Here is a 57671-nt window from a genome sequence, read left to right as displayed (position 1 = left end):
GTCGACGTCGCCTGGACGACGCAGTCGGTAACCGTCCTTCTGGAGGACGACATCGACATCTCGCGCGGCGACCTGATCGTGCCCAGCAAGGACGCGCCGCCGACCACGCAGGACGTCGAGGCGACCGTGTGCCATGTCGCCGACGCGCCGCTGACGGTCGGCCACCGGGTGCTCCTCAAGCACGGCACCCGCACGGTCAAGGCGATCGTCAAGGACATCCCGTCCCGGCTCACCCTCGACGACCTGTCCCTGCACCCGCACCCGGGACAGCTCGTCGCCAACGACATCGGCCGCGTGAAGATCCGCACCGCCGAGCCGCTGCCGCTCGACTCGTACGCCGACTCGCGGCGCACCGGCTCGTTCATCCTGATCGACCCGAACGACGGGACGACGCTCACCGCGGGCATGGTCGGCGAGTCGTTCGCGTCCCCGGAGCCCGTCAGGGACGAGGCCGAGGACGACGGGTGGGACTTCTGACATGAACGCCACCGATTTCTACTCCACGTTCGCGAAGGAGGGCGGCCGCGTCGGCAGCGGCGCCCTCGGCAGCGGGCAGGGCGGGGTCGCGCGATGTGCGTACTGACGTACGCGCACCGCTTGCGCGCCCTCACCCCCCGCCACCTGCATAAACGAAGACCTGCCGACCTCCCGGCCACGACCTGAGGGCGTGACCGCCGGGCCTCCGAGAGGAACACCTCCCGTGCCTGCCAAGACCTCCGTACGCCGCACGCTCGCGGTGCTCGCCGCGCTCCCCCTGCTCACTCTCGCCGCCTGCGGCTACGGCTCCGAGTCGAAGGACACCGGCACCGCCAAGGTCGCCGCCGGGGCGAAGAAGATCGACGGGCTCGACTCCGTCAAGATCGGTTACTTCGGGAACCTGACCCACGGGACCGCCCTGGTCGGTGTGAACAAGGGGTTCTTCCAGAAGGAACTGGGCGCCACGAAAGCCTCGTACACACCCTTCAACGCTGGGCCGTCCGAGATCGAGGCACTGAACGCCGGTTCCATCGACATCGGCTGGATCGGCCCCTCCCCGGCGATCAACGGCTACACCAAGTCCGACGGCAAGAACCTGCGGATCATCGGCGGTTCGGCCTCCGGCGGTGTGAAGCTCGTGGTGAACCCCGCCAAGATCAAGTCCCTGAAGGACGTCAAGGGCAAGAAGATCGCCACCCCGCAGGCCGGCAACACCCAGGACGTGGCGTTCCTCAACTGGATCGCCGACCAGGGCTGGAAGGTCGACGCGAAGAGCGGCAAGGGCGACGTGTCGGTCGTCCGTACCGACAACAAGGTGACCCCGGACGCCTACAAGGCCGGCTCCATCGACGGCGCCTGGGTGCCGGAGCCGACCGCGTCCAAGCTGGTCGCCGAGGGCGCCAAGGTGCTGCTGGACGAGGCCTCGCTGTGGCCGGACAAGCAGTTCGTGATCACGAACATCATCGTGCGGCAGGGATTCCTCAAGGATCACCCGAAGGCCGTCGAGGCGGTCCTGAAGGCCTCGGTCGAGGCCAACAAGTGGATCAACGCCAACCCGGACCAGGCGAAGGCCGCCGCGAACGCGCAGCTGGGCATCGACTCGGGCAAGGCACTCAAGCCCGCCGTCCTCGACCCGGCCTGGAAGTCGATCCAGTTCACCAACGACCCGCTGGCCGCCACGCTGAACACCGAGGCCGAGCACGCGGTGAAGGCGGGCCTGCTGGAGAACCCGAAGCTGGACGGCATCTATGACCTCACGCTGCTGAACAAGGTCCTCAAGGCCGAGGGCGAGAGCACGGTCGACGACGCCGGTCTCGGCGTCAAGTAAGCCCCATCCCACGAGTTCCCAGGAGGTGACGATCATGGCAACCGCCCTCGCCAAGGCCGCCGACACCGAGTCGGTGGAACATGCCGCCCGCATCGAGCACGTCTCGAAGTCCTTCACCGGGCCCACCGGGCAGCAGCTCGTCCTCGACGACATCACCCTGGATGTCGCGCCGGGCGAGTTCGTCACCCTCCTGGGAGCCTCGGGCTGTGGCAAGTCCACCCTGCTCAACCTGGTCGCCGGTCTCGACGACCCGACCGCGGGGAGCATCACGACCAACGGGCGCCCGGCTCTGATGTTCCAGGAGCACGCCCTGTTCCCGTGGCTGACCGCGGGCAAGAACATCGAACTCGCCCTGAAACTCAGGGGAGTTCCGAAGAACGAGCGACGCGACCGGGCCGAGCGACTGCTCGAACTGGTGCGGCTGCGGGGCTCGTACGGCAAGCGGGTGCACGAGTTGTCCGGCGGTATGCGCCAGCGCGTGGCGATGGCCCGCGCGCTCGCGCAGGACAGCGGGCTGCTGCTGATGGACGAACCGTTCGCCGCGCTCGACGCGATCACCCGGGACGTGCTGCACGACGAGCTGACCCGGATCTGGGCGGAGACCGGTGTGTCCGTCCTGTTCGTCACGCACAACGTGCGCGAGGCGGTACGGCTGGCGCAGCGCGTCGTGCTGCTGTCGTCGCGGCCGGGGCGCATCGCGCGCGAGTGGACGGTGGACATTCCGCAGCCGCGTCGTATCGAGGACGCGCCCGTGGCCGAACTGTCGCTCGAGATCACCGATGTACTGCGTGGGGAGATTCGCCGTCATGGCCAGCACTGAGACCGCCGACACGACGGCGAACGCCCCCGCCAAGGCCGGCCTCGGTGGCCTGGAGGCGGGCCTCGACGCCCTGGAAACCACGGCCGGTGGGCGAACGCCCTTCCGGCAGACGTTCACGCAGAAGATCCTGCCGCCGGTCATCGCGGTCGCGCTGGTGCTGGTCGTCTGGCAGGCACTGATCTCGCTGAAGATCGTGGACGACCAGACGAAGCTGCCCTCCCCCGGCGATGTGGCGGCCGAGTTCAGGGACTCCTGGCTGGAGGGTGACCTCCTCGGCTACATCTGGACCAGCATCTCTCGCGGTCTGCTCGGCTTCCTCCTCGCGCTCGCCATCGGCACCCCGCTGGGTCTGCTGGTCGCCCGGGTGAAGTTCGTGCGCGCGGCCATCGGACCGGTGCTGTCCGGTCTGCAGTCGCTGCCGTCGGTGGCCTGGGTTCCGCCGGCCGTGATCTGGCTGGGGTTGAACAACTCGATGATGTACGCGGTGATCCTGCTCGGCGCCGTGCCGTCCATCGCCAACGGCCTGGTCTCCGGCATCGACCAGGTGCCGCCGCTGTTCCTGCGGGCGGGCCGCTCGATGGGTGCCACCGGGCTGAACAACGCCCGGCACATCGTCATGCCGGCCGCGCTGCCGGGCTATCTGGCGGGTCTCAAGCAGGGCTGGGCGTTCTCCTGGCGCTCGCTGATGGCGGCGGAGATCATCGCGCCCTCCCCCGATCTGGGCATCGGCCTGGGCGCGCTGCTGGAGTACGGCCGCAACGCCAGCTCGATGGCCATGGTGTTCGAGGCCATCATCCTGATCCTGGTCGTCGGTATCGCGATCGAGCTGCTGATCTTCAGCCCGCTGGAGCGGCGGGTACTCCGCAGCCGCGGCCTGCTGGTGAAGAGCTGAGCCCCGTGCCCACGCAGCCGGTGCGCCCCGTCCTCGTCGTCATCGCCCACGGCAGCCGCGATCCGCGGCACGCGGCGACCGTGCACGCCCTCGTGCGGCGCGTACGGTCGCTGCGGCCGGGGCTGCGGGTGGAGACCGGCTTCCTGGACTTCAACGCCCCTTCCGCGCAAGGGATGTTGGAGTCCCTGGCGGCGGACGGCGTACGGGATGTGGTGGCCCTGCCCCTCCTCCTGACCCGCGCCTTCCACGCGAAGGCGGACATCCCGGCGGTGCTGCGGGACGCGCCGGTGCGGCTGCGTATCCGGTACGCGGAGGTGCTCGGCCCCTCCCCCCTGCTCCTGTCCGCGCTCGAACGACGCCTGTACGAGGCCGGGTTGACACCCGCCGACAAGTCCTCGACCGGGGTCGTGCTGGCCTCGGCGGGATCCACCGACCCGGAGGCGATCGCAGTGATCGCTGACATCGCGCGGGAGTGGCGGCACACCGGTTGGTGCGCCGTGCGGCCCGCGTTCGCCTCCGCGTCCCTTCCGCGCACGGAGGACGCGGTACGGGAGTTGCGGGAACTGGGCTGCGAGCGCGTCGCCGTAGCGCCCTACGTCCTGGCCCCCGGCTTCCTGCCGGACCGCATCGCGCGGGGCGCGGCGCAGGCGGACGTCCTCGCCGGCGTCCTGGGGTCGGCGCCCGAGGTGGCCCAGCTCGTGCTGCGCCGATACGACGATGCATTCCGGAACATGTCGCCACGCTCCCTCGCAACAGAAATCCTCCGCCGCGACAAAGAACTCCAGCGTTCTCTTGCTTAATTTTCACCGCTTCGACACATAATCAAAAAATGCGTCACCCCGGGACGGAAACCTCAGATCTTCCTCAGGCCTTGCTCGAACTCCTTGAGCCACACGCGCATATAGGAGATGATCAAGCGTGACTCCCGCTCGGGAAGCTCCGGAACGGACCAACAAAACAGGAGCTTTTCGACCGAGAGCCACGTCTGGAACGAGAGATCTAGAATCGGGGACTCAATATGCGCAAAATAGCCGCAGCCGCTTCCGCGGCGCTCGTGGGGATCGGACTTCTCGCTGCCGCTCCGTCCGCCAGCGCGGAGACGAGTTCGCAGGCAGGATGCACGGCGGTCTTCTCTCCCACCAAGACCGCCAAGGCCGTCGCCGCCGTCCAGTACCTCAAGACGTCGAGCACGAAGATCACACCCACGTCGTACGCGATCCGCACCTCTTCACAGGGTCTCAGCAGGAGCCGTACGGACTTCACGCTGTACGTGCGCATCCTGTCGGAGCACGACGGCACTCCGAACCACGACTATGTGGCCAAGAAGGGCACTCACTACTACACCGACCTGTGGGGTCCCACCTTCTCCACCGCCTCGACCCTGAAGAAGGGTAAGAACCGCGTGGTGATCGACGGTTGGTACGACCTCAACTCGAGCGCCTACGCGAAGCAGTGCGGCAAGGGCGTGAGCTTCGCCTTCTGATCGGTTCTCCGGGCCTCACAGCTTCCCGGACGCCCTTCAATTCAAAACGGGTGGGCGGACATCTGTCCGCCCACCCGCGCTTTCGGAGGCACAGCATCCATGACACCAGCCACCCCCCACCGCTCGCCGTATGCCCGGCTGACCGCCCTGCTCGCAGCGTTGTGCGCTCTGGCAGCGACAGGATGTACCCCGACGCCGGGCGACGACGGCTCCGAGCAGACCAGGCCGCAGGACCCGACGGTGATCATCACCGACGCGGACAGCAAGGGAGTCGTGACATACGACTCACAAAAGGAAATTCTGCGGGGGTATTTCCGGGACGGCCGTCTGGCATGGCAGGAGAAGAACGTCTTTCCGGGCGAAGTGCACTGCGCCTCTTCCTGCCCGGATGCCGGATTCTCCGTGAACGAGGCGTCGAAGTCCGGGAGTTCACCCTCCGAGTTCGTCTGGCACTCCGGCCGGCAGCACAGAACCATTCCCTTCACCCAGCCCGATACCAATCTGTACTGGACCTCAGGCCCTGACGAATGGATCGCCACCGACGGAAACGGGTTGCTCTGGGCGACCGGCGGGAAAACGCATCGCCTACCCATCAAGGGCGGAGTTCATGAAGCACAGGGGAGAACCTCGGAGGGCGGCGCCAGGATCGCGATATCCGTCGCACAAGGCGCCCAGGGAAACAACTCGTGGAAGTTTTTCCTCTTTGATGTGAAGAACGGACGCACAAAAGAGCCACGCATTGTTTCTTCCGCACTGTCGGGCCCTGTCGGCTGCCTGTCCGACGCTTCGGACACAGCACTCACCCTCGGCGCCGAACCGGCCGCCATCAGATTGAGCACCGGCCGGACGATCAAGAAGTACGACAAGTTCTCCAGTGAATGTTCCCTGAACGGCTCGGAAGCCGTATCCGGCTCGTCCTCCGCCGGCGCCTCAGGGACGCTGCGGGAGCTCCGCATGATGAATCTGGCCGCCCCTGAAAGCGCACCGGCACTAGCAACCGCTCATGGAGATTCACGTATCAGCGTGTCCCGTGGCTGCGGGGTCTTCGTGTCGCGGGGCACCGTCGGGCTCCTCACCGCGAAGGCGGGGACACGTACCACCGGGATCCCGGCCCAGGACGCCCTTGCCCTGGACGACGGCACCCTCTACGCGGCGAAGGCCGACGGCTCCGCCCAGGTGTTCCGCGTGACCTCGGGACAAGGCACCTGCACCGTCCGCCCGGCCGACTAGAGCTCGTCGACGACTCGTACAGCTCACGCTAGAGACGACCGGAAGAGGGCTCCGCGACGAACGTGACGGCCGCGACGGCCTCGTCCGCCAGCCGTACGAGTTCCGCCGACGGCAGTGAACCAGCCGGTCGCCGTTCCCTGGCGAACGTGTTGGCCAGGCGTTGCAGCAGTTCGTTGAGCGGGGTCGGTACGCCGTACAGCCGGCCCAGGAGGGCGATCTCGCCGTTCAGGTAGTCGGTCTCGATCGTGCCGGTGCCCCGGCTCAGGGACTGCCAGGAGGAGCCGCCGCCGGGCTCGGTGCCGGGCAGTGGCCGCAGCGTGATCTTGTCGCCGCGCCTCTCCTTCGCCTCCGCGGCGCTCGCGTAAGGGATTCCGGCCGCCGCGAGTACCGACTCGCCTTCGGCGTACACCCGCTCGCGCAGCCGCTCGCTGTCCACGCTGTCCGCCGCGCCGCTGAGCGCCCGGATGGCGTTGCCCAGGTTGGTGAGCAGCTTGGCGTACTGCCAGCGCGCCACGTCCGGTACGACCGGCGCCTCGAACGCCGCCGTCTGCTCCAGATCGGCGGCGATCCGGCGGACGGTGTCGTCGGTGCCGTGCGGGTGGCGGCCGAGGAAGAGGATGCCGGTGAGGGGGGCGCCCGCGGCGGAGACGACGCCGGGTTCCTCGTAGGCGGCGGGGAGCCAGACGCAGACCCCGTAGACCCGCCGGAAGCGGCGCAGCGCGAGACGCGGGCTCTCCACGCCGTTCTGCGCGCAGAGCAACGGCAGCCGTTCGGCCGCCGTACCGCCGCCCTCGACGGGTGCGGGGCCCCAGGCCGCCAGGGCCGCTTCGCTGTCCTGCGTCTTGACGGCGAGGACGAGTACGTCGTCGGCGCGCAACTCCCCCAGTCCGGCGGGTCCGTCGACGGTCGGCAGGCGGTACGTGTGCGTCCCGTCCGGCGTCACCAGCCGCAGCCCGTGCGCGCGCAGCGCCTCGTACTGGGCACCCCGGGCGACGAGAACGACGTCGTGCCCCGCCCCGGCCAGCCGCCCGCCGATGGCACCGCCTACCGCCCCGGCCCCGATGATGATGTAGCGCATGCGGGTCAGCCTGCCACGGCGATCGCACCGAACGGGCTCGTCTCAGAGCATCGGTCTCACTTCCCCGAGGTCTCGCCCTCGGTCAGTTCGACCAGCTTGACGACGGTGTTCCAGTTGCGGGAAGTCGCGATCAGGCCCTTCAGGTACCGGGGCTTGGCGAGCTGCACGGCGAGTTTGGAGCGGCCGAGGCCGTCGGGGGCGTACAGGTACAACGCGCGGTCGCCGACCCGGAACTCCTCGGGGAGGTGGGCGGTCTGGTCGATGTCCGCGAAGCGGGTCGTGTCGACGGGGGTGGAGAAGTAGGTGACGTGGAGTTGCTTGGCCTCCAACTCCGTTGCAGGGAAAGGACAGTTGTCCCTGATCGCCCGCAGGTGGGCATGGTCGCGCACGATCACGCCGACGGTGAATCCGAAGTGCCGCGCGATGGCTTCCTCGATCTCCCCGGCGAGGGACTCCTCGTCCCCGCGACCGGTGGCGAACACGGCGTTGCCGCTCTGCAGATACGTCCGTACGCCGTCGTAACCGAGGCCTTCGAGCAACGTGCGCAGCTCGGCCATCGGGACCTTCTTGTTGCCGCCCACGTTGATGCCGCGCAGCAGCGCCGCATAGGCCGTCGTCGACTGATCGCCTGTCGTCATCCGCACACGATAGAGCGGGCCACTGACAGTTCCCCCTGATTGGGGCCCGCCGTTCGGATCATGCCGCAGACGCGGGAGGTGGCACGCCCATCTGCATCAGACAGGAGCCCTTCGTTTCCTGCGACCTGATCCGAACGGCAGGCCCCCCACCCCGAGATCGTCTTTTAGATGTAGGGGCCCCCTGTCCTACCCAGTGGGGAGACACGGGTGTCCAACGGGAGGACTGCGGCCGGCCACAGCTCACCGGCGAGTACGAGGAGATGCTCTTATCCGACCCATACCTTCGAACTAAAGGTGATGGCAGGTGGCCGTCACCGCTTACGAGGGGGAAGTCCGTCATGGGGAACGGAGATACGCGAGTACGGGGCATAGCTGCCCGGGCCGGCGGCTGGAGCGCCCGGCATCGCTGGGCGGCCGTCGGGATCTGGGTGCTGTTCGTCGTCCTGGCCATGGGACTCGGCTCGGCCGCAGGCAGCGTCAAGGTCAAGGAGAGCGACCAGCTGGGCGGCGAGACCCACACGGCCGCCAAGATCATCGAGGATGCCGGCATCGACGAACCCTCGAGCGAGACCGTCCTCATCCAGGCCAAGGGCGCGGGCGCCAAGGCCACGGACACCGCGTTCCGGGGCGCAGTCGCCGAGGTCATGAAGGCGGTCGACAAGACCGGCCGGGTCACCGACGTCCAGTCCCCCTATGACACGAACACCCTCTCGAAGGACGGACGCAGCGCGCTCGTCCAGTTCGACATGCGGGGCGACGCCGACACGGCGGGCGACCGGGTCGAGCCGGTGCTGAAGGCCGTCGCCAACGTCCAGAAGGACCACTCGGAGCTGCGGATCGAGGAGATCGGCGGCGCCAGCATGAACAAGACGTTCAGCGACGCCTTCGGGGACGACTTCCAGAAGGCGGAGCTGTCCGCCGTACCGGTGGCCCTCGGCATTCTGCTGATCGCGTTCGGCGCGCTGGTCGCGGCGCTGCTGCCGGTGGCGCTGGCCATCACCGCGATCATGGCGACGATGGGTCTGATGGGCATCGTCAGCCACCTCCAGCCGATGGACGACACCGCCAGCTCCGTGATGCTGCTCGTCGGTCTCGCCGTCGGCGTCGACTACTGCCTGTTCTATCTGCGCCGGGAGCGCGAGGAGCGGGCGGCGGGCCACAGCCCCGAGGCCGCGCTGCGGATCGCCGCGGCGACCAGTGGCCGCGCGATCATCGTCTCCGGTGTCACGGTGTGCGTGGCGATGGCGGGCATGCTGTTCACCGGTCTCGCCACGTTCGAGGCGATGGGCCTGGCCTCGCTGATGGTCGTGGCGGTCGCCATGGTCGGTTCGGTGACCGTCCTCCCGGCGCTGCTGTCGCTGCTCGGTGAGCGGGTCGAGAACGGTCGGATCCCCTTCCTGCACCCGGACAAGCGGCGCAGGAACGGCAGCCGCGGCAAGGGCAACGGGGAGAGCCGGTTCTGGACGGCCGTACTGAAGGTCGTCCTCGCCAAGCCGGCCGTCTCACTGGTGGTCGCCGCCGGTGCGCTGCTCGCCGTGGCCGCGCCCGCGCTCGGCATGAAGACCCAGAACCTCACCCTGGACCAGGAGTTCGGCGACTCGCTGCCGATCGTCGGCACCTACAACCGCGTCAACGACGCGTTCCCCGGCGGCTCCGAGCCCGCCGAGGTGATCGTCAAGGCGAAGGACATCAACGCGGCCGACGTGAAGTCCGCACTGGCCGACTTCCGTGCGCGGGCGATCAGTTCGGGTGCCTCGCGCGGCCCGGTCGACATCAAGCTGCACGACGCCGAGAACGTCGCCTTCGTGTACGTCCCGCTGGTCGGCGGCTCCGACCTGGACAAGGCCGGCGAGAGCCTGGACAAGCTGCGCGACGAGGTACGCCCGGCCACGCTCGGCAAGGTGGACGGCGTCGAGGCGCCGATCACCGGACAGGTCGCCGGCTCGAAGGACTTCAACGACCAGCTGGCCGGCGCGGTCACCCCGGTCTTCGCCTTCGTCGTCGTGTTCGCCTTCCTGCTGATGCTCCTGTCGTTCCGCTCCCTGACGATCGCGGTCACCTCGATCGCGCTCAACCTGCTCTCGGTCGGGGCGGCCTACGGCATCCTGGTCGCCGTCTTCCAGCACGGCTGGGGCGCGTCGCTGGTGGGCGCGGAGGGGGTGGGCGCCATCATCACGTGGCTGCCGCTGTTCCTCTTCGTGATCCTGTTCGGCCTGTCGATGGACTACCACGTGTTCGTCGTCTCCCGCATCCGCGAGGCACATCTGCGCGGCCGGACGACGAAGGACGCGATCCAGCACGGGGTGGTCACCACGGCCGGGGTCGTCACCAGCGCCGCCGTCATCATGGTCGCCGTGTTCGCCATCTTCGGGACACTGTCGATGCAGTCCATGAAGCAGATGGGTGTGGGCCTCGCGGCGGCGGTGCTCATCGACGCGACGATCATCCGGGGTGTGCTGCTGCCCGCGGTGATGGCGCTGCTCGGCGAGCGCAACTGGTACTTCCCGGCGTGGCTGAACCGCCTGCCGGACCTGACCCACGACGAGGCGGCGGAGCCCGTGTCGTCGCCTCCGCCGCCTGCCGTGGAGGGTGAGCGGGTGGGGGTCTGAGTCACTCCGCCCACCCTGCACTCCCTTGATCTGAGGGTCCGTTGGTCACCGGGGAGCCAACGGGCCCTCTTCCCGTTCACACGAGGGAGACGGTCTGCGGGCCGGCGCCCTGAGGGAGTCCGTCGACGCCCGCCGAGCAGCGCGAATGCGACACTGACCGGCGGACGGCGTGCACCCGACGCCGTTCGCGGATGTACACGGCGGTGGACGAGGGACTGCGCGGGAGGCTGACGATGGACGAGGCACGGGCCCGGGACGTACTGGCCACGGCGGGCGTACTGCCGCCCGGTCAGGCAGCGGGCGCGCGGCTTCTCGCACTGGGCGAGAACGCGGTGTTCGCGGCCGGTGACCTGGTCGTCCGGGTGGGCCGCGACGCCGAACTCCTCGACCGTGCGCGGCGGGAACTGGACATCGCGCGCTGGCTCGCCGAGGCGGACGTCCCGGCGGTCCGCGCGGCAGCCCCCGAGGCGCTCCTCGTCGACGGCCACCCGGTGACGGTGTGGCACCGGCTGCCCGACCCCGTACGCCCCGCCGGACCGGGGGATCTGGCCGAACTCCTGCGGATCGTGCACGCCCTGCCGCTCCCCCGCTCCCTCACGTTGCCGCCCCGCGAACTCCTGGGCGGCGTCGAACGCTGGCTGCGGCTCGCGGGCGACGCGATCGACCCGGCGGACGCGGCCTATCTGCGCGAGCGCCGCGACGGTTTCGCCACGGCCGCCGCCGCGCTCACCCCGCACCTGCCGCCCGGTCCGATCCACGGCGACGCGCTTCCCCGCAACGTCCATGTCGGCCCCGACGGCCCGGTCCTGGTCGACCTGGAGACCTTCTCCGCCGACCTGCGCGAACACGACCTGGTGGTCATGGCGCTGTCCCACGACCGGTACGGCCTGTCGACCGAGGCCTACGAGGCGTTCACGGTGGCGTACGGATGGGATGTGCGGGAGTGGGAGGGGTGTGGGGTGTTGCGGGGGGCGCGGGAGACTGCCAGCTGTGCGTGGGTGGCGCAGCATGCGCCGGTTAATCCGAAGGCGTTGGCGGAGTTCTCGCGGCGGGTGGAGTCATTGCGGGCGGGGGATTTGGCTGTGCGGTGGTATCCGTTTTGAGCGCCTAAGGGGGCTTGCTGCGTTCTGGCGGGTGCGGGTTGTGGGTGGCTTGTCGCGCAGTTCCCCGCGCCCCTGTCGGGGCGCTACTCCTCGGCCCTGATTCCTTGTGCCGCTCTTCGCAGTTCCGTCAGTACCGTTCTTACCGCCCTTCGGGCTGTTCGTTCCGGGCGGTGCAGGGCGTCGATGCGGCGTCTGGCCTGGATGCCGCTGAGCGGTTTCAGGACCAGGGCCGGGTGGGGGCGGGAGGTCCAGCGGGGCATCAGGGCGAGGCCTCCGCCGGCGGCCACCACCTCCGCCGCCACCGCGAACTCGTTGATGCGGTGGGCCAGATGGGGACGGCGGCCCGCCGCGGTGGCTATGGCCTCGATCGTCGCCATGATCGGGAAGCCGTCGTGGACGGCGATCCAGGGCTGGTCGGCCACATCGGCGGGGGTCAGTCGTCGCCGGGTGGCGAGCGGATGGTCGGCGGGCATCGCCACGTCGAGGGGTTCACGCAGCAGCGGGGTCGCCGTCACCGTGCGCGGCCAGGGCGGGGCGTGGTCCAGGCGGTGGGCGAGGACAAGGTCGTACTCCCTGGTCAGCGGCGGAAAGTCGTCCTGCGTCACGTCTTCGTCGGCCAGCGCGAGCACCGGTCCGTCCTGCCCGGCCAGGGCGCGCAGCAGCAGCGGGAAGAAGGCGGCGCCCGCACTGTGGAAGGCCGCCACGGACACCTGGCCGTCCGGCCGGTCGAGGAACTCCTCGACGGTGTGCCGGGCCCGCGCCAGCGCCGACTCGACCTCGGTCGCCGCGCCCGCCAGCGCCTGCCCGGCGTCGGTCAGCACCAGTCGCCGCCCCTGTCGCTCGGTGAGCGGGACCGGGATGGAGCGCTGGAGCAGCCGCAGTTGCTGCGAGATCGCCGAGGGCGTGACGAGCAGCGCGTCGGCGACGGCGGTGACGCTGCCCAGCTCACCGAGTTCGCGCAGGATCCTCAGCTGACGTTCGTCCACGGGAGGAGTGTAGACAGACGATGTAGGGAACCTAAATGATCGTTTTAGAAGGTGGCCCTAGGCTTCAGAGTGGTTTCCGATGCACCGTGGGTCGCGTGTCCGACTCCCGCCGTACCGACGCGGTACTCCTCCTGGTCGCGCTCGTCTGGGGTTCCAGTTATCTGTCCGCCCAGACGGCCACCTCCGCCCTGCCCGTCCTCGTGGTCCTGTTCGCGCGGTACGCCGTGTCCGCGCTCGCCTGTCTCGGCCTGGTCGCCGCCGGACGGGGGAAGGAACGGGAGCGGGGCAGTGGCTCTCGTCTGTGGACCCGTGAGGAAGTACGGGCCGCACTGCCGCTCGGCGTCACCCAGGCCGCCGTCCTCGCCGTGGAGACGTACGGGGTCGCCCACACCACCGCCGCCAACGCGGGCCTGATCATCAGCCTGACCATCGTGCTCACCCCTCTCCTGGACCGCGCCGGACACCCCGGCGGGCTGCCCCCGGCCTTCTACGCCGCCGCGAGCGTGTGCGTCCTGGCCGTCGGCCTGCTCATGGCCGGCAACGGCTTCCACGCACCGCGTCTCGGTGACCTGTTGATGCTGGGCGCGGCACTGGTACGGGCAGGTCATGTCGCCCTGGTCGGACGCCTCACCACCGGCCGGCCGATCCGCCCCCTCCAGCTGACGACGCTCCAGACCGTCATCGGCACTGCTCTGTTCCTGCCGACCGCCGCCCCCGACCTGCCGGCGCTCACCCGTGCCGACACCGGGACCTGGACGCAGTTGCTCTATCTCGCCCTGTTCTGCAGCGTGTTCGCGTTTCTCGCCCAGACGTGGGCCGTGCAGCGCACGTCGGCGAGCCGGGCCAGCCTGCTGCTGGGCACAGAGCCGATCTGGGCCGCCGCGATCGGCATCGCCCTCGGTGGCGACCTCCTGACGCCGCTGACGGCGCTGGGCGCGACGCTGATGGTCACCGGCACGTACTGGGGCCAGTCGGTGGAACGCGCCCACCGCACACGCAGGGCACCCGCCAGGGTTCTCGCCCCCGTCGCCGCACCCGAACCCCCGTGAGGGACGCGGTCAGGCGGGCTGCCAGAGCTCGACCCGGTTGCCCTCGGGGTCGGTGACCCAGCCGAATCGGCCGACGCCTTCCATGTCCTGCGTTTCCTCGGCCACGTCCGCTCCCCGGGCGCGCAGTTGGGCGAGCATCGCGTCCAGGTCCCGGACCCGGAAGTTGAGCATCGTCTGCTGGGAGCGGGATCCGAAGTAGTCGGTCCCGGACTCGAACGTCGCGAACACCGTCGGTCCGGCTTCCTGATGCCACAGGCCGTACTCGTCGGCGTCCAGCCCCAGGCAGCCGCGGTACCACGCGCTCAGCGCCGCCGGATCGGCAGCCCGCATGAAATGTCCACCGATCCCCAGCACACGTTCCATGCCGTCATCCTGCCAGGGCCGGCCGGAAACCGCCTCACACGGCGTCGCCCACCGCCTCCCGTACCGGCCAGGTGCCGTCCACCACCGCGTCCGTCTCCCCCTTGCGGCGCAGAAAGCTCTGGAAATCGGCCGCCCACTGCGCGTACCAGTCGATCTGGCGCCGGTGCAGCTCCACCGGGCCGAGCGCCGCGACCTTGGGATGCCGCTCGGCTATCGCGCACGCCAGTCGTGCCGCGGCCAGCGCGTCCGCCGACGCGTCGTGGGCCGCGTCCAGCAGGACGCCGTACTCCGTGCACACCGCTTCCAGGTTGCGCTTGCCGCGCCGGTAGCGGTCGACGGAGCGGTCGATCGTGTACGGGTCGATCACCGGCGCAGGGTCCAGGCCGCCCAGCCGCTCCCGCAGGGACGGCAGACCGTGTCTGCGCAACTCGGCGGAGAGCAGGGTGAGGTCGAAGTTCGCGTTGTAGGCGACCACCGGCACGCCCGTCTTCCAGTACGTCGCCAGTACGTCCGCGATGGCGTCCGCGACCTGGTCCGCCGGGCGGCCCTCGCTGGTCGCGCGCTCGTTGGTGATGCCGTGCACGGCGACCGCGTCCGCCGGGATCTCCACGCCCGGATCGGCCAGCCATTCGCGGCGGCCGAGTGTCTCACCGCCCCGCACCTCGATCACCGCGCCGGTGACGATGCGTGCCTCGCTCGGATCCGTCCCGGTCGTCTCCAGGTCGAAGCCGATCAGCAGCTCATGGTGCCAGCCCATGCCTGGCCCCCCTTCTTACCTTCTTGGTGGTGCTTTCCCCCAGTGGTCTCCACGATCCCATGAGCCACTGACAATCAGAGGACCGCGTTCCGGTTGTGGAAGGTGAGCAGGTCAGGACACAGGCCGCGAATCGGCCCAGGCGGTCTCGAACTCCTCGCGGTATGTCGGGAAAAGACCGCTCTCCTCCGTCTCGCCCGGCTTGACCATCCGGCTTCGGCCCCGCAGCACCAGCACCGGCGCCTCCATCCCGCGCGTCCGGCTCAGATAGGTCTGCACGATCGCGACCCCGTCCGAGGCGTCCCCGTCGACGAGGTAGGCCGTGAAGCGGGGCGTCTCGTCGAAGACCTGGATCTCGAAGGCGCCCGGGTCGCGCAGCTTGGACCGCACCCGGCGCATGTGCAGGATGTTCATCTCGACCGCGCGGCTCAACTCGCCCCGCTTGATGCCAAGTTCGCGCTCACGCCGCTTCACCGCACTGGACGCGGGGTTCAGGAACAGCAGCCGGACCCGGCAGCCCGACTCCGCGAGCCGCACCAGGCGTCGCCCGGAGAAGTTCTGCACAAGGAGGTTGAGGCCGATACCGATGGCGTCGAGGCGACGCGCGCCGCCGAAGATGTCCTCGGCCGGGAACTGGCGCATCAGCCGTACACGGTCGGTGTGCACCGCGACCACGTCGCCGTACCGGTCGCCTACCAGGTCCTCGACCGCGTCCACCGGCAGCCGGCGCGCGGAGGGCACGTCGCCGCCCGCGCCGAGGGTCTCCAGAAGCTTGCCCGAGGCCCGCTCGGCCTGGCCGAGGACCGCCTCGGACAGGGCGCGGTTGCGGGAGACCACGTTGCGGGTGACCTCCAGCTCGTCCAGGGCGAGTTCGACATCGCGGCGCTCGTCGACGTACGGCTCGAAGCACGGCCAGTGCTGCACCATCAGCTCGCGCAGCTGGGGCAACGTGAGGAAGCTGAGGACGTTGTCGTCGGCGGGGTCGAGCAAGTAGCCCTTGCGGCGGCTGACTTCGCGTACGGCGACCGCGCGCTGCACCCATTCCTGGCCGGCCGGACCGGCGGCGGCGACCACCCACTCGTCGCCGTGGACGGGTTCGTAGATGGGACGCAGAACAGCGGCCACGACCGCGCGCAGCCGCTGTTCGACGAGGTTCAGCCAGATGTAGGCCCGTCCGGCCCGCTGGGCGCGGGTTCGCACCTCGTGCCAGGCGTCGGCGTCCCAGTCCAGTTCCGGGCCGATGGAACCCGTCTCCATCGGCCGTGCCAGGGACACCGCGCCGGGCGGGACCTCTGTGGAGTTCCCCTCGTGACCCTCGTCACCAGGGGGCAGCTCCAGCCCTCCCGAGCCCACCCGTGCACCGCCTTCCGCTCCCCCGAGCTCTCCCCGTGGCCGAGCCCGGCCGACGATCAAGGAAGGGTACTCCGGGAGCGGTCTGCGGTGCAGCAGGATGGACAGGGTCGTTTCTCAACTACCGTTTTCGACATGCCCGTTCTGGTCGGCGAGCGCGGCGGGAGTGAGCGGATTCATAGCCGTGACATCGCGCGGGGCGAGGGAGAAGCCCTGCCAGTGGATGGGCATGGGCTGCTGGTCCTCGTCCCGGGCTATGTGGTGGAAGCCCACGTTCACCCAGACCAACGGGTGGGTGAGCGTCTGGCCGTTGACCCATCCGTCGACGGACTTCTTGGCGCCGGCACCGCAGTTGCCCAGGTTGTCGCTGGCGAACTGCTCACACTTGTTGTACTCGGTGAAGTAGACGTCATGCCGGGTGTAACTGCGGCCGGGGTACTTGGTGGTGGCGCCGGGGACGATCTCGTACGACCGCGCGTGGCCGTCCTTGTTCTTGCCGGTGGCGCTGACCATGCGCCACCAGCGCATGCTCTTGGCGTCGCCCGCGAGTTCCTTCTTGATCTGCGTGCGGGTCGTCTTGTTGGTGGGTCCCTCCTCGCCGCTCCTGGGCGGGCTGACCACGGAGTCGTACTGCTCGACCTTGCCCTTGGAGGAGCCGTCGAGGCCGAAGTCGAGCCGCCAGAAGACGTTGTGGCTGTGGCTGGTGGCGTAGGCCTTGGCGCCCTTGCCGATGGGCCAGCCGCGGCCGTCGCCCGCGTCGTAGTCGCCGGGCGAGAGGCTGCCGGTGGCGCCGACGTTCATGTTGATGGTGCCGTCGTCCTGGAAGCGCCACTCGGTGATGTACTCGTACCAGCCGGTCTGGTTGACCGTGTAGACGAGCAGGTCCTTGCCCTGGGTCTGCCAGACTTTGTTCGCGGTGTCGCCCTGCATCCGGTAGGCGTGGCCGCGCGTACGGGTCGTGGTGCACAGGCCCTTGACGTTCGCGTGCTCCGGGTCCCATGCCTCGGGAACCTTGACGGTCTTGATGGTGCCGCCGGGGCACTCACCGGGCGCCATGTTCATCAGACCCTGGGCGAAGCCCGCCCCGGTCAGGTCCTGGTACTCGGCCTGCCCGTCGTCGTAGGGGACGTGGATCTGGGCGAGCCGCGCGGAGTTGAGCACCTTGATCGGCTGGGCCTCGCCCGGAGGCTGGTACGAGATCTTCTCCAGGACGAGCCCGGCCGCGCTCTCGTAGCGCCAGCACATCCGCCAGGTGGTGCCGGTGGAGAGCTTCTGCTCGATGCGGTAGGCCGCACTGCAGTCCGCGGCCGGCGCGGCCGCCGCCTTGGGCTGGGCGGTGGCCGGGCCCGCCGCCGTGGTGAGGCCGGCGGCCAGCGCGACCGCGGAGAGGCCTACGAGCACATACTTTTCGCGCATGACTTAAGAGACTCCCTAGAAGGAGAGAGTGGGGCGGGGAAGAGGTACGAGGTGCGAAGGTGAACCGAGGACGGTCGTCACCCCGGTCAGCCGAGCTTGGCCACCTTGCGGGCGCCCAGGTCGATGATCAGCGAGCGGGAGTCGATCCACGACCCGTTCTTCACCTTCGGAAAGAGCCGCACACAGCGGTGGTCGCCGCACGCGTCGAGCACGGCGGGCTGGGCGCCCGGAGTGGCCCGGTAGACCATGCTGGACACGAGCAGCTGGTCGGGCGAGGTGAGCTCCTTGCCGGTGGCGTCCTTGTAGTCGGCCCTCAGGCCCGCGCCCAGCGGGTCGGCAATCAGCAGCCTGGTCGCCTCGGCCGTCTCGGCGCGGCCCGGAGGCGGCTGCACACCGTGCTGGGTACCGGTCCGCTCGACCTTGCCGGTGTCGAGGTTGACGGTCCTGGTGACCAGCGTGTCGTTCTTGTAGTCGTAGTACGAGACGTCCGCGCGCCGGGGCGCGTTCGGGTCGTCCACCTCGGTGGCCTCGGGCTCGGCCAGGTCGACGCTGATCCGCTGCGGACCGGGCTGTCCCGTCACGTCCTCACCGGAGCCACGCAGCTGGCGGCTCAGGGCGAGGTTCTCGACGCGTGCCATCTCACCGTCGGTGAGCGGATCACGGCCCTTGCCCTTCGCACCCTCGGCGGGCACCTGTTCGACGACACCGGGCGGCACCGCGGCCTGCTGCCCGGACTGCCCCCCGCCGCCGCCCGTGCTCGCCGAGCCCGACGTGCTTCCCGAGGTGCCCGAGTTCCCCGTACCCCCCGTTTCGTCGGCCCCCGCCGATCCCGGCAGCGTCACCGCGACCATCAGCGCCGTACCGGCCACCGCTATGCCCGCCCCCGCCACCACCTTGCCCAGGTGGCGGCGCACGATTTTGCGCACGTTGTCCCCTTACTCCCCCTCACAGCCCAGGGAGTACGTGAAGAAGGAAAAGTTTTGGCGCACCCGGGTATGCGGGTACGCACAGGTCGACCGGTAAGAGGGGCGTAAGTCGTAGGTGGTTCCATCACTTTCGGGGAGACTCGGAGTGGAGTCGCCCCAGCGGCGGACCACAACTGAAAGAGTCGAGCGCATGCAGGTCTGGCCAGGAGAGGCATATCCACTCGGTGCCACGTACGACGGCGCCGGCACCAACTTCGCGGTCTTCTCGGAGGCCGCCGAACGGGTCGAGCTGTGTCTGCTCCACGACGACGGCTCGGAAACGGCGGTGGAACTGCGGGAGAGCGACGCGTTCGTCCGGCACGCGTATCTGCCCGGGGTGATGCCGGGACAGCGCTACGGCTTCCGGGCGCACGGCCCGTACGCACCCGAGCTCGGCCGGCGGACCAACTCGGCGAAGCTGCTCCTCGATCCGTACGCGAAGGCGATCAGCGGCGCGGTCACCTGGGGCGAGGAGGTGTACGGCTACCACTTCGGCGAGCCCGAGCGGCGCAACGACCTCGACTCGGCGCCGCACACCATGTCGTCCGTCGTGGTCAACCCGTACTTCGACTGGGGCGACGACCGGCGCCCGCGCACCGAGTACCACCACACGGTGATCTACGAGGCTCATGTGAAGGGCCTGACGATGCGCCACCCGGCGCTGCCCGAGGAGCTGCGCGGCACCTACGCTGCGCTCGCCCACCCCGCGATCATCGAACACCTGACCGCTCTCGGTGTCACGGCCCTCGAACTGATGCCGGTGCACCAGTTCGTCAACGACCACCGGCTGGTCGACATGGGCCTGACCAACTACTGGGGCTACAACACGATCGGCTTCTTCGCCCCGCACAACGCGTACGCCTCCTGGGGCGACCGGGGCCAGCAGGTCCTGGAGTTCAAGTCGGCGGTACGGGCGCTGCACGAGGCCGGTATCGAGGTCATCCTGGACGTGGTCTACAACCACACCGCGGAGGGCAACCACCTCGGCCCGACGCTGTCCTTCCGGGGCATCGACAACGCGCAGTACTACCGGCTCGCCGAGGACCAGCGCTACTACATGGACACCACGGGCACCGGGAACTCCCTGCTCATGCGGTCCCCGCACGTGCTCCAGCTGATCATGGACTCGCTGCGCTACTGGGTCACCGAGATGCACGTCGACGGTTTTCGCTTCGACCTCGCGGCCACGCTGGCCCGGCAGTTCCACGAGGTGGACCGGCTGTCGTCGTTCTTCGACCTGGTCCAGCAGGACCCGGTGGTGTCCCAGGTGAAGCTGATCGCCGAGCCGTGGGACGTGGGCGAGGGCGGCTACCAGGTGGGCAACTTCCCGCCGCTGTGGACCGAGTGGAACGGCATGTACCGCGACACCGTACGGGACATGTGGCGGGGCGAGCCGCGCACGCTCGCGGAGTTCGCGTCCCGGCTGACGGGGTCCTCGGACCTCTACCAGGACGACGGCCGCCGTCCGCTGGCCTCGATCAACTTCGTGACCTGCCATGACGGTTTCACCCTCAACGACCTGGTGTCGTACAACGAGAAACGCAACCTGGCCAACGGCGAGGACAACCGGGACGGGGAGAGCCACAACAGGTCCTGGAACTGCGGCGCCGAGGGCGAGACCGAGGACGCGGGCGTCCTCGCCCTCCGGGCGCGCCAGCGGCGGAACTTCATCGCGACGCTGATGCTGTCCCAGGGCGTGCCGATGCTCAGCCACGGTGACGAGTTCGCGCGCACCCAGGGCGGCAACAACAACGCGTACTGCCAGGACAACGAGATCTCCTGGGTGCCGTGGCCGGACTTCGCCGACGCCACCGACTCCGACGGCGAACCCGGATCGGCGGAGCTGCTGGAGTTCACGCGCGCGATGGTGTGGCTGCGCAAGGACCACCCGGTCTTCCGCAGGCGCCGCTTCTTCCACGGCCGCCCCGTGGAGGGCACCCACGACGAGCTGTCGGACATCGCCTGGTTCACCCCGGCGGGCGAGGAGATGGTCCAGCGCGACTGGGACTCGGCGCAGGCGGGCGCGATGAGCGTGTTCCTCAACGGCAACGCGATCTCCGAGCCCGGTGCGCGCGGTGAGCGCATCTCCGACGACTCGTTCCTGCTGATGTTCAACGCCTCGCCGAAGACGCTGGAGTTCGTGGTGCCGGTCAACCACGGCCGCCAGTGGGAGGTCGTGATCGACACCGCCCGCACGGAGGGCGTGCCGCCGGGCACGGGCGCGAAGGTGAAGGCGGGCGACCGCCTGACCCTGCTGGACCACAGCCTGACGGTGCTTCAGCGCCCGACCTAGGCGGCGGTGACGGCCGGGTGCGGGAGTCGATGACACGAAAGGCGGTGGGGCGGGTACGTAGGTTTCCATGACACCTGAGCGTCCTGACCCGGTCGTGCCCACGGCTACCTACCGGCTGCAACTCCAGCCCGCGTTCCCGTTCGGCGCGGCGGCCGCCGCCGTGCCCTATCTGGCCTCGCTCGGCGTCTCGCATCTGCATCTGTCGCCCTTCCTGGAGTCCGTGCCCGGGTCGACGCACGGTTACGACGTCGTGGACCACGCGCGCGTGCGCGGCGAACTCGGCGGCGAGGAGGGACTACGGGCACTGGCGCGCACCGCGCGGGAGCACGGGCTCGGGCTGGTCGCCGACATCGTGCCGAACCACATGGCGATGTCCCCGCGCCACAACCGCCCCCTGTGGGAGGTGCTCCGGGAGGGCCCCGGGTCTCCGTACGCGCGCTGGTTCGACATCGACTGGGACGCGCAGGGCGGCCGGCTGCTGCTGCCGGTGCTGGGGCAGCCGCTGGGCGCCGAGTGGGACCAGCTGAAGGTCGAGCGGTGGCAGGACGCGCACCTGGGGTACGACGGCCACGTCCTGAGCTACTACGACCATGTCCTGCCCCTGCGCGAGGGCACCGAGGAGCTGCCGCTGCCGCAGCTCCTCGACGCGCAGTGGTACCGCCCGGCGTGGTGGCGGCTGGCGCGCACCGAGCTCAACTACCGGCGCTTCTTCAGTATCTCGGAGCTGATCGGGGTGCGGGTCGAGGACCCCGAGGTGTTCGCGGCGACGCACGGAAAGGTGCTGGAGCTGCTCGACGAGGGGGTGCTGGACGGCCTGCGGGTCGACCATCCCGACGGTCTCGCGGACCCGGGCGGCTATCTGCGCCGGCTGCACGAGGCGAGCGGGGGCCGCTGGACGGTGGTCGAGAAGATCCTGGCGGACGGCGAGCACCTGCCGGCCGGCTGGCCGGTCGCGGGGACCACCGGGTACGACGCCCTGCGGCACGTGGACGGCCTGTTCACGGACCCGGCGGGGGCGGGTGAACTCCTCGGCCAGTACCGGCGGTTCGCGGCCCCTCAGGCCGACCGGGGCGGGCACTGGGAGGCGACGGTACGGCGGGCCGCGTACAAGGTGGTGACGCACGAGCTGGCCACCGAGGTGGACCGGCTGACCCGCGTGGCGAACCGTCTCTGCGCCGCCTCCCCCGACCCCGCGCTGCGCGACCGCGCCCCCTGGGCACTGCGTACCGCGCTGCGCGAGCTGCTGGTCCGCCTCGAGGTCTACCGCCCGTACACGCCCGGGGACGCGGCCGTGGTGGTCACCGAGGAGGCCGTCGCCGAGGCCCGGCAGGCGTTCGTCGTCGCGGAGGAGGGCGGGGCCGTGGACGTCGTACGGGATCTGCTGCTGGGCCGGGTCGCGGGCGGGGACGGGGCCGGACCCGAGCTTGCCGAGTTCCGGGACCGGTTCGCGCAGACGTCGTCGGCGGCGCGGGCCAAGTCCGTGGAGGACACGGCGTTCTACCGCTATGTGCCGCTGCTGTCGGCGACCGAGGTCGGCGGCAACCCGGGCAGCCCCGCGGTGTCCCCGGAGGACTTCCACGCCTATTGCGCGCGCGTGCAGCGCGACTGGCCGGCCACCGGGACGGTGCTGTCGACGCACGACACGAAGCGCAGCGCCGACGTACGCGCGGCGCTGGCCGTGCTCACCGAGTGCCCGCAGCGCTGGGCCGACGTCCTGGCGGAGGTCACGCGCACCGGTGAGGGCGTGCCCGACGCCCAGCTGGCGTGGGCGGCCTGGCAGACGGCCTTCGGCCTGGGCCCGGCGGACGGGGAGCGCCTCCAGGGCGCCCTGCTGAAGCACGTCCGGGAGGCGGGCCTGCACACCGCCTGGACGGAGCAGGAACCGGCGTACGAGGAGGCGGTGGCGGCGTTCGTGGCGGCGGGCCCGTGCGGGGCGCCCGGCGAGCGGGTGGCCGCGCTGCGCGGCGCCCTGGCGCCGTATGTCCGGGCGAACGTCCTGGGCGCGGCCCTGGTCCACCTGACGATGCCGGGCGTACCGGATCTCTACCAGGGCACGGAGAGCGAGTACCGGGCGCTGGTGGACCCGGACAACCGCCGTCCCGTCCGGTTCCCACCCGAGGCCCCCGGCGAGAAGGACGAGCTGACGGCGACCGCGTTGCGGCTGCGCGCGCGGCGCCCGGCGGTGTTCGGCGACACGGCTACGTACACGCCGCTCGTCGCGGAGGGCCCGGCGGCGGCGCACTGCCTGGCGTACGCGCGCTCGGGGGAGGTGGTCACGGCGGTCACCCGGCTGTCCCTGCGGCTGGCGGGCGCGGGCGGCTGGCACGACACGCGGTTGCCGCTGCCGCCGGGCCGGTGGGCCGATCTGCTGGCTCCGGAGCGGGAGTTCACCGGGCACGCGCGCGTGGCGGAGCTTTTCGCCCAGCTGCCGGTGGCGCTGCTGGAGCGGGCCGGCGAGGAGTGACGGCGGGGGCGCGCATGCGTCGCCGTACGCCTCTGTGGGTACCAGGCGCCGGGCTCACAGGGGTGCGCGTGCCCGGTGCCCGCGCGTGATGACCGGCTTGTGGTGGTGGGGGGCGCCGCCTCTTTCGCGCCCCCGCCGATGGCATGCATACCCGCCTTTGCGGGCGGTGCGCGGGCCGTCCCGAGGAGCTGATGTCCCTGCTGACGGTGCCCGTCGGCGGTGGAATGCTCCTTGGCGCCCCCTCGAACCGCCGCACCGCCTTCTTGACAGTTTCCAGACAGCATGGGGTACTGCGGATTGCGACGCAGGGTGGACCAGACGGGGGTGAGTCTCCTGCCGGAGCAGCGCTACCCCAGTGTGAACGAACTCGTCTCGTCCGCCCGGGCGCTGACGGCTCTTCGGCCCGGCCTGTGCGCCTTCAGACAGGTGGGCACCTCCCGCGCGGGACGGCCCCTGCATCTGCTGTCCGTGGGCCACGCGCAACGCGCCGTGCTCGTCGTCGCGGGCGCCCACGCCAACGAGCCCACAGGGGGCTCCACGCTCCTGGCCCTCGCGGAACGGGCCGTGCACGACCGCGAGTTGCGTTCGGGCACCTCCTGGCACTTCCTGCTGTGCGCGGACCCGGACGGGGCCAGCCTGCACGTCACACCGGCGCCGCGCAGCCTGCTCGACTACCACCACGGCTTCTACCGGCCCGCCGGCCCCGAGCAACCGGAGTGGTCGCCCTCCGTACTGCCGCCCGACCTGCTCCCGCCGGAGACCCGCACCCTGACCGATGTGATCGACGAGGTGCGGCCCTACCTCCAGGTCACCCTGCACGGCACCGACGTGGGCGGCAGCTGGGTGCAGCTGACGAAGGACGTCCCCGGGCTCGCCGAGCCGTTCGTCAAGTCGGCGGCGGAGCTGCACATACCGGTGGAGAGGGGCGCCTCGGACGCGGCGGGCTGGCCCGCGTCGGGACCGGGCGTGCACGTGATGCCGGCGCCGGGCTCGGACGCCGCGTACCCGAGCATGCCGGACGACGCCCGGCACAGCACCTGGTACCACGCCCACCGGTACGGCGGCCTGACCGCGGTCGTCGAGGTGCCGATGTGGGCGAGCGACCTGGTGGACGACCCGGCCCCGCATCCCGCGCCGGCGGCGGCGATACGGCGGCTGGCGGCCCGGCTGCTGCGGGACGGGCTGGAGGTGGAGCGGGTCCTCGGCGACGCGCTGCCCCGGCTGACGGGCCCTGAGGGGCCGCTGCTGCGGGCCGCCCGGTGGGCGCTGGAGCTGGTGCCGGGGCTGGCCGCCGACTGGACGCACACACCGCCCGCCGACACGACGATGGCGTACGTCGGCAGCGTGGACGCCTTCGGCCGCCGGCTGCCGCTGCGGGCCGCCGCGATGCTGCTGCGGGTCCTGCTGGAGACCGACGACCGTGCGGCGCCGCGCCTCGAACACCTGGTCGCGACGTGGAGCGACGCCTTCATGGACCGCTTCCGCGCCCGCTGGGTCCCCCTGGAGCACCAGGTCGAACACCAGGCCCGCACGGTGGTGGCCGCGGCGCGGCACGCGCGCGAGGGGGCCCCTCGGAGTGGCTAGGCGAAACCGTTCGCCTGGTCCAGGAGCCCCCGTGGGCACCTACAGCGCGAACACCGCCCCGGTCCGCGCCCCCAGTTCGCACGCGTTGGAGAAGGTCCTGTCGTACTCCCGCGGACGGCCGTTCCACTCACCCTGCGCGTGCACGGTGACGGGTGCGTAGAGCATCGGGCAGAGGATCTTTCTCGGCGGGATGCCGGCGATGTCGCCGTCAGCCCTGGCGAGTTCCGCGCAGGCCCGGGTCGCCTGCGCGTGCCCCTGGGGCGGGTCGCACAGCACCAGGGTGCTCCGGGTGTCCCCGGAACCCTGCTCGCCCCGGGTGACGGTGACGTAGAGCCAGTTGTCCCGGACGTCCTGGGAGACCGCCTGGGCGGGGGCGGATCCCGCGACGAGGAGGCCGACGGCCAGCAGGGCACCGCGTACCGCTCGCGCGGTCCTGAGGGTCCTGAGGGGGCGTACGGGCTTGGTCGGGTCGGCGGTGCCGATCGTGTGGGTCATTCCCTGTGCATCGGCACCGCGGTCCCCGCGCCCCAGTCCGACTCACCCGAACGGGAGCCCACACCTCACTCCGCGGCGAGCCGGAACGCCATGTGCCCGAAGCTGATCTGGTCACCGTCCCGGACGACGGCGGCGCCGATCACGCGGCGGCCGTTCACCGTCGTGCCGTTGGTCGAACCGAGGTCGCGCAGCACCCACAAGCTGCCCTGGTGCCGGAGTTCGGCGTGGACGCGCGAGACCGTCTCGTGGTTGAGCCGCAGGCCGTTCGCCGGGTCGCGCCCTATGCGCAGCGGGTGGCCGTTGCCGGGGTGGGGCAGCAGCAGCTTGGGGAGCCGCTCGGCCTGCCAGGCCCTGCGCAGCCGTACCGAGAAGCCGGAGACGGCTTCGACCGTCCCGAACACCAGGCGGGACATCCGGCTCTCGGTGGGCAGGTCAGCGGTGAGGACGGCCAGTTCGTCGGAGCGGCGGGCGACGAGCGCCAGTTCCATGCGCCGGATGAACGTGTCGTGCGAGAGCCGGCCCAGTGCGACCCCGTCCCGCAGCGCCTTCAGCGCCCGGTCGCGCTCCGCGTCGGAGAGGCGAGCGGGATACGTGTGGAACTCGAAGGACGACGTCACGTTCGTGATTGTCGGGCAGCGCGCGCGGGGTGTCCAGAAAACGCGGAAACGACGGCCGGTCCGTGCCGACCTGATGACACCTGAGGCAAACGTGAAGAAAAAACATGAAGATCCAAGCGTGGACCATCGGGGTTTGAAGCACCATGGGACGGGCTAACTCCCGGTGAGCACCGCCACGCAGACGAAGGGGATCCACCGTGCACTTCGAGGTGTGGGCTCCGCAGGCCAGTCGTGTGACGCTCCAGTGCGACGGCGCCACGCGCGCGTTGGGGCGCGATCCGGAGCGTGCGGGCTGGTGGTCCGGCGAGGCCGAGGCACGGGACGGGTCCCGTTACGGCTTCGCGGTGGACGACGGCCCCGTGCTGCCCGACCCGCGCTCGCGCCGCCAGCCGGACGGACCGGACGGGCTGAGTGCCGTCGTCGACCACGGGCGCCACACCTGGCGCACCGACTGGGCGGGCCGCGCGCTGCCGGGCGCGGTCCTGTACGAGCTGCACGTCGGCACGTACACGCCCGAGGGCACGCTGGACGCGGCGGCCGAGCGGCTCGGCCACCTCGTGGAACTGGGCGTCACCCACGTCGAGTTGATGCCGCTGTGCCCGTTCCCGGGGCGGCACGGCTGGGGGTACGAGGGGGTCTCCCTGTGGGCCGTGCACGAGCCGTACGGCGGCCCCGAGGCGCTCAAACGCTTTGTCGACCGGGCGCACGGACTCGGGCTCGGTGTGGTCCTGGACGTCGTGCACAACCACCTGGGGCCGTCCGGCAACTATCTGCCCGCCTTCGGCCCGTACTTCACGGACACGCATCAGACGCCGTGGGGCTCCGCCGTGAACCTGGACGCGCCCGGCTCGGACGAGGTGCGCGCCTATCTGCTCGGCAGCGCGCTGGCCTGGCTGCGCGACTACCGCGTCGACGGGCTGCGGCTGGACGCGGTGCACGCGCTGCGGGACACGCGCGCGCGCCACTTCCTGGAGGAGCTGTCGACGGCCGTGGACACCCTCGCCGCCGAGCTGGGCAGGCCGCTGTCCCTGATCGCCGAGTCCGACCTCAACGACCCGCGGCTCGTCACCCCGCGCGCGGGCGGCGGTCTCGGACTGCACGCGCAGTGGAGCGACGACTTCCACCACGCCCTGCACACGGCGGTGACCGGTGAGTCGCAGGGCTACTACGAGGACTTCGCACGGGCGCCCTTCGCGGCGCTCGCCAAGACGCTCACGGGCGGCTACTTCCACGACGGCACCTACTCGACCTTCCGGGGCCGCACGCACGGCCGCCCGCTCGACCGCACCGGGGTCGCCGCGCACCGGCTGCTCGGCTACACGCAGACCCACGACCAGGTCGGCAACCGCGCCCAGGGGGACCGCCTCTCGGCCACCCTCTCCCCCGGGCTGCTCGCCTGCGCCGCCGCGCTGATGCTCACCGGCCCGTTCACGCCGATGCTGTTCATGGGCGAGGAATGGGCGGCGGGCACGCCGTGGCAGTTCTTCACCGACCACACGGACACGGAGCTCGCGGAGGCCGTACGGCGGGGCCGGCGGCGGGAGTTCACGGCGCACGGCTGGGCCGAGGAGGAGGTGCCCGACCCCCAGGACCCGGCGACGCGCGACCGCTCCTGCCTCGACTGGTCGGAGCCCGGACGTGAGCCCCACGCGCGCGTGCTGTCCTGGTACCGGGACCTGATCGCCCTGCGCCACACCCAGCCCGACCTCACGGACCCGGACCTCTCGGACATCAAGGTCGCCTACGACGAGGAGGCCCGCTGGATCGGCTTCCGCCGGGGCGACGTACGGGTGGTGGCGAACCTCTCCGCGAAGTCGGCGGCGATCCCTCTGGGCCCACGCCGGGCCCGGGTGCTGGCCGCCTGGGAGCCGGTGGAACTGCCGGGTGCGGACGGGTTGTTGCACGTTCCCGGAGAGTCCTGCGTGGTGCTCGAGCAGGAGTGAGCCGGGAGGCGCGGGAGGGGCGGGCTACTCCTCCTCGCCGTCCTCCCGCAGCTCCGTCACCCGTTCCAGCAGGATCGCCTCCCACGCGCGCCGCAGTTGGACCCTGAGCAGCGGCAGCGGGCCGGCGTCGCGGCGGGCGAGGCTCTGGGCCAGCTGGACGACCGTGTCGCAGCGGGCGAGCCACAGACCGCGCAGACAGGGGCGGGCCGCGTAGCCGGCGAGGGTGGCGGCACGTACGGCCGCGGGTGAGCCGACCGCACGAGCGAGCCCCGCGATGTCCTCGGCCGGGTCGCCGACGACCGCGTCGGTCCAGTCGAGGACGCCGCGCACCCGCCCGTCGGCGCTCACCACGAGGTTGCCGCCCCTGAGGTCGTGGTGCACGAGGACCGCCGTACCGGCCTGCGCGGCCAGCTGTGCGGTGGCGGACGGGGTCAGCTGCTGGAGCAGCGCAGGGTCGAACTCGTCGGCCGGGGCGAGGCGTCCGGCCGACCTCGCGGCGGCCCGCCGCAACGCCTCCAGGGAGCGTGGCGCGACCCGCGGCACGCCGAGCGTCTCGGCCTGACGTACGGGCACCTCGCGCAGCCCGGTGAGAAGCGCGGCCAGGTCGGCCTCGCCGACGGCGGAGACGTCGTGCTCCTCGGCGGAGCCGCCGGGCAGCCTGGTGTCCAGCGTGTAGGCCAGTTGGTCGGCCCACTCGCCGTGCGCCACCGCGACGGGGACGGCGACGCCGATGTGCGGGCGGACGAGGTCGCGCAGGCGTGGTTCGCGGCGCAGTCGCGCGGACGTCTCGGGGTCGGGAGCCAGGCGCAGTACGTGCCGGGAGCCCACCCACCAGGTCGACCGCTCGCCGGCGGGCCGGATCTCGGGGCCGGGACCGGTCGCGCCGCCCGCGCCGACGGTGCCGTCCGCGAGCAGGGAACGGACCAGTCGGCGGACGGTGTCCGCGGTGGGTGTCGGTGGCTGGGTCATGGTCGCGCCGCTGTCGTCGGGGGGTGAGGGCAGAGGGTGTGGGACTCCTGGGGTGCGGTCAGTCCACTATGACCAGTTCGCGGGTCGTGTCGTTGAGGCGCCGGCCGCCCTCCTCGGTCACCGTGACGATGTCCTCGATACGTACGCCGAAGCGCCCGGGCAGGTAGACGCCGGGTTCCACGGAGAAGCACATGCCGGGGACGAGGGGCAGTTCCTCGCCCTCGATCATGTACGGCGGCTCGTGTGTGGTGACGCCGATGCCGTGGCCGGTGCGGTGGATGAAGTACTCGCCGTACCCGGCCTCGGTGATGACCGCGCGGGCCGCCCGGTCGACGTCCTGGCACGCGGCGCCGGGCCGCACGGCGCGGAAACCGGCTTCCTGGGCCTCGCGCACGACGTCGTGGACTCTGCGCTCCTCGGCGTCCGGTTCGCCGACGTGGACCGTGCGGGAGGTGTCGGAGCCGTAGCCGTGCAGGAGGCCGCCGAAGTCGAGGACGACCATGTCGCCCCGCTCGATGACGCGGTCGCCGGCCTCGTGGTGCGGATTGGCGCCGTTGGGGCCGGAGGCGACGATCGTGAAGTCGACCTGGGAGTGCCCGAACCGTCGCAGCAGATCGGCGAGATCGCCCGCGACGTCACTCTCCCGGCGTCCGCCGAAGGGAACCTTCCGGATCTCCTCGTACGTTGCGTCGGCAGCCGCTCCCGCGGCTGCCAGGTGTGCCAGTTCCGCCGCGTCCTTCACCGCGCGCAGCATCGGCAGTCCCTCGGTGAGGGAGACGTACGAGGCGCCGGGCAGCGCCTGCTGGAGTGCCAGCAGGTGCAGTGCCCACGCGTTGTCACTGACGCCGAAGCGGCCCGCTCCGTCGAGGAGGGACGCGGTGGCCGCGTAGGGGTCCTTGCCGTCGGTCCAGTCGCGCAGCGTCAGGGCGGGCGCGCCCGCCGCGTGTGCCGCGTCCGGGGCCTCCAGGGCGGGGACCACGAGGACCGGGTCCTGTCCAGCGGCCAGTACGAGCAGGGTGAGGCGCTCGGTGATCGCGGTGGGCGTGTATCCGGTGAGCCAGACGAGGTCGGGTCCGGGTGCCACCAGGAGCCCGGCGAGCCCCGCGTCCTCGGCCGCCCGGGCGGCGCGCCGCATCCGGGCCCGGTAGTCGTCGGCGGTGAAGGGCGCGGGCCTGTTGCCGGTCATCCGGGCCTCCGTGGAAGGGCGAGGGGCTACGGGCAGCATCCTGCCCGGATGCGCGGGGCGGCGCGAGCCGATTGACGTCCGCGCCCACCTTCTCACCTGCCTCCCACCTCTTCAGTTAACGGATGGAAGTTGAGCAACCATTAGATCTCATGCTTAGATCTGGCACTAGATCTAATGGCTGGACCTGCTCGAACCATTACGGGAATCACCGAAGGCCGAGGGAAGCTCATGCTCGTGCTCGCCCACATCAGCGATCTGCACCTCGACAGAACCGCACGGTCCAGGGCGCGCGCCGAACGGGTGCGCGACCGGCTGTGGGAGCTGCCGGGGCACGTGGACGCGCTACTGGTGACCGGGGACATCGCGGACCACGGCACGGAAGCCGAGTACGAGGAAGCCGCGCACATCTTTGGCCTGCGCACCGGCGACGCGCCCTTCCCGGTGCTCACCTGCCCGGGCGGCCACGACAGCCGCGGGCCGTACCGCAAGGCGCTGCTCGGGCTGCCCGCATCCGAGGAAGCGGTCAACAGCGCGCATGTCTTCGACGACGGCGCCGTCCTGATGTGCGACTCCAGCGTGCCGGGCAGCGTCCAGGGCGCCCTCGACGACGAGACGTACGACTGGATCGAGGGGACGCTCGACGAACTGGACGACACCGTCCCGGCGCTGCTCGCCTTCCACCATCCGCCGGTCGCCCCGCACCATCCCCTGCCGGACGCTTTTCAGCCGACCCACGCCGGTCGGCTGGCCGCCCTGATGGAACGCCGGCCCCGGATCGCCGGGATCGTCACCGGGCACGCCCACACACCTGCGGCCACGACCTTCGCCGGCCGCCCGCTGCTCGTCGGCCCGGCGGTGACCGGGACCCTCCGGCTGCCCTGGGAGGGCGAGGGGATCACGGAGCGGGACGCGCCGGTCGGCCTCGCCTTTCATGTGCTGGCCGACACCGGTCGGCTGACCAGCCACTTCCGGGTGGTCGTGTGACGGGCACCGGTCAGGTGACGACGCCCGGGACCGCGACCAACTGCTGATGGCCACCGCTGCGGTGAACAACCGTGAGGGTGATCTCCGCGCCGGGGCGGGCGTGGCCGACCACCCGGGCGAGGTCGGCCGCCGAGTCGATCCGGGTCCCGCCGAACGCGAGGAGTACGTCGCCCCGGACGAGGCCCGCCGTGTAGCCCGGGCCGGGGACATGGACGCCGACGAGCAGGGCTCCCGCCTTCTCCGCGTCGACGGCCTCCAGACCGAGCGTCGCGGTCACAGCCGGCGGCGCGACGGGTGGACCCGAGGCGCCCGAGGGCGACTTGGTGGGGGCCGGCGCGCCCGCCCGCACCCCGGGCTGCCCGGTCCGCCCGCCCTGTCCCGTCTGGCGGTGCAGCTCCGCGAGCTTGCTCAGTCCGACGGTCGTGGCGCCGAGTGTGCCGAGCCCGACGCCCGCGAGCACCAGGACGGCCCCGACGAACAGGCCGAACAGCAGGGTCATCAGCCGTCGCCCGCGCCGTCGCGCGGCATGCGGGCGCCGGACCTGGCGGGGTGGGGTGCCGTCGGCCGGTTCCCGCCCGGGCATCGGCTTGGGACGCAGCGCAGTCTGTTCCATGGTTCGCCTCCGGCAGGTGCTCTACCCGGCGCACGAGCGCACGACGAGCCACGAACGAGTGAGACTGCCACGGGGTCGGACATGGGCATCTCTCACCTCTTAGGAACAGAGAAGGACCCAGAAGGACACAGAAGGACAGGCAAGGACAGACAAGGACAGATAACGACGCAGAAGGTCGGTAAACCGCCAACAGATGCGGACCATCCCGTTGCCAGTGGGTGCTGTTACGTTCTGTGACATGACCGATCACGCCCTGCGGCTGCTGCGCCAGAGCCGTGCCGCCGCCGAACTCGCCGCGTTCCCGTTCGAGTTCGACCTCGACCGCGCCGACCACGGGGAGGAGGTCCGCCTCGCCTCGGGCGAACCGCTGACGCCGGTGGCGGGTGACGGCGCGGGAGGTACGTATTTCGTTTGCGCGGACGGATCCGTGCTGTACGCCGACTCGGAGGGCTCGGCCGGGATCATCGGTTCCAGTGCCGACGAGGCGCTCGAGACGGTGATCGGCCTGCCCGGCTGGCACGACTATCTGGATCTGTCGCCCGTCGACGGCCCGGAAAAGATCCTGGCGCGGGTCGCGGAGACGGAGGAGGAGATCCGCGCGGACTACGACGTCGATGCCGAACGCGCCGAACTCCGCGCCCTCCTGGGGCTGTCCGAGCGCTCCCCCGTGGAGCTGATCGGCATGCTGCACATGGCGCTGTTGCGCGCCGAGCCCGACTTCCTGCTGTTGAACGCGGAGGACGGCGGCGCGTAGGCGCGACTCGACCCGCATCCGCGCCCGCCCCTGTGGGAGCCGGTGCTCGCCCGAGGCCGGGCCGACCTGGCCGCGCTGCGGGCCGGCGACCGCTCTGCGGCGTGGGACGCGGTGGCCCGGGATCCGCTGCGCCGCCGGCTCACCCTGCGTGCCGCGCAGTTCGACCGGGCCGACGGTGATCTGGGCCTGCTGCGGCATCTGGTGAGGTACGAGGCCGAGGCGTCGATGACGGACGAACTGCGCCTCGGAGCCGTCCTGGTGGGCCTGCACGGCCGTGCCGAGGACCTGCCGCTGCTGCACGAGGTCCGGGACACCGACTTCGACACGGCATGCGGTCTGAGCGAGCTGCCCGGACCCGGTGACACGGGCGCGGAGCTGCGGCGGTGGGCGCTGGAGACTGACGCTCGATGTTCGGCACGGACCCGGCGGACGAGCCTGCGTTCACCTGGACGGAGCTGGCCGCGAGCTGCAACAGCGCACGGCGGAACAGCTGTTCAAGGTGCTCGGCGAGCTCAAGGGCGGCGAGATGAAGTTCGGGCAGGCCCTGTCCGTCTTCGAGTCGGCCCTGCCGGAGGAGGTCGCCGGCCCCTATCGCGCGGAGCTGACCGCGACCAGGGGATGACGGAACTGGCCCGGGTCACCCTGATCCGCCTGCTGGACGAGACCGAGTTGGCGCAGCACCTGCTCCGGCGGTCCGGTGGGACACCGCAAGCTCTGGACACGTCACCGCTGCGTGCGCTCACCCGGGGAACTCGGCGACCGGTTCCAGGCGTTGCGCGCCCAGCGGCTGCTCGCCGCCCTTCAGGACACGGCGTGGGCACGGGTGTCGGCCCGTCTGACGCAGGCCCGCCTCGAACGGGAGCTGGGCCTGCTGCCGCAGGCCGTCGCCACGTTGGCGGCCCTGCGTGCCGTCCTCACCGATCCCCGGGACACGTCCCTGCGGCTCTGGCACGGGGTGAACCTCGGCCGTTTCATCGCCGAGGAGCACTGCACCCTGACCCGCGCGCTGGCCGACGCGGACCTCCCGGATGAGGCCCGGGCCCTGTTGGCCGCCTCCGACGCGATACTCGGCGAGCTCTCGGGGAACGCCGCGACGGGCGTACGGGAGCTCGCCGAGGACACGGCGGAGCGGGTGCGCGACCTCGGCTGACGGACGACGGCGGGGCGCCGTCAGCCGAGCATCAGTGCCGATCCGCGGTCCGGCAGGAAGCCGTGGGACCTGCTTTCCAGGTGGTCGGACTTGTAACGGGGGACCTGCTGGTGCCAGTTCAGGATGCCGGAGAGCCAGTTCCGCAGCTCGTCCACATAGCCGTCCATGGTCGCGCGTGCCTCGTCGGTGAGCTTGAAGTCCTCGTACAGGACCGGGAACTCATGGGCGGCGACGTGCTCGAACTGCTGCATGCGCTGGGTCATCAGGTCGTGGATGATGCCGAGCGCGGTCGGGTAGTCGCAGCCGAAGAAGTTCTGGACGACGAGGATGCCGTTGTGGATCTCCCCCTCGTACTGGATCTCCTTCTGGTACGAGAAGACGTCGTTGATGAGCATCGCGTAGTCGGCGGCGGCCTTCTCCAGCGACTGGACGGGGCCGCTGCGGTAGACCTCCGGCGGGACCGTCCGGCCGTGGCCGATGCGGCACAGGCTCATCGTGAGGTCCGAGCCGAAGGTGGCGCGGCGCATCTCCAGGTAGTCGATCGGGTCGGGGATCCGGTTCTGGGTCTGGTTGGCCAGTTCCCACACCCAGCTCTCGGTCATCACGTCGACCGCCGCGCGGAACGTGCGCCGCTGCTCGGGGGTCATCGTGACCGTCGTGCGCCGCCACAGGTCGATGAGGCCGCGTTCCATGCCGTTGACCGGGGTGGGGAATCCGTCGCCCTCGATGGGCATGCAGGCGGAGAGGCGCTCGGTGCACAGACGGGCCGCGGCGAGGTCTCGGCGGTGGCCGAAGACGAGGGGGTAGTAGTCGTCGCCGTAGGTGCCCCAGGCCAGCCATGCGGAGCTGAGGTCGAGGGCGTCGGCCGTCGCGTCGGGGTGGATGCCGGCCGCGCACAGCGGCAGGTCGGCCGCGGCGAGCTTGTCCTCGTCCCAGACGCCCTCCTGGAGCATGCCCATGCTGTGCGTCCAGTCGGTGAGCCGGTGGCGGGAGCCGTCCAGGTGCGGGCTGAGGTTGAGCCGGAACGGCATGTAGAAATCGGGCAGGATCGAAGGGCCGACCCGCTGGTAGGGGACGTGCGTGTAGGCGCGCATGCGTTCGGCGCCGGCCGAGGCGAGCAGTGCGCCGATGTTGGCGGCGGACGTGCCGAAGCCGCCCAGCGCGAACGGCCGCGACTCCTCCAGGGCTCCTTCGTTCATGTACCGGCTGGAGCGCAGGTGCCACTCGTGGCCGCCCGACTGCCAGTCCTGCAGCCCGCGCGTGTATGCGGCGACCGCGCCGACCTCGTCCGGTGTGAGGCTCTTCTCCAGGGCCAGGCCGGGCACTTCGGTGAGCGCGGTGTGCTCGAACTGGTGGAGCCGCGAGGTGAGGATGTCGTTGACGGTCTCGGCGGCCTCCTGGGTCGTACACCCGAAGAAGGTCTCCAGGACCAGCACACCGTTGCTGAGCTCGCCCTCGTCTTCGACCTCCCGCTGGTAGGAGAACAGGTCGTTGCGCAGATGGACGCCGTCCGAGAAGGTCTCCATCAGTACCCGCAGCGGCCTCGACTCCGCGACGGACGCGGGCACTTCGGCGGTCGCGTACTCGACGAGCCCCGCCGACCAGGGCGCGCCGCCGACCTTGCGGCGCATCTCGATGTACTCGACGGGGTTCGAGATACGCCCCTCGTTGATGTTGGACAGCTCCCACATCGACTCGTTCAGCAGATGCTCGGTGGCGACGGAGAACCGCCTGCGCCAGTCCACGGACATCGCCGGGACCGTGCGCGCCCACAGGTCGGCGAGGCCCGCCTCGACCGGGTTCTGCGGCTCCGGTACGGGGGTCGAGAGGTCGAGCGGCATGAAAAGGGGCAGCCGGTCCAGATAGGCCTTGCCGCCGTCGCGGTCCTGGCTGCGCTTGAAGACCTCGAGGAAGTGGTCGTCGAAGAAGAACACCCACACGTACCAGTCGGTGATCAGCGAGAGGGCGGGCCCGTCGCAGTCGGGATGCGTGTACGCGCACAACAACCCGTAGTCGTGCGCGTCGAGGTCCGACTGCTCCCAGACGCCTGAGCCCTCCAGCATTCCCATCTCCCGTGCCCAGACGGTCGAATGGGCGCGCGCCTCGTCCAGATGCGGGTTCAGCCGCGCGGGATACGGCATGTAGAAGTGCGGGAGTACGAACGGCTGTGTCATGCGCGGGGCCCTACCCCTGCCCCGGCCGCACCATCCACCCAGCGGGACATGATCACACCATCGCGTGAATCAGGACCGATTCCGGGATTCCTGACGGGGGTTGTGAGTTCACTCGACATGCGAGCACTACGACGACTTTGGCAGCGACTACTCCCCCGTCGACGACACCTGAATCACCGCACGCGTACCGCTCGTGCGCCAGCGCTGCCCCTCCGCGGCCACGAGCCCCGCCTCGGTACGTGCGTCGAGGCCGACGATCACGTCCGACTTCAGGGTGCGCAGGGCGGCGACGGGTCCGGGGAAGTAGGCGGTCACGTCCGCGAACGGCGTGGTGGCGGGCATGAGGCTGTCACCGACCAGGCGGCGGTAGTTCAGGTCGCCCTTCATCAGGGTGACCTCGGCCGAGGCGAACTCCCCGCGCAGGTCGGCGGGCATCGCCGCGTACGGGAGCGGGGCGCAGGAGAAGGGGTGGGCGCGTACCACGAGCCGGCCGTCGGCCATCGCGGACCACAGACGGCGGCCGTACGCGGCAGCCTCTCCCGGCGCGCGGATCAGTCGGCGCACCGCGTCGACCACGTCGGCCGTCGTCGCGTCGGAGACGAAGTACGGGTGCGGTTTGACGTGCAGGACCGCGTGTCCGGCGTACCCCCGGGTCAGCAGGTGGTCCAGGAGCAACAGGTCGGGGACGAGCTCCCGGCCCGCGTTGTCCGCGACCAGACACACCGGGCCGGCGGTGCGTCGGGCGGGCCGGAGCTGCGACCAGAGGGTTTCGCTGTCGTCGGCGACGAGGCCTGCCGCCTCCCCCTGCTCGTCGGCGCCGGAGAGCCGGAAGCCGAGGTCGGCCCGGTTGCCCCACAGCGACCCGTGGAGCAGGGCGCGCGCCTGCTCCTCCTCGGGCCTGCCCACGAGGTCGTCGAGCGCGGCGAGTTCCTCGTCGGTCTCGGGGGCGTCCAGTTCGGCGAGCTTGAAGGGACGGAAGGGGTCGATCCGGTGCCAGGCCGAGTCGTTGTCGTCGGCGGCGCCGAAGTACCCGACCGCTTCCAGGAGTTGGCGGTAGAAGTATCCCTCCGCCCACAGCCACGGCACATCGAACCAGGACTGTCCCGCGTACTCGCGGGTCCCCCACTCCTCCCACTGCTCCCGGTCCTCGGCACCGGCGGGGAGCGGTTCGACGACCCCCTCGGTGCAGTTCTTGAGGAGCGCGTCGAGCGCGCGGTGCTGCTCGGGGCCGTACGGGAAGGCGTCCCGCACCTTCTGGATGAGCGCGGGGTGTCGCTCGGCCAGCACGCTCCAGGGGAACGAGCCCGGCTCGTTGCCGAGGATCACGGGCGGGGACACGGAGTCGGAGGCAGGCATGCGCCTCACCGTACCGTCGGCCGGCTTGGGCCACTCGGACCGTGCGGTTCAGGTCGCCCGGCCGCGAACCGAAGCGGACCGCCCGCCCCGCCCGTCTCAGGCCACCGCCCGCGTCTCCCGCTCCAGTTGCGCCACCAGGCTCAGATACCGCGCCCGCCTCGGTGTGGGCACCAGCGCCCGGATGGTGAGCCGCCACATGTCCGCCGTACGTCGGGGCTGGCGCCCCACCGGCTCCACCGCGCGGCTGACCACACGGCTGCCGACGAAGAAGCTGACGAGGGAGTGCGCCATCGCCTCGACATCGACGTCCGGGTGCACGTCGGACTCCTTGACCGCGCCGAGGAGTTTGCCGGACGCCATCTCCGACCACTCCCGGAAGGGGTGCCGCAGGGGCGGCCGTACGGCGACGTCTCCGGCGGCCAGGCGCAGGCCCGCCCGGGCGATCGGACCCTCGACGGCCATCCTCGTGATCCCGAACGTGACGCGGATCAGCGCTTCGAGCGAGGTGTAGCCACGGCCGTCGATGTCCCGGGCCATCCGCCGGGAGGTCCTGGACTGGATCTCCAGAATGACCTGGGCCAGGTCCTCCTTCGCCGCGAAGTGGAAGTAGAGGGCGCCCTTGGTGACATGGGCGTGCTCGACTATGTCGCTCAGGCTGGTCGATTCATAGCCGTGACGGTCGAACAGATCGGCCGCTGCCGTGATGATCGTCGCGCGGGTCTGCTCGGCACGTAACTGCCTCGCCATCGGCGTCCACCCCTCCCCAACGTCCCAGTACTCCAGCAACTCCCCGAAGAAAAACGGGATATGCCGTTTGTTTCTTACTGCTCGTACAAGATAGCCGACCGTTCCGCGGTGCCGACCACGCACTCGAAAACCGTGCGTCCCTCCTGCGTTCCGAGCACCTTCAGGGTCCCGTCGCCTTCGTCCGTCGACTCGATCCAGGTGGGCAGGTCCAGTTCAGCGAACTGATGGAAGGTCGTGTCGAAGGAAACGGGTATCCGGTCGCCGTCAGGGCCCGTGCGTGCGAGCGCGGCCTGCTTGGCGGACTCCAGGAGCAGCATGCCCGGTATGTGGTCCAGTGGATGGTCGAAGAAAACAGCATGACCGGTATCAACTCTCAACTGCCAGTCCCTTTGCCCCTGTTGGGGCAGTGCCAGGACCACGTCCGCCGCCGACTCCCGGCCCACATCGGCGGCCGGCAGACCCGGCGGCACAGGCAGCGCGGTCACCGTGGCCGCCGTACGGCCGCCGCGCAGCCTGCTGAAGACGGCGCCGCTGGTGCAGGTGAAGGCGACCTCGGCGTGCGCGACCAGCTCGCCGTCCAGCAGTACGTCGGCCTCGTAGCGGGCCGAGACCAGGCGCTTGCCGCGATGGCGGATGTCGGAGAAGGTGATGTCGACGACGGGTTCGGCCGGGGCCGGCCCGACGTCCAGGTGCTCGGGAAACGTGGTGATCCGGAACTCCTGGAGCACGAACTGGTGGTCCAACGGCACCTGGTACTCGGTGTGGTTGAGCAGCGTTCCGGCCTGGCGTACGGTCTCCACGACGAGCAGTGGGTCGTAAGCAGCGCGGTCGGGCGACACGTGTAAGCAGTGGACACGCGGCCATTGCGCGGAGACTCTGAACCGATCGGTCTCCCTGCGGGACCAACCGGTGGGGAACGTCTCGGCGATGGCTGCGCGGTGCACCAACTGGCGCGGCACACCAGCTGTCATGGTCGGGATTTCGGCGGACTGCGGCACTGGAAGCAACGTCTCTCCCTGGGTCCCCGTATGGCGTGGCAGGCGGAAAGCGCCCGCTCCGGTGAGCGATAGAGTACGAGGCGACCGGTTTGTTTTCAACGAGATGAGTCGGTCCGGCCCTATGATCGGCGGTCCCGGCGTCTGACCCGCGCCGTCACACACCAGCACGACACCCACATTCGCACTGACCCGGTCACCGGCCAACTGGGCGCCAAGGAGGGGCTCTTAATGGCGAAACAGGAGCGCGCCATCAGGACGCGCAGGGCGATCCTGGAAGCTGCGGGCGCGGTTTTCGACGAGCACGGCTACACCTCCACGACCATCTCGATGGTGCTGGAGCGGGCCGAAGTGACCAAGGGCGCCCTGTATTTCCACTTTCCGTCAAAGGAATCCCTCGCCCAGGCGGTGCTGGACGAGCAGGTGCCGTTCGGCACGGTCCCGGAACAGGCCTGCAAGTTGCAGGAGATCATCGACATGACCTTCGTCGTGGCGCAGCGGCTGCTGACCGACTCCCTGCTGCGAGGGAGCGTGCGGCTGACGGTGGACCAGGCGACGCCGCCCGGGGTCGACCACAGTGGACCGTTCCGGCAGTGGGGGGAGCGGCTGGCCACGCTGATGGAACAGGCCCGCGCACAAGGCGAGTTGCTGCCCACGGTGAATCCTCGGGACACGGTGGAGCTGCTGGTGGGGGGCTTCGCGGGCATCCAGTTGATGTCGCGGGCCCTGACCGACCGGGCGGACCTCGCGCACCGTATCGCGGTCCTGTGGTCCCACCTCCTGCCCGCCATCGCGGTACCGGGGCTCCTGCTCGGACTGGACAGCCGGGCCGATCGCGGCGTCCGCGTCCTCTCCCTCTCCCCGGCCCCCGTCGCGTGATTCTGCTGACGGGGGCCACCGGTACCGTCGGCCGGCTGGTCGCCGAACGCCTGTGGGGCACCGGCCCGCTGCGCCTGCTCACCCGCTACCCGCACCGCGTCACCCTCGCCGGTCCCGGAATCGAGGTGGCGCGCGGGGACTTCGACGACCCCGCCGGGCTGCGCGCGGCGCTGGTCGGCGTACGGTCCTGCCTTCTCATCACCGCGAACCCGCTGGCGCCGGCCCAGGACAGGAACTTCGTGGCGGCCGCCCGGGCGGCGGGGGTGTCCCAGGTGGTGAAGCTGTCGGCCCAAGCCGTGACCGAGCCCGACGCCATCGACCTGATCACGCGGTGGCAGCGGGAGAACGAGCGGCTGCTGCGCGCTTCCGGGCTGGCGTGGACCTTCCTGCGTCCGCGCGCCTTCATGTCCAACACCCTGGGCTGGGCCCGCTCCATCCGGGAGGAAGGGGTCGTCCGGGGTCTCGACGGCACCGCGCGGAACGCGAGCGTCGACCCGCGGGACATCGCCGACGTGGCGGTCCAGGCCCTCACCGACCCCGAAGCCCACGCGGGGCGCGCCTACGCCCTGACCGGGCCCGTCGCCATCACCCCTTCGGAACAGACCGAGATCCTGGGCGACTTGCTGCACCGGCCGCTGAAATTCATGGAACTGACAGAAAGTCAGTTGCTACGGGGGCTGCTCGCGCGCCATCCGGAGCCGATGGCCCTCGCCCTGGTGGAGAGTGCGGCGCGGGGGCGGGGTGGGGGCAAGGCGCAAGTGGAGCCGGACGTACAGGAGTTGCTCGGGCGGCCGGGGCGCGGGTATCGGGAGTGGGCGTCGGAGCAGCTGGCGGAGTTCGGCGGCTGAGCAAAGGCGTACGGGACATCCACGTACGACGGCGGGTCGGCCGGCGTCCATCCACGCCGACCGACCCGCCCGTTTGTGTCACATCGTCAGTTTTCTTACGCCGACGGGTGGTTGTTCCCCGTGGAGGCTCAGAAGGTGAGCTTCCAGCCGTTGATCCTGCCGGTGTCCGAGGAGGCCACGTCCTGGACGCGCAGCTTCCAGGTGCCGTTGGCTGCCTCGCTGGAGGCGTCCACCGTGGACGTGGTGTTCACGTCGGCGGCGGAGTCCGAGCTGCTGGACGCCTTCAGCGGGTAGGTCGTACCGTCCGGAGCGACCAGGGTGATGACCAGGTCACCGCGGTAGGTGTGGGTGATGTCCACGCCGACCTTGAGGGCCGAGGGGGCGTTGCCGGTCCGGCCGCTGACGGCGATCGAGGACTCGACGGCGGAGCCGTTGTCCGGGATCGAGACGCCGGTGGAGGAGGAGAAGACGGTGCCCGTCGTGCCGCCACCGGTGCCGCCACTGGTGCCGGCCACGGCCTGCACGGTCTTGGTCGCGTCGGCCAGACCGGCGCCGCAGCCGCCCGAGCAACTACCGGGCAGGGCACGGGCGTTGCTCTTGATGGCCGACTCGATCTGGGCCGGGGTGAGCGAGGAGTTCGCCGACTTCATCAGCGCGACCAGGCCCGCGATGTGCGGGGTGGCCATGCTGGTGCCCTGGTAGTAGGCGTACGACTCGGTGGACGGGGTCTTCGCACCGGAGTTCAGCGTGGAGAGGATGCCGTTGGCGTCACCGGTCCTCATCTCGCCGCCGGGGGCCGAGATGTCCACCATGGAGCCGAAGTTGGAGTACGAGGCGCGGGCGCCGGTGCGTCCGGTCGCGGCGACGGTGATGACGTTGTTGCAGTTCGCCGGGTTGGAGGTGGAGGCGTTCGCGTTCTCGTTGCCGGCCGCGACGACCACCGTGGTGCCGCGGTTCACCGCGCCGGTGATGGCGCTCTGCGTGGCCGCGGAGCAGGCGCCGCCCCCGCCGAGGCTCATGTTGATGACCTTGGCGACGTTGGTGTTGGCCGGGACGCCGGGGACGGTGCCGCCGGACGCCCAGGTGATGGCGTCGATGATGTCGGAGTCGGCGCCGCCGCACTTGCCGAGCGCGCGGATCGGGGAGATCTTCGCGTTGTACGCGATGCCCGCGACACCCTTGTTGTTGTCGGTGACGGCGGCAATGGTGCCCGCGACGTGCGTGCCGTGCCAGGAGGAGGAGCTGCCCTTGGTCTCCCCGCACTCACCGGCGGCGAACCAGTCGCCGGGGTCGGCCGGGTTGCTGTCGCGGCCGTCACCGTCGACGGACATCGCGGGGTCGGAGATGAAGTCGTAGCCGCCGACGATGTTCCCGGCGACGTCGGAGTGCGTGACATAGCCGGTGTCGATGACGGCGACGGTCACTCCGGCGCCGGTCGAGGTGGACCAGGCACCCGGGACGCGCATACCCGCGGTCGACTCGAACAGGTCCCACTGCTTGCCGTACTCGGTGTCGTTCGGGTCCGCCATCGGCTTCTTGATGCGGTCCGGCACGACGTAGGCGACCTGCGGGTCGGCCTGGTACTCGGCGATGACATCGGCGACGTCCGTCTTGCTGAGCTTCTCGCCCAGGTCGACGAGGGCCGCGCCGGTGCCGAGGCGGCGCTGGAAGTCCAGGCTCTCGCCGGCCTCCCTGCCCTTGGCGGCGGCGTCGGCGTCGGCGGCCTTGTTCGACGTGGCCTCGGCGGCGCCGGACTTGTAGCCGACGATGAGTCGCTCGGCCGGGGCGGCGACCGCCTGCGCGGCGGCGTCCGGGGTGACGCCCTGGAGGGCGGGCTCCTGGGCGACGGCGACCGAGGTGGTGGTCGCGGCCACCAGAGCGACGGAGACCGCGGCGACGGATATCAGCTTCCGTCCCGTGGCACGGGTGAGTGAAGTACGCAAGGACTTGCCTTTCGGGGCCGTACTCCGGGCCGCGCGGGCAGCGGGGAGTAGCGGGCGAATCGCTTCTTCGTCGAAGCGGCGGGGGTGCTGTTCGAAAAGCGGCGCGACGGCCGGCCAAGCGCGAGCGGCCCGTTCCGGGGTTACCTGTGGGGCGGCTGTGGTGGAACAGTAGGCAAAGCCAAGGTCATCCGGATACGGGGGAAACCCTCGATCGGTCCGGATCCCCACCCTCGGCAACCGAAAACCGCCCCTGAGCGGCGGCGAGTTGACCGGGTTGGGCGAGTTACGGCGGAGTACCGGGCCTGGGGCACCGCCCGCCGATTGAACGCGCCCCGCCCGCCTCCCGTACTGCCCGAAAGCAGACCCGTTTCCGGGTCGGCCGCAGCAGACCTGTTCCCCCTCGGTCGAGGAGACGTCCCGGATGACCGCCCATCGCCGCACTCTCAGGGCCGCCGCACTCGCCGGCAGCGCCGCCTTCGCGGCTCCGCTGCTGCTCACGTTGTCGGCGGCGGGTCCCGCCCAGGCGCACGGAGCGCCGACGAATCCGGTCAGTCGTGCCTTCGCCTGTTCCCCCGACGGCGGCAGCCTGGCCGGTACGGCGGCCTGCCGGGCGGCGCTCGCCGCGAACGGCGGGGCGCCCTTCACCTTCTGGGACAACGTGCGGGTCGGGGACGTGAACGGCCGGGACCGCGCGATGATCCCCGACGGCCGGCTGTGCAGCGGCGGGCTGTCCGGCTACCGGGGTCTCGACCTCGCCCGCTCCGACTGGCCCTCGACCACGCTGTCGCCGGGCGCCCGGCTGACGATGACGTACCGCTCGACGATCCCGCACACCGGCACGTTCAAGATGTTCCTGACGAAGCCCGGGTACGACCCGTCCGCGCCGCTGAACTGGTCCGACCTGCCGGAGCGGCCGTTCGCCGAGGTCAAGGATCCCGCGATGAAGGGCGACGCGTACCGCATCGGGATGACGCTGCCGTCGGACCGGACCGGGCGCCATGTGCTGTACACGATCTGGCAGAACTCCAGTACGGCGGACACGTACTACTCCTGCTCGGACGTGGTGTTCTCGGCAGCGAAGGGCAGCGCGGGCGGCGCCAAGGGGTCCGGCGACTCCCGCGCGTCCGCGCCGGCTGCCTCCGACTCCCCAGCGGCCCGGCCCAGCGCCGCCGAGTCGAGCGCGGCGGCCGAGCAGCCGGCACAGGTCGCGGAGAAGGCACGCACGGCGGAAACGGGACGGGCGGCGGAGTCCGCCGACTCCGCCGCCCCCCAGGCCGCGGGCACCGTGGCCGGCGCACCGGTGGCCTCGGCCACCGACGGCACCGGACCGCGGCACCTGATCGCGGGCGGCGCCGCGGCGGTACTGCTCACCGTGGTCGCCGCCCTCGTTCTGCGGTTGCGCCGCCGGTGAACCCCGGCCGCTCAACCGCTCATTGACGGTTCGTCAGTTGACGAAGACCGTGGCGTTGCCCTGCGTCACGTCCTGCACCGGGGCGTACTTCGCGGTGAAGAAGCCGTTGGCGAAGCACAGCGACGAACCGGACGTCTTGGTGAACTTCTGCGCGGTGAAGTTGATGCTGTTGTCGGCGGCGCCGGTCGTACCCGACAGGCTGGGCGCCTGGTAGACGCAGTTGATCGTGCCCAGCAGGGTGCGCAGCACGACGGTCGTCTGGACGGTGGAGCCGGCGGCCGGAGTGACGGTGACCGAGCCGTCGGAGCCCACCGCGGTGGTGTACGGCAGGTTGTTGACGGTCACGCTGTTCACGCCGGTCACACCCAGGACGTTGCTGGTGCAAGTGCCGAAAGTGTGCGCGGTGACCGACTCGGTGGCGGTGCCGGGCGCGGCGGGGTTGTCCGTGACAGCCGCCGTGAAGGTCGACGCCGCGCACTTGACGCCGCTGGTGCCGGTCGCGCTGGAGTAGAGCGTGGCGGTGGTGCCGGTGGCGAGGGAGGCACTGAGGACATCGCCCACGGCGACGGCGTCGCCGGCCGTTCCGTTGATGGTGAGCACGGAGTCGGCGGCGGAAGCGGGGGTGACCGCGGCGACCGAGAGCCCGGCGACGGCGGCGGCGAGGGCGAGGACGGAGCGGGTACGAGTACGCATGATGCGGGTGCCTCTTTCTGGAACTGGGGTTGTTCGGGGGTGGCTTCCGGGGTGTCGTCGATGAGTTCGGGACACACGGACACAGTCGTTTCAGGACATATGAAGGGCGCGGAAAGACGGCGTTGCCGGCCCGTGACGCCTTCTCCGTACGCGACGGACCGGCAACGGCAACCGGCCGGTGACCGACAAGAAGGCTTGGAGGGAGGCTTCCTGCCGGACCGGGCGGGACGGGGCGAACCGGCGGCGGCCCAGGGGGGAAACGGCCATGCCGGTGCCTCGGAGGTGGACTGTGGAATGAGCAATGAGTCCGGGAAGAGCGGTGACACGCACCGCTGCGGATCCGGCGCCACGGATCCGGGGAAACCAGGTTGAGTTGTAGACCTGAGTGACCGTCAAGGTCAAGGCAGCGGACGAAAGTTGATGGTTCGCGTTGCGCTTCTCCGCCTCTCGGGGGCCCCGGAAGGGCCTCGGTCACCCCGAGAAGTCACAGGTGGCGCATAATCCGCACCCTTTTTCCACAACTCCCTTGACCCCCCAAAGTAACCACGGGTAACTTCCTCGGCGGCTACTGGGGCGTAACCGTGAAAGACCTTGCAACCGCCGGGAGTTGTGAGGAGACGTTCGCCGCAGCCGCTGTCCGCGCCAGGACAACGTGCCACTGAAGCGTGACCAGCATTGACGCAGTTGACTATGTACTGGGAGCAGCCATGGCCTCGTCCTCGGACGCCTCGTCGTCCGCCGGATCCAACCCCGAGCAGCCAGGAAGCGACATCGCCTCCGAAGGCACCGCCGGCACGGGATCCTCGAACGTGTCCGCATTCGTCGAAGGTGCCGGAAAGGACACCGGCCGACGCGGGCGGGTCCGTCTGCGCCGCGCCGCCGTGATGGCGGTGCCGGCCACCCTGGTCGCCGCCACGCTCGCGGTACTCACCGCCCAGGGCGCCCTGGGCGTCCAGTTCGCCATCTCGGGCATGCCGTTCACGGTCACCGCGACCGAGCTGAAGGGCACCGGCTTCGAGCAGTTCGGCGCTCTTGACCACATGATCGAGGGCAGCCCCAACGAGGGTGACACCGGCGGTCAGGTCCTGGTCATCACCTCGGCGATCAAGACCGCGACGCTCACCAACCTCTGCCAGAGCGTCGACCTCGGCGGCATCAACCTGCTGATCAAGGCGGGCAACGCCGGTACCCCGGTGAGCGCGACGGACCTGACGACCGACTCCACCGAGGTGGCGGGCGACGCGACCTTCGACGACATCGAGATCGGCAACGACGCCAGCACGCTCAGCGCGGCGGGCGTCAAGGGTCCGGAGGGTGTCTTCAGCCAGCAGGCGCGGACCGTCCGGATCGCCAAGCTGCGGCAGACCAACTACGCCACCACAGCGGGCGTGTTCAAGCTGCCCGGACTGAAGCTCAGCTTCAGCTCGACGGGTTGCTGATGTCCGGCGTCGAGCACAAGGGGATGGGGCCCGCCTTCAGCAACTGGCGGGCCCACCGTCCGTTCCTGGGCGGGCTGCTGCTCACCCTGGGCGGGCTGGAGACCCTGCTCACCGTGAAGATCTCGCTGAAGGTCGTCGTGCACCTGGGTATGCAGGGTCTGGCAGGCTTTCTGCTGCCGTCGCTGATGGTGGTGTGCGGTCTGCTGATCCTCTTCAACCCCACGCAGCGCCTGTTCTACTCGATCGTCGGCATCATGGCGACGCTCGGCACCTGGCTCACCTCGAACCTGGGCGGCTTCTTCGTGGGCCTCCTGCTGGGAGCCGTGGGCAGCTGTATGACCTTCGGCTGGCTTCCCGACCAGGAGCCGCGTGTCAGCCGTAAGCAGCGGCGCGCGGACGGGCAGCAGGGCAAGGCCGCCATGACGGCCCCGGAAACAGCGGAGGCCCCAGCGGCGGACGACGGTCAGGCGGACGGCGAGGGCAGCCTGCGCGGCTCGATGCGCTCCTCCACCGCCGCGTCCCCCTCGCACCTGACGACATAGGCGCCCCTGCCCGGCAACTCCGCGACCGCTTCGACGAGTTCGGCTCCTCGGTAGACGAGACCGACCCCGTCGTCGGTGCAGTGCGTGGTGGGCAGGGTGCCGTCGGCAACGAGCCGGTGCACCAGCGGGCGGCGGCCCGCGTCGCTGTCGTAGTGCACCCCGTTGCCGTACGGAAGGAAGCCCAACGCGTCGGTGAGCGGCCTCAGGTCGGGGCCGAAGGAGTCGGTGGTGCCGCCGGTGAACCAGCAGAGGGAGCCCGCGCTCACCCCGCTGAGCACCACTCCCGCCTCCCAGGCGCGCCGCATGATCCGGTCGAGGCCGTGCACCCGCCACACCGCCAGCAGATTCGCGACCGAGCCGCCCATGACCCAGACGACGTCCTGGTCGAGCACCGTGCCCTCGATGTCGTCCAGGTTGGGCATGGGGAAGAGATGCAGCGGGGTGAGGTCGAAGCCCGCGACCCGGGCGGCCTCGCCCATCCGGGCGGTGAAGTGTTCGGCGTCCCCGATGGCCGTGCCGACGTACAGGACGCGCGGCCTGCGGCCGTGGGCCCCGGAGAGGTCGACGGCGTGATGCACGAGGGCGTCGAACGCCACCATGGTCCGGCCGCCGGTGCGGTGTCCGCCGGAGGTCGCGAGGATCGTCGGTTCGGGAGCCGCCATGCGGATGATCCTATCGATCGGCGACGGGCTCCCGTCGGTCGGTCACGGGCTCGGTCCGGACGGTGGCCGCAGCCCCCTGCGTACCCTCTCCCGTCTGCGGGTCCGCCTTCATCGCCTGCGCCTCGCTCTTGAGGATCCGCATCGAGCGACCCAGGGCGCGAGCGGTGTCCGGCAGCTTCTTCGAGCCGAACATCACAAGGAACACGATCGCCACGATCAGCAGGTGCCAGGGTTCCAGTCCGTTGCGGAGCACAACCTCACCGCCCTTTCTCTCGTCACACATAACAGTTGCTACTTTGCGCAACTGTACAACCAGGGTGAGACGTCAGAAGGGCGCCGATGACCACCAGCACCAGCAGGGCCGTACCCTCGCGACACCGGTCCGCCGCGGGCACGCGGCGGCGCAAGCCGGTTCGGCGTGGCCGGCTGGCCCTGGCGATCTCCCTCTCGCTCCTGCTGCTCGCCGCGGCCGGCGCCGGCTGGGTCTATCTGAAGCTGGACAGCGACATCAAGACCTTCGACGCGGGCGGCCTCTCGGACAACCGCCCCGCCGAGGGCTCGTCCAAGGGCGAGAACGTCCTCGTCATCGGCTCGGACGCGCGCAACGACGGCAACGCCGCGCTCGGCGGCGGCGACGTGAACGACATCGGCCGTTCCGACACCGCGTTCCTGCTGCACGTCTACGCCGACCACAAGAACGCCGTCGCCGTCTCCATACCCCGCGACACCCTGGTCACCATCCCGCCCTGCAAGCTGCCCAACGGCAAGTGGACGACCGCGCAGCCGCACACCATGTTCAACGCGGCCTACTCGGTCGGCGAGACCGCCACGGGCAACCCCGCCTGCACCCAGAACACGGTCGAGAGCATCACCGGTCTGCGCGTCGACCACACGGTGGTCGTCGACTTCAAGGGCTTCGCCGCGCTGACCGACGTGGTGGGCGGGGTGGACGTGTGCCTCCCCCAGAACGTCTACGAACGTGATCTCAGCCCCAAACGCCCCACGCGCGGCAAGCTGCTCTTCGACAAGGGCGAGCAGAAGGTCTCGGGACAGAAGGCGCTGGACTACGTCCGGATCCGGCACGGTCTCGGCGACGGCTCCGACATAGGCCGGATCAAGCGCCAGCAGGCCTTCGTGGCAAGCCTGTTGAAGGAGATCAAGAGCAACGGGCTGAGCCCGACCAAGCTGCTCCCGCTCGCCGACGCGGCCACCAAGTCCCTGACCGTGGACCCCGGTCTCGGCTCCGCCGACAAGCTGATCTCGTTCGCGATGACGCTGAAGAACATCGACCTGCACAACACGAAGTTCGTCACCATCCCCTGGCGGTACGAGGGTGCGCGCGTCGCCATCGTCGAACCCGACGCCAGTGACCTCTGGGCGGCCCTGAAGGCGGACCGCACCCTGGACGGCAAGGACGCAAGCGGCAAGAAGAAGACCACGCCGAGCGCCCGTCCCGCTGCCACCCCGGTTTCCGTGTCCGGCAAGGGGATCACGGTCACCGTCTACAACGGCACCACCGTCACGGGCCTGGCCGCCAAGGCAGCCGCCGAGCTGACAGCCGACGGTTTCACCGTCGCCGGCACGGCGACCGCGAACAGCCAGGACCACACGACGACGGTCGTCCAGTACGGCCCCGGCCACAAGTCCGAGGCCCAGACGGCGGCCCGGGCCTTTCCCGGCGCCGCCATCCAGCCGGTGACGGCGGCGGGCGTCAACGTCGTCGTCGGCCAGTCGTACAAGCCCGGCGCCACGGCCGCGCCGCCGTCCGCCCAGGTCCCGAAGGACGTCTCCGAGGGAGCCCGCTCGGCGGACGACAACCCCTGCTCGAACCTCACCTACGGCTGACGGAACCCCGCCGCCATCGAACGGCGGCGAGCGCACCCCCGTACAGCACCAGCACGACCACACCCGCGTAGTACGGACCCGGCAGCCCCACCAGCCCGAGCGTCGGACCGAGCGGTCGGACCGGCCAGGGCACCGGGCGCGGGCGGCCGTGCCCGGATGGTCACCGGTGAGGACCTTCACGCCGACCCCGAGCGCGGTGAGGTCGCGCAGCGCCCCGGCGGCCGTAGGCGCGAGGTCGTCCCGCAGCGCGACGAAACCCCGGAAGGTCAGGCCGTGTACGTCGGCCGGGGTCCAGTGCCGCACAGCTCGCGCCGCGCGAACAGGGCCACGGCCCGCGTCACCCGGCCGTACGTCCTTCGTCACCGGCGCCGACTCGCCGGTCAGGGGCGCCTGGTGCACGGTCAGCCCGGTCGCGCGCAGCAGCCGTACGTCCGCCGGGACCAGGTCGCCGGGCCCGAGCCGGATCACGTCGCCCGGAACGAGGTCGGCGACCGGGATCTCCCTGGCGTGCGGCGGCCCGCCACTCTCCGGGCGCCGCAGGACGGTCGCGGTACCGGCGGTCAACTCACGCAGCCCGTTGAGGAAACGTTCCGCCCGATGCTCGCCGGAGGCGCGCAGCACACAGCTCACCACGACCAGGGACAGGATCACCGAGGCCGTTCCCCAGGCCGTGACGGCGGCCGAGACGAGCCCGAGGCACAGCAGTACGGCGGGTGAACGGGTCGCGCAGGCTCCGTAGGAACCGGAGGGCCCAGGGAACCGGACGGGCAGCCGGGACGACGTTCTCCCCGACCGCCGCCAGCCGCGCCTCGGCCTCGCCGTCGGTGAGACCACGCGGGGAGTTGTCGAGTCGTCGCAGCGTCCGGAGGTCAGACTCCGCGGAGGTGCCGTACCGGGGCGTGCTCGGCCCGGTCGGTCAGCCGCCCGACCAGCAGCCGTACGACGGTGACGATGTCCGGGTCGTCCACCAGGTAGACCTGCCGGCGTCCTTCGCGCCGTGCGCGGACGAGCCCGGCGAGTCTCAGTTTCGTGAGGTGCTGGCTCACGGCTGGCAGCGCGCCGCCGACGCGCTCGGCGAGGCCGGTCACATCGCTCTCGCCCTGCGCCAGCGCCCACATGATGTGCAGCCGGGCGGGCGAGGCGAGCAGCCCGAAGGCCCCGGCGGCCTCCACCAGCACCTCGGCGGACGGATCGTCGAAACCGGAACTGTCGGCACCTGTCGCCACCGGCACAGTTTAGGCCGGGGCGGGGCCGGTGCTGCTCCGCACGATGAGGTGGGCGGGGATGACGGTGACCGGGTCCGTGGCCGTGTCCGTGTCCGTGTCCGTTGTCGAACCCGTGTCCGCCTGACGCGAACCCGCATCCGTCCGACGCGAACCCGTATCCGTCCGGCCGTCGATCCGGGCGAGGAGCAGGCGCAGGGAGCGGGTGCCGATCTCCTGGAAGTCGGTGCGGATGGTGGTGAGCGGGGGCAGCAGATGGGCGGCTTCCGGGATGTCGTCGTAGCCGACGACACTGACGTCGTCCGGGACCCGGCGGCCGGCCTCGTGGAAGGCGCGCAGCGCGCCGAGCGCCATCTGGTCGTTGGAGGCGAAGACGGCGGTGACATCCGGATCCCGGGCGAGCCGCCGGCCCAGTTCGTAGCCGGCGTCCGCGCTCCAGTCGCCGACGAGCGGCTCGGGCACCTCGGCCCCGGCCCGCTCCAGGGTCTCGCGCCAGCTCGCGGCCCGGCGTTCGGCGGAGGTCCAGCCGGTCGGTCCGGCGATGTGCCGGACTGTTCGGTGACCCAGGTCCAGGAGATGGGCGGTGGCCAGGCGCGCGCCGCCCCGGGAGTCGGCGGTGACCATGGGGGTGTCGTCGCCGAGCGCGTTGTCCATCACGACGAGGGGGATGTCGAGGTGCGCCTCGGCGAGCGCCTTGCCGACGCGCCGCTGCGGGGCGATGGCGATGACACCGTCGGCACCCTCCGCCGACAGCCGGTCCACGGCCTGGACGACCGTGTCCCGGTCGGCGGTGTCGAGGGCGATGGAACTGACCAGGTAACCGGCCGCCTGGGCGGCCGTGTTGATCGCGGTGAGGGTGGAGGCGGGTCCGTAGCGGGCCGCGTCGAAGGAGATCACCCCGAGCATCCGGGTCCGTCCGCTGGCCAGCGAACGCGCGCTGCGGCTCGGCCGGTATCCGAGCGACCGCATGGCCTCCAGCACCGACTCGCGGGTCTCGGCCCGGACGGCCGGATTGTCGTTGAGCACCCGCGACACGGTCTGTTTGGAGACGCCGGCCAGCCGTGCCACATCGTCCATCACCGGCCGCGTTCCCGCGAAGTTGCGTCGGCTGCGCCCCTTGGGAACAGCGCCGCCACCGGCACTTCGGGTCATGGGGTCGCTTCCTTCGGCTTCGTCCCGTGGCGGTCGAGCCCCGCCCGGCTGGCCCACAGGATAGGCCGCCGGACGGCGTCACCCACCGGGCGGGACTACCCGGTGAGCACGTGAGTCCGGACCGTGACCCACTCGACGCGGACGATCCCCGCCTCCCCCACCGGCACGGGCACCGGCAGATGCACAGGCGCGTCGGCGGCGAACGGCAGCACCCGCACCCGCAGCCCACCGCAGGCTCGCAGGGCGTCGTCCGGCAGCCGGTCGAGGCCGATCTCCCAGGCACGCCCCGAGAAGAACTGGTCGGCGACCAGCGTGTCCCCGGCGTACGCACGGGCCACGTCGCCGGTCCAGTGGACGCGTAACAGCGTTCCGGTGCGCGGGAGTTCGTCCGGTACGTCGATGAGGTACTCAGCGGCGGACATGTCGAAGTCCTGGTCGGCGGGGGCACTGGCCCGGCCCAGTACGCCGGTGACGGGGGCGGGGGCGGGCCCGGCGGGCCTGATGAGGGAGACCTCGAGGGTGCCGGAGGCGCCGCCGGTGGGGAAGGTGTAGCGGGTGAACACCCCGTCGGCGGTCACCTCCAGGTTCTCGCCGGGAGGTCGCTCGGGCGCCGGCAGCACGGCGAGCGAGATCTCCGCCGCCGGACTGTGCACCCGTACCTCCCCGGCCGCTTCGTCGAAGACGACCCCTTCGCCGCCGGCACCGCCGTCGCCACACAGGATCAGGCGCTCGGCGCCCCAGGCAACGCCCCGGTAGGCGGTACGGGCCCTCGCCGCGTCCAGGACGAGCAGGCCGACCTGTCCGCCGTCCACCGTCCCGACCTCCACGAGGGCGTCGGGGCCGGGCCGCAGTCCGGTGACGAGGAAGCGTCCGTCGACCGACGCGACCTTCCCCATGGGGGTGTGGACGTACCTCAACGTGGCGATGTCCAGGGCGAGTTCGACGGGCACCCCGTCCGTGGCGGCCAGCACCAGGACGGTACGTCCGCCGATGTCGACCGTGCACACCGGCTGGGCGGTGGCCCAGTCGAGCCGCAGCCCGGCCACGTCGAGCCGTAAAGGCCAGCAGAAATAGGCACCTTGAGGGACCGTCACCGGCACGCTGGGTACCGTCACTTCAGGGGCGTCCGGAAACGCGACGGTGAGCGACGTGTCCGGGTGGTCCGGCAACGGCTCGTGCGGCTGATGGTTGTTGACGAAGAGGAAACCGGTGTCGCCGTCGCTCCGCACGGCCCAGCGGAGCGTCTCCCGGTCGTCCTGCCCGGTGGGCTGCCGCACGGGCAACACCGACTCCATCGGCGCGAGGCGCTCACCGAGGTCCGCCAACAGCAGGTTCTGGAGGCGCAGTTCGTCGTACGAGGGCCGGTACTGCCCGTACTCGCCCAGCGGCGCCTGGAAGTCGTACGTCAGGACGGGGAGGTCGTTGGGGTAGCCGGTGGCGTGGGACTCCTGGAGGGTGGTCAGCTCGCCCGTCGGGTTGGTGCCCCCGTGGAACATGTAGTAGCCCTGCCAGACCGACCCGCACCCGATCTTCGTGAGCCCGAGCGCCCCGACGTCGGCGGCGTCGACCCGCGGCCTGCGGTGGTAGGCCACGGCCATCCCGCTGCCCAACTCGCAGGTGGCCCAAGGGAATCGGTCGTGCGGCGCCGGTTCCCGGCCCCGCACGCCGGTCGGCCGCAAGTCGGCGCCGATGCCCTCGTCGTCGCGCTCATGGGTGAAGAAGAAGTGCTTGCGGCAGGTGTCGGGCCAGCCGCCGTCCCAGTCGGTCCAGAAGGCCTCGGGGTAGCCGCCGTACAGCGGAAGCAGTTCGTCGGGCGGAAGTTGGACCCCGCCCCAGGCCGTCGAGGTCCAGAGCGGGGCGCTCAACCCGGCCTCCCGCGCCATCCGCTTCAGGGTACGGAGGTGGCCGGGCCGGTCGTACAGCTCGTTCTCGATCTGGATGGCGACGATCGGGCCGCCGTGCGCCCGATCGAGCCCGGTCAACTGCTCGGCGACGGCCGCGAACCAGCCGCGTACGGGTGCCAGGTAGGCGGGGTCGTCGGTGCGGGGTGCGCCGGTACGGGCGAGCAGCCAGTCGGGCAGTCCACCGCCGCGTACCTCGGCGTGGCTCCAGGGGCCGACGCGCGGAATGAAGTCCAGGCCGTGACGGGCGCAGAGTTCCGCGAAACGACGCAGGTCGCGGTTGCCGTCGAAACGAACCCGGCCCTCGTTCTCCTCGTGGTGGATCCAGATGAGGTAACTGGCGACGGCCGTCACGCCGGCTGCCTTCATCTTCAGCAGCTCCTCCTCCCACTCGCCGGCCGGGTAGCGGCTGTAGTGGAACTCGCCGGAGACGGGGAACCAGGGGCGTCCGCCACGGGTGAACCAGCGGCTGGTCACCTCGATCGGGTCGGTGGCTTGGGGCGCGTCGGCGAAGGGGAGGTGGCCGGTGAGCGGGGGCCCGGCGGGAGGGGGGACCTGGAGGGAATGGTGGGTCATGGCTTCACCGGTCCGAGGTCGGGCGTGTCGGTGAGCAGGACCTGCGCGGAGGTGGTGGCGTTGAGTTCCAGGAGGAGCAGTTCGTTGGCGCCGGGGCGCAGTACGGGGGCGGGCACATAGAGGGTGCGCTGCGGTCCCCGGTTCCAGTAGCGGCCGAGATGGAAGCCGTTGATCCAGGCCTGGCCCTTGGTCCAGCCGGGCAGCGACAGGAAGGTGTCGGCTGGGGCCTGGACCTCGAACGTGCCCTGGTAGAAGGTGGGTTGGGTGGCAGGCGAGCCGTCGTGGGGGGCGAGGGGAAGCGCGCTGAGGTCGTTGAGGGTGAGCGGGTGGCTGTCCCAGCCGCGCAGCGCGGTGCCGTTGAAGGTGACCGCCCCCAGCAGGCCCTTGGGCGAGCCGATGCGCGGCCCGTAGTTGACCCCGCCCATGTTCTCCACGAGTACCTCGACCGACGCCCCGGCGAAGGGAATCCGGACGGGCAGGGACTCGTCGTGCCGCTCACGTTCGAGTACGCCCACGGGCGCGCCGTCGACGAACACCTGCGCCCGGTCGCCCACCCCGCCGGCGAAGTGCAGCAGCCCGTCGCCCGCGAGGGGAGCGGTGGTGCGGTAGAGCACGTACCCGGCGCGCAGCCCCAGTTCGTCCATGGTCGCCGGGTCCTCGGTGCGCACGGGCTTGGCGAGGAGCCCCGCGTGGGGCAGCAGGGACGCGCTCTGCCCCAACTCGACTACGGTGGACGGGAGTTTGACGCTGGGCGCGGGGACCGGCTCGTCCGGGACGGGCGCGTGCCGGGCTATCACCTCGCGGAAGGCGTGGTACTTCGGTCCGGGGTCGCCGCTCTCGGTGAGGGCGGCGTCGTAGTCGTAGGACGTGACCATGGGCTGGTAGGCGTGGTCGTGGTTGGCGCCGTTGGTGAAGGCGAAGTTGGTGCCGCCGTGGAACATGTAGATGTTGACGGACGCGCCCGCCGAGAGCAGCCGGTCCAGGTCGGCGGCGGCGTCGGCAGCGTCCCGGGTGTGGTGCTCCTCGCCCCAGTGGTCGAACCAGCCGATCCAGAACTCGGCGCACACCAGGGGCCCTTCGGGCTGGTGCGCCCGCAACTGCTCCAGAGACGCGGCGACTTTGCTGCCGAAGGTGCCGGTGGTGAGCACTCCGGGGAGGCTGCCGGCCGCGAGGTGCTCGGGGTTTGCCTGGTCGCAGGTGAAGAGCAACTCCCCGATCCCGCGCGAGCGCAGAGCTTCAGCGAGGTGTTCGAGATACGCGGCGTCGTCGCCGTACGCCCCGTACTCGTTCTCCACCTGGACGGCGATGACGGGACCGCCCGACTCGGCGAGGTACGGCAGCAGGGGCGGCAGCAGCAGGTCGAGGTAGCGGTCGATGGCGCCCGTGAAGCGGGGGTCGCTGGAGCGCAGTCGGATGTCCGGGTCGGTGGTGAGCCAGGAGGGCAGCCCGCCGCCGTCCCACTCGGCGCAGATGAACGGGCCGGGCCGCAGCAGGACGTGCAGCCCCTCCGCCTTGGCCAGCCGCAGATAGCGCGGCAGATCGAGGATGCCGTCGAGGACGAGGGTGCCGGGCTCGGGCTGGTGGAGGTTCCAGGGGACGTACGTCTCCACGGTGTTGAGGCCCATCAGCCGGGCCTTGCGCAGCCGGTCGGCCCACTGGTCGGGGTGGACGCGGAAATAGTGCATCGCGCCGGAGATGATCCGGAACGGTTCGCCGTGCAGCAGGAAACCGTCGGACGTCGTTGTCAGAGCGGGAGCAGGCATGCGGGGGCTTCCCTTCGGTTGGGCGTTCGGTGGGGGGGGTGTTCAGCAGAAGGGGTGTTCGGCGGGGAGACGTTCGGGTGGGGAGGTGCTCGCTGGGGGCTGCTCGGTGGTCAGGTTCCCGGCGGGGAGGTGCTCGATGGCGAGGTGCTCGATGGCGAGGCGTTCAAGCGGTTCGGGTCACCCGGATCAACCACAGCGTGGCCGCCAGGCACAGCGCCGAGACTCCGCACAGCAGCAGCGGCACGGCCCGTACGCCGGACCACTCGATGGCCTTGCCGAGCAGCGGTCCCGCGGCCACTCCCCCGGCCATCGACGAGGCGATGACCAGGGCACCGGCTCTTCGCGCCCGTGGCGCGACCCGGTTCAGCCAGGTCAGCCCGGTGGGGAAGATCGGCGCGATGAAGAGGCCGACGCCCGCGTAGGCGTAGGGGGCGAGCCCGGGTATCGCGGCGAGGAGCAGGCAGCCGGTCATACCGGTGCAGGACACCGCGACGATCGACTGCGGCGAGAAGCGCAGGGCGAGCGGGGCCGTCAGGAAACGGCCCACGGTCATCATCAGCCAGTACACGGAGGTGGCCGTGGCGGCGGCCGAGGCGCCGTATCCGACCGTCTCCAGGTGCGTCGGCTCCCAGCCGCCGACGCCCGCCTCGACGCCCACGTGCAGGACGTAGAGGGTAACGAAGACACCGAGTACGGAGCCCAGGCTGCGGGCGAGCACCTGCCCGCCGGGGCTGCCGGTGGCGCCGGACCCGGGCGCGGGGGCCGGCCGCGGTACGTGTTCCCGGATGCCTCGCAGGCACAGCAGCAGGGGCAGGTTGGCGAGGGAGAAGGCGAGGAACACGGCCGGATAGTGCTCCGCGCCGACCGCGCCGATCAACGCCGGACCGAGGATCGCGCCGATGCCGAAGTGGGCGTTGAGGATGTTCAGCATCGCCGTCGAACGGTCGCCGAAGCCGACCGCGAACAGCTGGTTGAGCCCGTAGTCGATACCGCCGAAGCCGACCCCGGCGAGCAGTGCGGCGGCCAGCGCGACGGGCCAGGTGGGCGCCAGCGCGAAGCCCGCGGCGCCGACGGCCATCAGGACGTACGAGCTGCCCAGGACGCGCCGGTTGCCGAGGCGCACGTACAGCCGGTCGCAAAGGAGGACCCCGAGGACCCCGCCGGCGAAGTGGGCGCTCAGCCCGAGACCGGCGGCCGACGGGGAGAGGCCGAACTCGTCACGGAGGGCCGGGATCGACGGGCCGTACAGAGCCTGGACGATCCCGATCAGCACGAAGCCGACGCAGGAGGCGACCACGGCGACGGGGCTGAAGACCGGAGGGCCCGGAGTGGGCGGCGCGGCCCGAATGTCCCGTCGCTCGGGGAGCGCCGGTAGTCCGGTGGGTCGATCGGTCACGTGAACTCCCGTCGCCTGTGGTCGAGAACGCGGCTTACTCGCCCTCGCGCCGGTGCGGGGACGGCAACGATGTTACCGGTAACATTCGCGGCGTCAAGATCCCCCGAGGCCTTTCGCCCCGGGGGATTCACCGACGAGTCGGCGGGATCAGCCGCCGATGCCGAGTGACCAGCTGGGATCGCTCCCGGCCAGTCGGCAGGCGAGAACGTACAGCGGAATCGGCGGCGTGTACGGCGAGTCGCCCTCGGGGCTGTGGATCAGCCGGGGGCCGCCGGACGGAGGCGCCGGCCGGGTGCGCGTCCAGGACGGGTCGGCGGACTGGGCGCCGACCACGTACCGGACGCTCGGCGGCCAGATGACCCCGAGGTGGGAACCGGACGGGACGATCCACCACCAGCGCCGGTCGTCGGCGAACACGCAGCCGACGCGGGGCAGGGCGCCCATGATCCGCCGCCCGTACTCCGGGGGCGTGCCCACGGCGTCACAGCCGAGGTCTGCGGTCAGGCGGGCGGGGAGGACGAGGTGGCCGGCACG

Annotated in this window: 49 protein-coding genes and 3 pseudogenes (1 of these 52 running past the window's edge); 24 read left to right on the top strand and 28 right to left on the bottom strand. The window is 70.8% G+C overall.

The genetic code is table 11. The annotated features are described in order from the left end of the window. The 7 genes from ADL01_RS13305 to ADL01_RS44670 form a co-directional block, all read left to right on the top strand. Positions 1-477, top strand: the final stretch of a protein-coding gene (locus ADL01_RS13305) for a sulfate adenylyltransferase subunit 1 (protein WP_053742166.1). It extends 861 nt beyond the left edge of the window; 477 of the gene's 1338 nt are visible here — the last part of the coding sequence; the start codon falls outside the window, past its left edge; its stop codon occupies positions 475-477. Between the two features lie 223 nt (positions 478-700). Then, entirely contained in the window at positions 701-1804 is a 1104-nt protein-coding gene (locus ADL01_RS13295; RefSeq protein WP_053742164.1) for an aliphatic sulfonate ABC transporter substrate-binding protein, read from the top strand. Positions 1805-1838: 34 nt separating this feature from the next. Beyond that, the gene (locus ADL01_RS13290; RefSeq protein WP_053742163.1) at positions 1839-2624 is read left to right on the top strand and encodes an ABC transporter ATP-binding protein; all 786 of its coding nucleotides are present in this window, start codon (positions 1839-1841) and stop codon (positions 2622-2624) included. Beyond that, entirely contained in the window at positions 2611-3516 is a 906-nt protein-coding gene (locus tag ADL01_RS13285) for an ABC transporter permease (protein WP_053742162.1), read from the top strand. The genes ADL01_RS13290 and ADL01_RS13285 overlap by 14 nt, the downstream gene beginning before the upstream one ends. A 5-nt stretch (positions 3517-3521) precedes the next feature. After that, on the top strand, positions 3522-4316 hold the full coding sequence (locus ADL01_RS13280) for a sirohydrochlorin chelatase (RefSeq protein WP_107090881.1): 795 nt from the start codon (positions 3522-3524) through the stop codon (positions 4314-4316). A 218-nt stretch (positions 4317-4534) separates the two neighbouring features. After that, complete coding sequence (locus tag ADL01_RS13275) at positions 4535-4999, top strand: hypothetical protein (protein WP_053742161.1); 465 nt, start codon at positions 4535-4537, stop codon at positions 4997-4999. Positions 5000-5239: 240 nt separating this feature from the next. Beyond that, on the top strand, positions 5240-6229 hold the full coding sequence (locus ADL01_RS44670) for a hypothetical protein (protein WP_159049519.1): 990 nt from the start codon (positions 5240-5242) through the stop codon (positions 6227-6229). Positions 6230-6257: 28 nt separating this feature from the next. On the opposite strand, the gene ADL01_RS13265 is transcribed toward ADL01_RS44670, so the two are convergent. Together ADL01_RS13265 and ADL01_RS13260 are read right to left on the bottom strand one after the other, a co-directional pair. Further along, entirely contained in the window at positions 6258-7307 is a 1050-nt protein-coding gene (locus ADL01_RS13265; protein ID WP_053742159.1) for a ketopantoate reductase family protein, read from the bottom strand. Between the two features lie 56 nt (positions 7308-7363). After that, on the bottom strand, positions 7364-7945 hold the full coding sequence (locus tag ADL01_RS13260) for a DUF1697 domain-containing protein (RefSeq protein WP_053742158.1): 582 nt from the start codon (positions 7943-7945) through the stop codon (positions 7364-7366). Positions 7946-8283: 338 nt separating this feature from the next. On the opposite strand from ADL01_RS13260, the gene ADL01_RS13255 reads away from it, so the two are divergent. Both ADL01_RS13255 and ADL01_RS13250 read left to right on the top strand, forming a co-directional pair. Then, a complete protein-coding gene (locus tag ADL01_RS13255; protein WP_053742157.1) occupies positions 8284-10554 on the top strand; it encodes an MMPL family transporter in 2271 nt (756 codons plus the stop codon). A gap of 233 nt (positions 10555-10787) precedes the next feature. Further along, positions 10788-11657, top strand: coding sequence for a phosphotransferase enzyme family protein (locus tag ADL01_RS13250; RefSeq protein WP_053742187.1), 870 nt, complete (start codon positions 10788-10790; stop codon positions 11655-11657). An 83-nt stretch (positions 11658-11740) separates the two neighbouring features. Here ADL01_RS13250 and ADL01_RS13245 read toward each other — a convergent pair whose 3' ends face one another. Next, the gene (locus tag ADL01_RS13245) at positions 11741-12643 is read right to left on the bottom strand and encodes a LysR family transcriptional regulator (protein ID WP_053742156.1); all 903 of its coding nucleotides are present in this window, start codon (positions 12641-12643) and stop codon (positions 11741-11743) included. Between the two features lie 95 nt (positions 12644-12738). Here ADL01_RS13245 and ADL01_RS13240 point away from each other — a divergent pair, with 95 nt between their 5' ends. Then, positions 12739-13692: a DMT family transporter gene (locus ADL01_RS13240; RefSeq protein ID WP_053742186.1), complete on the top strand. Its 954-nt coding sequence runs from the start codon at positions 12739-12741 to the stop codon at positions 13690-13692. A gap of 9 nt (positions 13693-13701) precedes the next feature. On the opposite strand, the gene ADL01_RS13235 is transcribed toward ADL01_RS13240, so the two are convergent. From ADL01_RS13235 to ADL01_RS13215, 5 genes are all read right to left on the bottom strand, one after another. Next, positions 13702-14055 carry a VOC family protein gene (locus tag ADL01_RS13235; RefSeq protein ID WP_053742155.1) on the bottom strand — a complete coding sequence of 118 codons (354 nt, stop codon included), beginning with the start codon at positions 14053-14055 and terminating at the stop codon, positions 13702-13704. Positions 14056-14089: 34 nt separating this feature from the next. Continuing rightward, the gene (locus ADL01_RS13230) at positions 14090-14812 is read right to left on the bottom strand and encodes a 3'-5' exonuclease (protein WP_053742154.1); all 723 of its coding nucleotides are present in this window, start codon (positions 14810-14812) and stop codon (positions 14090-14092) included. Between the two features lie 111 nt (positions 14813-14923). Next, positions 14924-16162 carry an SAV2148 family HEPN domain-containing protein gene (locus ADL01_RS13225; RefSeq protein ID WP_053742153.1) on the bottom strand — a complete coding sequence of 413 codons (1239 nt, stop codon included), beginning with the start codon at positions 16160-16162 and terminating at the stop codon, positions 14924-14926. A 114-nt stretch (positions 16163-16276) separates the two neighbouring features. Further along, complete coding sequence (locus ADL01_RS13220) at positions 16277-17575, bottom strand: copper amine oxidase (protein WP_053742152.1); 1299 nt, start codon at positions 17573-17575, stop codon at positions 16277-16279. Positions 17576-17661: 86 nt separating this feature from the next. Further along, positions 17662-18501, bottom strand: coding sequence for a hypothetical protein (locus ADL01_RS13215; protein WP_053742151.1), 840 nt, complete (start codon positions 18499-18501; stop codon positions 17662-17664). Between the two features lie 190 nt (positions 18502-18691). Between ADL01_RS13215 and glgX the strand changes: the two genes are divergently transcribed. The 3 genes from glgX to ADL01_RS13200 all read left to right on the top strand — a co-directional run bounded on the left by glgX (position 18692) and on the right by ADL01_RS13200 (position 24881). Then, positions 18692-20833, top strand: a complete 2142-nt coding sequence (gene glgX / locus ADL01_RS13210; protein WP_053742150.1) for a glycogen debranching protein GlgX — start codon at positions 18692-18694, stop codon at positions 20831-20833. Positions 20834-20900: 67 nt separating this feature from the next. Beyond that, positions 20901-23297 carry a malto-oligosyltrehalose synthase gene (treY, locus tag ADL01_RS13205; protein ID WP_053742149.1) on the top strand — a complete coding sequence of 799 codons (2397 nt, stop codon included), beginning with the start codon at positions 20901-20903 and terminating at the stop codon, positions 23295-23297. Between the two features lie 324 nt (positions 23298-23621). Beyond that, a complete protein-coding gene (locus ADL01_RS13200; RefSeq protein ID WP_053742185.1) occupies positions 23622-24881 on the top strand; it encodes a M14 family zinc carboxypeptidase in 1260 nt (419 codons plus the stop codon). Positions 24882-24920: 39 nt separating this feature from the next. Here ADL01_RS13200 and ADL01_RS13195 read toward each other — a convergent pair whose 3' ends face one another. Both ADL01_RS13195 and ADL01_RS13190 read right to left on the bottom strand, forming a co-directional pair. Next, complete coding sequence (locus ADL01_RS13195) at positions 24921-25376, bottom strand: SSI family serine proteinase inhibitor (RefSeq protein WP_053742148.1); 456 nt, start codon at positions 25374-25376, stop codon at positions 24921-24923. Positions 25377-25441: 65 nt separating this feature from the next. Beyond that, positions 25442-25993 (bottom strand): DUF1707 and FHA domain-containing protein, encoded by a 552-nt coding sequence (locus ADL01_RS13190; protein WP_053742147.1) that lies wholly within the window; start codon positions 25991-25993, stop codon positions 25442-25444. A 197-nt stretch (positions 25994-26190) separates the two neighbouring features. Between ADL01_RS13190 and treZ the strand changes: the two genes are divergently transcribed. After that, positions 26191-27936 carry a malto-oligosyltrehalose trehalohydrolase gene (gene treZ / locus ADL01_RS13185; protein ID WP_053742146.1) on the top strand — a complete coding sequence of 582 codons (1746 nt, stop codon included), beginning with the start codon at positions 26191-26193 and terminating at the stop codon, positions 27934-27936. 24 nt (positions 27937-27960) lie between these two features. Here the strand turns inward: treZ and ADL01_RS13180 are convergent, their stop codons facing one another. Beyond that, the gene (locus tag ADL01_RS13180) at positions 27961-28905 is read right to left on the bottom strand and encodes an aminoglycoside phosphotransferase family protein (RefSeq protein ID WP_053742145.1); all 945 of its coding nucleotides are present in this window, start codon (positions 28903-28905) and stop codon (positions 27961-27963) included. A 58-nt stretch (positions 28906-28963) separates the two neighbouring features. Continuing rightward, positions 28964-30091: an aminopeptidase P family protein gene (locus ADL01_RS13175; protein ID WP_053742144.1), complete on the bottom strand. Its 1128-nt coding sequence runs from the start codon at positions 30089-30091 to the stop codon at positions 28964-28966. A 228-nt stretch (positions 30092-30319) separates the two neighbouring features. Between ADL01_RS13175 and ADL01_RS13170 the strand changes: the two genes are divergently transcribed. Beyond that, a complete protein-coding gene (locus ADL01_RS13170; RefSeq protein ID WP_078960495.1) occupies positions 30320-31075 on the top strand; it encodes a metallophosphoesterase in 756 nt (251 codons plus the stop codon). Between the two features lie 10 nt (positions 31076-31085). Here the strand turns inward: ADL01_RS13170 and ADL01_RS13165 are convergent, their stop codons facing one another. Then, the gene (locus tag ADL01_RS13165; protein ID WP_053742142.1) at positions 31086-31688 is read right to left on the bottom strand and encodes a PDZ domain-containing protein; all 603 of its coding nucleotides are present in this window, start codon (positions 31686-31688) and stop codon (positions 31086-31088) included. A 238-nt stretch (positions 31689-31926) separates the two neighbouring features. Between ADL01_RS13165 and ADL01_RS46100 the strand changes: the two genes are divergently transcribed. The 3 genes and pseudogenes from ADL01_RS46100 (at position 31927) to ADL01_RS41035 (ending at position 33592) form a co-directional block, all read left to right on the top strand. Further along, complete coding sequence (locus tag ADL01_RS46100) at positions 31927-32442, top strand: hypothetical protein (protein ID WP_063783515.1); 516 nt, start codon at positions 31927-31929, stop codon at positions 32440-32442. Between the two features lie 397 nt (positions 32443-32839). After that, a pseudogene (locus ADL01_RS43675) lies at positions 32840-33049 on the top strand (hypothetical protein); the annotation flags it as partial. 126 nt (positions 33050-33175) lie between these two features. Then, positions 33176-33592: a hypothetical protein gene (locus ADL01_RS41035; RefSeq protein ID WP_063783514.1), complete on the top strand. Its 417-nt coding sequence runs from the start codon at positions 33176-33178 to the stop codon at positions 33590-33592. A gap of 20 nt (positions 33593-33612) precedes the next feature. Here the strand turns inward: ADL01_RS41035 and cyc2 are convergent, their stop codons facing one another. From cyc2 to ADL01_RS13140, 4 genes are all read right to left on the bottom strand, one after another. Further along, positions 33613-35766: a germacradienol/geosmin synthase Cyc2 gene (gene cyc2, locus ADL01_RS13155; RefSeq protein ID WP_053742141.1), complete on the bottom strand. Its 2154-nt coding sequence runs from the start codon at positions 35764-35766 to the stop codon at positions 33613-33615. Between the two features lie 147 nt (positions 35767-35913). Continuing rightward, entirely contained in the window at positions 35914-37122 is a 1209-nt protein-coding gene (locus ADL01_RS13150; protein ID WP_053742140.1) for a damage-control phosphatase ARMT1 family protein, read from the bottom strand. Between the two features lie 96 nt (positions 37123-37218). Next, entirely contained in the window at positions 37219-37869 is a 651-nt protein-coding gene (locus tag ADL01_RS13145) for a ScbR family autoregulator-binding transcription factor (protein WP_053742139.1), read from the bottom strand. Positions 37870-37943: 74 nt separating this feature from the next. Then, positions 37944-38840: a ScbA/BarX family gamma-butyrolactone biosynthesis protein gene (locus ADL01_RS13140; RefSeq protein ID WP_053742184.1), complete on the bottom strand. Its 897-nt coding sequence runs from the start codon at positions 38838-38840 to the stop codon at positions 37944-37946. Between the two features lie 255 nt (positions 38841-39095). Here ADL01_RS13140 and ADL01_RS13135 point away from each other — a divergent pair, with 255 nt between their 5' ends. After that, positions 39096-39743, top strand: coding sequence for a ScbR family autoregulator-binding transcription factor (locus ADL01_RS13135; RefSeq protein WP_053742138.1), 648 nt, complete (start codon positions 39096-39098; stop codon positions 39741-39743). Beyond that, positions 39740-40591 (top strand): SDR family oxidoreductase, encoded by an 852-nt coding sequence (locus tag ADL01_RS13130; RefSeq protein ID WP_053742137.1) that lies wholly within the window; start codon positions 39740-39742, stop codon positions 40589-40591. Before ADL01_RS13135 ends, ADL01_RS13130 begins: the two co-directional genes overlap by 4 nt. 128 nt (positions 40592-40719) lie before the next feature. Here the strand turns inward: ADL01_RS13130 and ADL01_RS13125 are convergent, their stop codons facing one another. Further along, entirely contained in the window at positions 40720-42534 is a 1815-nt protein-coding gene (locus ADL01_RS13125) for a S8 family peptidase (protein ID WP_053742136.1), read from the bottom strand. 421 nt (positions 42535-42955) lie between these two features. On the opposite strand from ADL01_RS13125, the gene ADL01_RS13120 reads away from it, so the two are divergent. Further along, the gene (locus tag ADL01_RS13120) at positions 42956-43945 is read left to right on the top strand and encodes a lytic polysaccharide monooxygenase auxiliary activity family 9 protein (RefSeq protein ID WP_053742135.1); all 990 of its coding nucleotides are present in this window, start codon (positions 42956-42958) and stop codon (positions 43943-43945) included. Between the two features lie 33 nt (positions 43946-43978). On the opposite strand, the gene ADL01_RS13115 is transcribed toward ADL01_RS13120, so the two are convergent. Then, the gene (locus ADL01_RS13115; RefSeq protein ID WP_053742134.1) at positions 43979-44638 is read right to left on the bottom strand and encodes a hypothetical protein; all 660 of its coding nucleotides are present in this window, start codon (positions 44636-44638) and stop codon (positions 43979-43981) included. A 707-nt stretch (positions 44639-45345) separates the two neighbouring features. Between ADL01_RS13115 and ADL01_RS13110 the strand changes: the two genes are divergently transcribed. Both ADL01_RS13110 and ADL01_RS13105 read left to right on the top strand, forming a co-directional pair. Next, on the top strand, positions 45346-46077 hold the full coding sequence (locus ADL01_RS13110; RefSeq protein ID WP_053742133.1) for a DUF6230 family protein: 732 nt from the start codon (positions 45346-45348) through the stop codon (positions 46075-46077). After that, positions 46077-46619: a DUF6114 domain-containing protein gene (locus ADL01_RS13105; RefSeq protein ID WP_234354618.1), complete on the top strand. Its 543-nt coding sequence runs from the start codon at positions 46077-46079 to the stop codon at positions 46617-46619. The genes ADL01_RS13110 and ADL01_RS13105 overlap by 1 nt, the downstream gene beginning before the upstream one ends. On the opposite strand, the gene ADL01_RS13100 is transcribed toward ADL01_RS13105, so the two are convergent. Continuing rightward, positions 46541-47281 (bottom strand): peptidase E, encoded by a 741-nt coding sequence (locus tag ADL01_RS13100; protein ID WP_053742132.1) that lies wholly within the window; start codon positions 47279-47281, stop codon positions 46541-46543. The genes ADL01_RS13105 and ADL01_RS13100 overlap by 79 nt on opposite strands. A 10-nt stretch (positions 47282-47291) precedes the next feature. Continuing rightward, complete coding sequence (gene tatA, locus ADL01_RS13095) at positions 47292-47534, bottom strand: Sec-independent protein translocase subunit TatA (protein ID WP_053742131.1); 243 nt, start codon at positions 47532-47534, stop codon at positions 47292-47294. A gap of 86 nt (positions 47535-47620) precedes the next feature. Between tatA and ADL01_RS13090 the strand changes: the two genes are divergently transcribed. Next, positions 47621-49126, top strand: a complete 1506-nt coding sequence (locus ADL01_RS13090; RefSeq protein ID WP_053742130.1) for an LCP family protein — start codon at positions 47621-47623, stop codon at positions 49124-49126. Positions 49127-49447: 321 nt separating this feature from the next. Here ADL01_RS13090 and ADL01_RS41860 read toward each other — a convergent pair. The 7 genes and pseudogenes from ADL01_RS41860 to ADL01_RS13055 form a co-directional block, all read right to left on the bottom strand. Next, positions 49448-49985, bottom strand: a pseudogene (locus tag ADL01_RS41860) (cation-transporting P-type ATPase); the annotation flags it as partial. Between the two features lie 10 nt (positions 49986-49995). Further along, positions 49996-50352, bottom strand: coding sequence for an ArsR/SmtB family transcription factor (locus ADL01_RS13080; RefSeq protein ID WP_053742128.1), 357 nt, complete (start codon positions 50350-50352; stop codon positions 49996-49998). Between the two features lie 9 nt (positions 50353-50361). After that, positions 50362-51501 (bottom strand): LacI family DNA-binding transcriptional regulator, encoded by a 1140-nt coding sequence (locus ADL01_RS13075; RefSeq protein ID WP_053742127.1) that lies wholly within the window; start codon positions 51499-51501, stop codon positions 50362-50364. 95 nt (positions 51502-51596) lie between these two features. Further along, complete coding sequence (locus tag ADL01_RS13070) at positions 51597-53978, bottom strand: beta-galactosidase (RefSeq protein ID WP_053742126.1); 2382 nt, start codon at positions 53976-53978, stop codon at positions 51597-51599. After that, a complete protein-coding gene (locus ADL01_RS13065; protein ID WP_053742125.1) occupies positions 53975-55741 on the bottom strand; it encodes a glycoside hydrolase family 35 protein in 1767 nt (588 codons plus the stop codon). The genes ADL01_RS13070 and ADL01_RS13065 overlap by 4 nt, the downstream gene beginning before the upstream one ends. Positions 55742-55904: 163 nt before the next feature. Beyond that, the gene (locus ADL01_RS13060) at positions 55905-57089 is read right to left on the bottom strand and encodes an MFS transporter (RefSeq protein ID WP_053742183.1); all 1185 of its coding nucleotides are present in this window, start codon (positions 57087-57089) and stop codon (positions 55905-55907) included. Positions 57090-57284: 195 nt separating this feature from the next. Then, a pseudogene (locus tag ADL01_RS13055) lies at positions 57285-57671 on the bottom strand (hypothetical protein); the annotation flags it as partial.

It is taken from the genome of Streptomyces sp. NRRL WC-3618, from assembly GCF_001280005.1.
GTDB lineage: Bacteria > Actinomycetota > Actinomycetes > Streptomycetales > Streptomycetaceae > Streptomyces.
This window is presented reverse-complemented; position numbering and strand designations above follow the sequence as displayed.

Excerpts from the sequence above, each read along its gene's own strand:
- ADL01_RS13100 (WP_053742132.1), bottom strand. The coding sequence starts at position 47,281 with ATGGCGGCTCCCGAACCGACGATCCTCGCGACCTCCGGCGGACACCGC.
- ADL01_RS13230 (WP_053742154.1), bottom strand. The coding sequence starts at position 14,812 with ATGGGCTGGCACCATGAGCTGCTGATCGGCTTCGACCTGGAGACGACC.
- ADL01_RS13075 (WP_053742127.1), bottom strand. The coding sequence starts at position 51,501 with ATGACCCGAAGTGCCGGTGGCGGCGCTGTTCCCAAGGGGCGCAGCCGA.
- ADL01_RS13290 (WP_053742163.1), top strand. The coding sequence starts at position 1,839 with ATGGCAACCGCCCTCGCCAAGGCCGCCGACACCGAGTCGGTGGAACAT.
- ADL01_RS13275 (WP_053742161.1), top strand. The coding sequence starts at position 4,535 with ATGCGCAAAATAGCCGCAGCCGCTTCCGCGGCGCTCGTGGGGATCGGA.
- ADL01_RS13250 (WP_053742187.1), top strand. The coding sequence starts at position 10,788 with ATGGACGAGGCACGGGCCCGGGACGTACTGGCCACGGCGGGCGTACTG.
- ADL01_RS13120 (WP_053742135.1), top strand. The coding sequence starts at position 42,956 with ATGACCGCCCATCGCCGCACTCTCAGGGCCGCCGCACTCGCCGGCAGC.
- ADL01_RS13105 (WP_234354618.1), top strand. The coding sequence starts at position 46,077 with ATGTCCGGCGTCGAGCACAAGGGGATGGGGCCCGCCTTCAGCAACTGG.
- ADL01_RS13145 (WP_053742139.1), bottom strand. The coding sequence starts at position 37,869 with ATGGCGAGGCAGTTACGTGCCGAGCAGACCCGCGCGACGATCATCACG.
- cyc2 (WP_053742141.1), bottom strand. The coding sequence starts at position 35,766 with ATGACACAGCCGTTCGTACTCCCGCACTTCTACATGCCGTATCCCGCG.
- glgX (WP_053742150.1), top strand. The coding sequence starts at position 18,692 with ATGCAGGTCTGGCCAGGAGAGGCATATCCACTCGGTGCCACGTACGAC.
- ADL01_RS13220 (WP_053742152.1), bottom strand. The coding sequence starts at position 17,575 with ATGCGCGAAAAGTATGTGCTCGTAGGCCTCTCCGCGGTCGCGCTGGCC.
- ADL01_RS13180 (WP_053742145.1), bottom strand. The coding sequence starts at position 28,905 with ATGACCCAGCCACCGACACCCACCGCGGACACCGTCCGCCGACTGGTC.
- ADL01_RS13175 (WP_053742144.1), bottom strand. The coding sequence starts at position 30,091 with ATGACCGGCAACAGGCCCGCGCCCTTCACCGCCGACGACTACCGGGCC.
- ADL01_RS46100 (WP_063783515.1), top strand. The coding sequence starts at position 31,927 with ATGACCGATCACGCCCTGCGGCTGCTGCGCCAGAGCCGTGCCGCCGCC.
- ADL01_RS13265 (WP_053742159.1), bottom strand. The coding sequence starts at position 7,307 with ATGCGCTACATCATCATCGGGGCCGGGGCGGTAGGCGGTGCCATCGGC.
- ADL01_RS13195 (WP_053742148.1), bottom strand. The coding sequence starts at position 25,376 with ATGACCCACACGATCGGCACCGCCGACCCGACCAAGCCCGTACGCCCC.
- ADL01_RS13150 (WP_053742140.1), bottom strand. The coding sequence starts at position 37,122 with ATGCCTGCCTCCGACTCCGTGTCCCCGCCCGTGATCCTCGGCAACGAG.
- ADL01_RS13255 (WP_053742157.1), top strand. The coding sequence starts at position 8,284 with ATGGGGAACGGAGATACGCGAGTACGGGGCATAGCTGCCCGGGCCGGC.
- treY (WP_053742149.1), top strand. The coding sequence starts at position 20,901 with ATGACACCTGAGCGTCCTGACCCGGTCGTGCCCACGGCTACCTACCGG.
- ADL01_RS13235 (WP_053742155.1), bottom strand. The coding sequence starts at position 14,055 with ATGGAACGTGTGCTGGGGATCGGTGGACATTTCATGCGGGCTGCCGAT.
- ADL01_RS13135 (WP_053742138.1), top strand. The coding sequence starts at position 39,096 with ATGGCGAAACAGGAGCGCGCCATCAGGACGCGCAGGGCGATCCTGGAA.
- ADL01_RS13115 (WP_053742134.1), bottom strand. The coding sequence starts at position 44,638 with ATGCGTACTCGTACCCGCTCCGTCCTCGCCCTCGCCGCCGCCGTCGCC.
- ADL01_RS13065 (WP_053742125.1), bottom strand. The coding sequence starts at position 55,741 with ATGCCTGCTCCCGCTCTGACAACGACGTCCGACGGTTTCCTGCTGCAC.
- ADL01_RS13260 (WP_053742158.1), bottom strand. The coding sequence starts at position 7,945 with ATGACGACAGGCGATCAGTCGACGACGGCCTATGCGGCGCTGCTGCGC.
- ADL01_RS13165 (WP_053742142.1), bottom strand. The coding sequence starts at position 31,688 with ATGGAACAGACTGCGCTGCGTCCCAAGCCGATGCCCGGGCGGGAACCG.
- ADL01_RS13285 (WP_053742162.1), top strand. The coding sequence starts at position 2,611 with ATGGCCAGCACTGAGACCGCCGACACGACGGCGAACGCCCCCGCCAAG.
- ADL01_RS13070 (WP_053742126.1), bottom strand. The coding sequence starts at position 53,978 with ATGACCCACCATTCCCTCCAGGTCCCCCCTCCCGCCGGGCCCCCGCTC.
- ADL01_RS13090 (WP_053742130.1), top strand. The coding sequence starts at position 47,621 with ATGACCACCAGCACCAGCAGGGCCGTACCCTCGCGACACCGGTCCGCC.
- ADL01_RS13140 (WP_053742184.1), bottom strand. The coding sequence starts at position 38,840 with ATGACAGCTGGTGTGCCGCGCCAGTTGGTGCACCGCGCAGCCATCGCC.
- ADL01_RS13170 (WP_078960495.1), top strand. The coding sequence starts at position 30,320 with ATGCTCGTGCTCGCCCACATCAGCGATCTGCACCTCGACAGAACCGCA.
- ADL01_RS13110 (WP_053742133.1), top strand. The coding sequence starts at position 45,346 with ATGGCCTCGTCCTCGGACGCCTCGTCGTCCGCCGGATCCAACCCCGAG.